Consider the following 48,527-nt stretch of genomic DNA (forward strand, 5'->3'; position numbering starts at 1 on the left):
ATCGGCGGCGATCCTGAACGGCGCCACCGAGCATTCGCTGGTGCTGATGGATGAAGTGGGGCGCGGCACCTCGACCTTCGACGGCCTGGCGCTGGCGTGGGCGATCGCGCGCCACCTGATCGACACCAGCCGCAGCTTCACGCTGTTCGCGACCCACTATTTTGAATTGACCCAGCTGCCCGAAAACCATCCGAGCGCGGCCAACGTGCACCTGTCGGCGGTCGAACACAAAGACAGCATCGTGTTCCTGCACGCGGTGCAGGCCGGCCCCGCATCGCAAAGCTACGGCCTGCAGGTGGCCCAGCTGGCCGGAGTGCCGCAAGGGGTGATCAAGGCCGCCCGCAAGCACCTTGCGCGGCTCGAATCGCAGGCGCTCGAAACCACGCCGCAGCGCGACCTGTTCGCGCTGCCGTGCGTGGAACCGGAGGAGGACGTTTCGCCGCCGCACGCGGCCAACAGCGCGCTGCTCGAGGCGCTGGCCGGCATCGATCCGGACGCCTTGAGCCCCCGTGAAGCGCTTGACCAGCTGTACCAGCTCAAGCGGATGGCGTCCGAATGAAGCTGCGGCCCTGCTCCGCGCTGCTGCTGGCGGCGCTTTTCTGTGCCGGCGGCGCGCACGCCAGCAGGCAAACGCCGGCGCCGGCGTCAATCCCAACCCGCGCGCACCACTTCGGCGTGATCGGGCACACCTTTGCCGGCGGCGCATCGGAAGCGCAGCTTGAAAAGGCGCTCGCCAACATCCGCAAGGCGCCGCTTGCGTTCGTGGTCGCCACCGGCGTCAAGGGCGTCGCGGAACCGTGCACCGACGAGTTGTACATGCACCGGCGCGACATGCTCGACAGCGCGAAGCGGCCCGTGATCGTGGTTCCTGCGGCGAGCGACTGGAGCTACTGCAAAAACGCGGCCGGGCGCCTGGTCAGCATCGAGCGCCTGAACCGCCTGCGCGAGCTGCTCTACGAGGAACCGGACGCGCTTGGCACCAGGGCGCTGATGCTGGCGCGCCAGTCGGCCAACGCCAAGTTTCGCAGCTACGCCGAAAACGCGTACTGGATCATGGGCGACGTGCTGTATGCGACCGTGAATCTGCCGTCGAACAACAATAACTACCGCTCCGAGGCCGGGCGCAACAGCGAGTATGAAGACCGGACCGTGGCGGACCGTTTCTGGCTCACGCGCCTGTTCGCGCAGGCCAAGCACAAGCAGCTGACCGGCGTGGTGCTGTTCTCGGAAGGGAACGTGAATATTTTGAAGGAAGAGCCGGGACTGCTGGCGCGCCTTGGCCGCAGCAACCAGACGCCCCAGGATGGGTATGCAGCGGCGCGGCGCCAGATTGTCGCGCTGGCCAAGAAGTTTGAGGGCAAGGTGCTGTTGATCGATACGGCGCCGGTGTCGAATGGGGTCGAGCCGGCCATTGCGTGGCGCGAGAACGTGGGGCATGTCAGTGTGGGCTCGCGCGTGATGCAGGTGGACGTCACGCCGGGGGCCGAGCATATGTTCAGGATCGACGAACGTTAACGTTTAACGTGCCTTATAAATGCTCCACTACATCGTCCCCGCATTCGCGAGGACGATGTGCAGGTGGCATCATCAATATTACTATCACTGCGCTTCTATCTAATTTACTGCACCGGCTTGCCGTCAGCGTCGATCTTGACCACGTCCCCGAGCTTGAGCTCGCGAATGCCAGCTTCAACCTTGCTCATGTCGCCCACCACCACCCACGCCAGCTTGTTGGGCGTGATCGAGCGCGCGGCCATGGCGTTGGCTTGCGCCGGCGTCATCGCCATCACGGTCTGGGTAAAGGTGTTGTAGTAGTTCTCCGGCAGCTTGTACTGCAAAATGGTTTCGTACGCGCGGCCCAACTGTCCGGCAGTTTCGAACGAACCCGGCAAGCCGAGCGTCTCGTTGCTTTGCGCACTGGCCAGCTCGGCCGCGGTGATCGGCCTGCCGCCGGCGATGTCGCCATACTCGCGCACCAGTTCCTGCAGCGATTCACGCGTCTTGTCGGTTTGCACCGGCGACACGCTCATGAACAGGCGCTGGCCCACGGCCGGATGCAGGCCGGCGTTCACGCCGTACGACCAGTGCTTGTCTTCGCGCAGGTTCATGTTAATGCGCGAGCTGAACGTGCCGCCGAAGACGTCGTTGACCAGTTCCAGTGGCACCGCATCGGGCGAATTGCGCGGGGCAGCGAGCTGCACCGCATAGATCACGCTTTGCTGCGCGCCCGGACGGTCCATCAGGTACACGCTACGCTTTTCAGGCAGCTTGACTTCGACCACGTTCTTCTTCGGTACCTCGCCCGCCTTCCAGGCGCCGAACGCCTTTTCCAGCAGCGGCGTGATGTCAGCGAGCGTCGTGTCGCCCACCACCAGCAAGGTGGCGTTGTTCGGCTTGAACCAGGCCTGGTGGTACTTGACCAGGTCCTCGCGCGTCATGCGCGATACCGCCGCTTCGGTGCCGGTACCGCTGAACGGCAGCGCATAGGCGTGGCCCTTGCCATAGACGATTTCCGGAATGACGCGCAGCGCCATCATGCTTGGATTGCTTTTCTCGCGCGCGATGGCGGCCAGCCGGTCTTTCTTCAGGCGGTCTAGTTCAATCTGCGAAAACGCCGGGTTCATCACAATGTCGGCGTACACGTCCAGCGCCTTGGGCATGGTTGCCTTGAGCACGTTCATCTGCACAAAGGCGCCGTCCAGGTTGGTGCTCGCGCTGTAGTTCGCTGCCAGCGCTTCGAACTGTTCGCTGATCACCGGCGAACTGCGCTTTTGCGTGCCCTCTTCAAGCATGCGCAGCGCCAGACCGGCAACGCCCGGCAGCGCGGCGGAATCGGATGCAAAGCCGCTGTCGACCATCATCGAAAAATTCACCACCGGCGCGCTGTGGCGCTCGGCCAGCACCACCTTCAAGCCGTTCGACAGCGTGGCCCGCTGCATCGGCGGCAGGTTCAGCGTTTCCGGCTTGCCGAGCGCGGGAACTTGGCTGCGATCAAACTTGGCAGTAGTCGACAGTTCGGTCGGGAAAGGCTGCACATCGAGCACGAAGTCGCCGTCGCTGAGCCACTCGTTCATCGCCTGCTTCACTTGCGCCGGCGTGGCCGCCTTGATGCCCTTCAGGTAATCCTTGTAGCAGTCGGGGTTGCCCGTGTAGGTCTGGCATGAGGCGAGCAAGTCGCTCTTGCCGCCAAAGCCACCGACGCGCTCGACGATGCGGGTAAATTGCGCCAGGATGGCCGTCTTGGCCAGCTCGAGTTCGGCAGCGGTGGGGCCGCCTTTCATCAGGTTGCGCAATTCTTCATCGGCGCCCAGCTCCATCTTGCGCACATCGGCGCCCGGACGCGCGGTCAAGGTAAAGGAAAACTGGCCGCCGATTTCGGACGAATCGTTTTCCGCCTGCGCCGACGTGGCGAGCTGGTCCTTGTAGACCAGGCGCTTGTAGAAGCGGCTGGTCTTGCCCCCGCCCAGTACGCGCGCGGCCAGGTCGAGCAGCGGTTCGGTGGCGGTGTGCCCGCCCGGCACGTTCCAGACGCGGTAGACGCGGCTGGCCGGCACGCGGTCCTGGACCGTGCTGCGGTGGGTGCCGGTGCGCTTGGCAATCCAGGCTTCATGGCGGGCCAGCGGCGGGCCGGCGGGAATGTCGCCGTAGTACTTCTCCACTTTCGCCAGCGCCGCTTCCGGCGTGATGTCGCCGGCCAGCACGATGGTGGTGTTATTGGGGCCGTAGTTGGTCTTGAACCATTCCTGCACGTCCGGCATGGACGCCGCATCCAGGTCCTTCATGGAACCGATCACGGTCCAGGAATACGGGTGGCCGACCGGGTAGGTGTTTTCAGTGAGCAGTTGCCAGGCGACGCCGTAGGGCTGGTTTTCGCCCAGGCGCTTTTCGTTTTGGACCACGCCGCGTTGCAGGTCGAGCTTTTTCTGGTCGACCGAACCGAGCAGATGGCTCATGCGGTCGCTCTCGGCGAACAGCGCATAGTCGAGCATCGAGGTCGGCACGTTCTCGAAATAATTGGTGCGGTCGGAGTTGGTCGTGCCGTTCAGGTCGGTCGCGCCGATGCCTTCCATGGCGGTGATGTAGGTTTGGTTGAAGTTTTCGCTGCCACTGAACATCAAGTGTTCAAACAAGTGGGCAAAGCCGGTCTTGCCCAGCTTTTCATTCTTGGAGCCGACGTGAAACCAGGTGTTCACCGCCACCACGGGCGCCTTGTGGTCTTCATGGACCAGCAGCGTGAGCCCGTTCTTGAGCACGAACTTCTTGTAGGCGATATCGGGAATGGCGATGTCGACCTTGCCGGGGGCGGGGGCCGCATTCAGCGTGCCGGTCGACATCAGAGCAAGCGACGCCGCCAGCAGCGTGCGGCGAAACGTGCGGGGAACAAACGTGGTCATACAAGTTCTCCTGGAATGGCGTGCGCTATGCACAAAGGGTGCGCCGCGCAGCGATACCAGGCGCGAGGCGCGCGTGACATTCTAATGCGTTTATTTGACGTTGGAAAAGATAAATTTTGACAACCCGACAACGTATGCATACGCTGGGTTGCCGGGCGCCGCCGCACAGAACAAGGCGCGGCGCCGCCCGGACAGCAAAGGACGCTGTTAATGCACGGGATGGCTGCGGAAGGCGTCGCCCTCGTCGCCGTCGCCATCTTCGTCGTCTTCGTCGCCATGGTGGTGGCCATGGGCGCCGTGCACGTGCTCGTGGGTGATTTCTTCGTCGGTGGCGGCGCGCACACCGGCGACCGACAATTCAAAGCGCAGCGCCATGCCGGCCAGCGGATGGTTGCCATCCAAAACGACCTTGTCGTCGGCGATGTCGGTCACGGTGAAGATCATCGCTTCTTCGTCGGCGTCGGCGTCGGGCATGCCTTCGAACTGCATGCCCACTTCCAGCGGCTCGGGCAGGCGGTTGCGCGGCTCGACCTTGACCAGTGCCGGATCGTAGTCGCCAAAGGCGTCGTCAGGCTCGATCTGGATGACGGACGAATAGCCCACTTCCTTGCCGTCGAGTTCTTCCTCGATCTTGGGCAGCGTGTTTTCGTAGCCGCCATGCAGGTAGACCATCGGCTGACTGCCGTCTTCGATCAGGTTGTTTTGCGCGTCGGACAATTTGTAATTGACCGTTACGACCGTATTCTTGGCAATCTTCATCATGCTTTCCTTTCAATGTGTACTGCCGGATTATACCTGCCGACGCCTTGGCCCGATACGGGACTTGGTTATAATGGGCCATGAAAAAATCTACCCTGTTAGGCAACATTACGCCCGCCGAGTTCTTGCGCGACTATTGGCATAAAAAACCCCTGCTGATTCGCCAGGCCATCCCCGGCTTCAAGCCGCTGCTCACGCTGGCCGCGCTGGCCGAGATGGCCAAGCAAAACCATATCGAGTCGCGCCTGATCACCAGCGTCGACGGCGACTGGGACATGCAGCACGGCCCGCTCGAGACGCTGCCGCCGACCACGCAAAAGCAATGGACGATGCTGGTCCAGGGCGCCAATCTGTACCACAAGGGCGCCGACGCGCTGCTGCGCCAGTTCCGCTTCATTCCCGACGCGCGCCTGGACGACTTGATGATCAGCTATGCCACCGATGGCGGCGGCGTCGGTCCCCACTTCGACTCTTACGACGTGTTCCTGCTGCAGGCGCACGGCAAGCGCCACTGGCGCATTGGCCCGCAGAAGGACCTCTCGCTGGTCGAAGGCAAGCCGCTCAAGATCCTGGCCAACTTCAAGCCGCAGGAAGAATTTTTGCTCGAACCGGGCGACATGCTGTACCTGCCGCCCCACTACGCGCACGACGGCGTGGCCGTTGGCGAGTGCATGACCTATTCGATCGGTTTTCGCTCGCCGTCGTACCAGGAACTGGGCGAAGCGTTTCTGCAGTTCATGGCCGATTCGATCGACTTGCCAGGACGCTACGGCGACCCGGCACTGGAAGTGTCCAAGCATCCCGCGGAAATTCCGCGCCACATGCTGGCCACCATTACCGAGGAAATCAACAAGGTGCGCTTTACCGAAGAAGACGTGACGATCTTCCTGGGCGAACACTTGTCGGAACCGAAGCATAATGTGTTTTTCACCGGGCCTGCCAAGCCCTTGACGATGGGCCGCTTTGCCCAGAGCGTGGCCAAAAAAGGCGTGGTACTGTCGCTCAAGACCCTGATGCTGTATCGCGGCAAGCACGTGTTCATCAATGGCGAATCGTTTGCTGTGGGCCGGGCCGACAAGACCTTGCTCGACGCGCTGGCCAACGAGCGCACCCTGCCCGGCCCGCTCGTGGCTGGCGCTTCGGACGATGTGATGGAGGCGCTTTACACCTGGTACCAGGATGGCTGGCTCGAACTTCCCTGAAAGGTTTGCTATGACGGACGCCGCAGAAAACCGGTTCACCACCCGCACCGAGTTCGAAGGCCATTTTCTGGCCTGCGTTGCGCGGTCAAACGCGACGCTGTCGCTGTTCGACCCGGACTTTGCGGTTTTCCCGCTCGGCACAAGCGCCACCGATGCGGCGCTGCGCGATTTCCTCGCCCGCGGCGGCCACGTGCAGATGGCCATGCACCAAACCGGCCTCATCGAGCGTGAATACCCGCGCTTCTTGCGCCTTTTAAAAGATTACAGCCACAGGGTCGAGTGTCGGGTCACCAGCCGCGCGCTGCGCACGCTGACCGATTCGTTCTGCATCGGCGACGGCGAGCATATCGTGCGGCGCTTCCATAGCGATCACATGCGCGGAGAAGCCGTTTTCAACACGCCGTTGGCGACCGAAATCAGCGCCGAACGGTTCACCGGCATCTGGGCGGAATCGCTGCCGGGACTGCACGCGACGACGACTGGCTTGTAGCAAAATTTCGTGCTTTTTCCAAATTTAGTTTGGCAAACTCAGGAAAAATTAGTAAAACGTCTATTCCAAGTGCCCGGATCGGGTATTTTTGCTTGCATGTTCACAAACCGCTTCCAAAAAAGCATTATTGTGCTATTGCGAAGCACCATTTTTCGCTATAATAGCGGGTTAGGAAGTTTCCGTTGTCTGTAAGCACTCATAACAGGTACGAAAGTCTACGAGATCTCCCTAACGAGCGATAATTACCGGTAATTATTCATCGCATCAAATATTGTATTTATAGTGAATTAATTAAGGAAAAACCCATGAAAAAATCTTTGCTGATCGTCTCCCTGTTGGCCGTTGCTCTGGCTGCTTGCGCTAAAAAAGAAGAGCCAGTTGTTGCTCCAGTTGCTCCAGTAGTTGAGACCGCACCTGCACCAGCAGTTGTTGAGACCCCAGCTCCTGCTGCTGACGCTGCTACCGCTGCTGCTGTTGCTGCTTCGGCCGCTTCGGTTGCTGCTGACGCTGCTGTTGCTGCTTCGGCTGCTGCATCGACCGCAGCTTCGGCTGCTGCATCGGCTGCTAAGTAATTTTCAGCACGGTTTGAAAAAAGAAAGCCGACCTTCGGGTCGGCTTTTTTTCGTCTGTCGATACCGATGCCGGGCTGGAGCGTTGCGCGGCGCTGAGGCGGACGCTGTTGAAAACACGAAAAAAAATGCCGTTCAGCGCATAGCTGAACGGCATTTTGCTGTGGACGACGCTTGATTACTTCAGTTCGTCGCCCAGCAGCTTGAGGATCTTCGCGCCGGTCGGTGTTGCTTCCGGCTTGCCTTCGTTCGACTGCACCGTCACCTGGCTCACGCTCGCGCCGGCCGCCGTCTTGACGACGACGCGGTAACGCTGCGCTTCCTTGGCCTTGTCGGCTTCGCCAAAAGTGAACAGTTTCTTGAAAAAGCCATCTTTGGCGGCGATGTCCGGGTCGACAAAGCGCACGAAATACACGCCCTGCACGCGGTCGCGGTCTTCGACGGTAAAGCCGACGCGGTCCAGCGCCAGGCCCACACGGCGCCATGCACGATCGAAACCTTCATCGACTTCCACGGCGCTGCCCACCAGTTTGGCGTGCTGCGGCGCCACCACGGCGCTGGCCACCACCGCTTTCGAGGCGGCGGTCGGCTTGTTATCCTCGGCGCCGGACAGGCGCGCCACCAGCTTGCTCAGAAATTGCGCTTCCAGGTCAGGATCGTTGCCGCGCGAGGTCCAGGTTGGAATTTCCTTGTGCGGACCGGTCAAGACTTCTTCGGCCCCGCGATGGCTGATGTAGACCTCGGTGCCGCCGGTTGCGGTGCGCTCCAGGCGCGTGCGGTACTTGTCGCGCTCGCCGGAACCGTACAGCGAATCGATAACCTTGCCCAGCGTGCGGCGCACGATGTCTTGCGGGATCTTGGCGCGGTTTTCCGTCCATTCCGTTTCCATGGTGCCGGTGGTGGCCGACTCGGCAGCGAGCGTGAAGCCATTGTCGATCCAGAACTGCTTGATCTGCGGGAACAACTGCTCGGGCGACTGGTTAACCGCCAGCCAGCGCTGGTTGCCATTGCGTTCGACGCGCATCGCTTCGGTGTTGATCGGGCCGACGGCCTGACCGGCGGGCGCAGCGGCGGCGGCGGTGGTGCGGCCGGCCTGGTAGGTCGAGGCCGAAGCGCTGCCGCGTCCTTCAGGGACGGCGTAGCGGTTGTCCTTTTCGAGCTGGGTCAGGTCAGGCGGCACGTCGAGCTTGGCGGCTTTTTTCGCACCGCGGTAGTCGAGGTGGTCTTGTTCCATCACCGAGCTGATCATGCCGCAGCCGGTCAGGGTGACCAGCAGCGCGGAAGTAATAACGGTGGCCATGGCCGGAGTAAATGTGGTGCGAATAGTCATGTCGTAGCTGGATAAGGGCCAACAGCGGCCGGTGTCTGAAATGATCCCAACCCTTGCGGGTCAGGGCGTAGGGAGAACGCCGGCGTCGCGCAGCGCGCCGCGGACGGTGTCGTGGAAGTCGGCCGACAGCGCCACCAGCGGCAGGCGCAGGCCCGGCGGCATCATGCCCATTTCGGCCAGCGCCCATTTGACCGGAACCGGGTTGGGCTCGACGAACAGCTTGCCATGCAATCCCATGATCTGGTTGTTGAGGGCGACTGCCGTGGCGATCTCACCGCCCATGGCAGCCGCGCACATCTCGTGCATAGCCTTGGGTGCCACATTGGCCGTCACCGAAATATTACCAGCCCCGCCGCACAGCATCAGCGCGATGGCGGTCGGGTCGTCGCCGGAATACACGGCAAAGCTTTTCGGCACCAGTTTCAGCAGTTCCAGGCCGCGCCCGATATTGCCGGTCGCGTCCTTGATGCCAACAATATTCGGAATGGCCGACAGGCGCACCACCGTCTCGTTGGACATGTCGGCGACCGTGCGGCCAGGGACGTTGTACAGGATGATGGGCAAATCCACCGCTTCGGCAATGGCCTTGAAGTGCTGGTACATGCCTTCCTGCGTAGGCCGGTTGTAGTACGGCACCACGCTCAGCACGGCGTCGGCGCCGAATTCCTTGGCCGACTCGGACAGCTTGATCGCTTCGGCGGTCGAATTGCCGCCGGCGCCGGCGATGATGGGAATCCGGCCCTTGGCGTGCGCGACCGTAAAACGGATCAGCTCGCAGTGTTCAGCAACGCTGACGGTGGCCGATTCGCCTGTGGTACCGACGATGACGATCCCGTCCGTGCCTTCGGCGACGTGCCAGTCAATCAGCTTTTGCAAGCCGGGATAGTCGAGACTGCCATCCGCATGCATCGGAGTGACGATTGCTACTATGCTGCCCTTGATCATATGTATGTGACGATGCTGGTAAAAGAAACTCTGATTGTAGCGGATACCCCGCCTAAAAGGTTCATTCTTGACTGGAATCGCGCTTTGCGGCGCCCTCGTGGGGCTCCAGCTGCGCCTTACTGCGGGCAAAATCAGGTCCGACGGCGCATAGCCGCTGCACCATCGCTGCCTTGGGCGCGTCCGTGACGCCGTCCTCGAAGGCCAGCACGCGCAGGCCGTGCAAGGCGGCCAGCGCCAGCAGCTCTCCCTCGCCCAGCAAAAAGTGGGGATTTGACGGTTTGCCGAAGGCCTCATTTCCGATCGCGAATGTTTCGTAAATCAAGACGCCGTCCGGCGCCAGGCTGCGTGCAAGGTGCCCGAACAGCGGTCGGTGCAAATAATTGGTGACGACAATGCCGGCAAAGCGCCCCGGCGCAAATGGCCATGGGGAAACGCCGTCTTCCAGGTCGAAGTGCAGCGTGGTGACCTTGTCTTCTGCCAAAGCCGCCAGCGCCGCCGCATCGCGGTCCAGCGCCAGCACGGCGTGCCCAAGCGCGGCGAAGTGGCGCGCGTGGCGTCCGCCGCCGCAGGCCAGGTCGAGCACGTCGCCCTGCCCCACCAGCGGCGCGAAGCGCCGAACCCAGTCCGACACGTCCGCCATCAGCTGTACGACAAGCCCATGGCCTCGCGCACGTCGCGCATGGTTTCCTGCGCCAGCTTGCGCGCCGCGTCGCAGCCGTCGGCAACGATGGCGCGCACCAGCGACGGATCGTCCAAATACTGCTGGGCGCGTTCGTGCATCGGTTCCTGTTCGGCGATGATGGCGTCAATCACCGGTTGCTTGCATTCGATGCAGCCGATGCCGGCCGTGGTGCAACCTTTGACGACCCAGTCCCTGGTGGCGTCGTCGGAATAGACTTCATGCAATTGCCAGACCGGGCACTTGCGCGGATCGCCCGGATCGGTGCGGCGCACGCGGGCCGGGTCGGTCGGCATGGTGCGCACTTTCTTGGTGACGGAATCCTTGTCTTCGCGCAGCGCAATCGCGTTGCCATAGCTCTTGGACATCTTGCGGCCATCCAGGCCCGGCAGGCGCGACGCCACCGTCAGCTTGGCTTGCGGCTCCACCAGGATCAGCTTGCGGCTGCCTTCCAGGTAGCCAAACAGGCGTTCGCGGTCGATCATCGACAAGCTTTGGGCGTCGTCCAGCATGGCCTTGGCTTGTGCGAGCGCATCGTCCCTGCCTTCCTGCTGGTATTCGGTACGCAGTTCCAGGTACAGCTTGGCGCGCTTGCTGCCCAGCTTTTTGACGGCGTCCATCGCTTTTTCTTCAAAGCCCTTTTCCTTGCCGTACATGTGGTTGAAGCGGCGCGCGATCTCGCGCATCATTTCAATGTGCGGCACCTGGTCGTCGCCCACCGGCACCTGGCTGGCGCGGTAGATCAGCACGTCGGCCGCCTGCAACAAGGGGTAGCCCAGGAAGCCGTAGGTGGCCAGATCCTTGCTCGTCAGGTTGTCGATCTGGTCTTTGTAGGTGGGCACGCGCTCGAGCCAGCCAAGCGGCGTGCACATCGACAGCAGCAGGTGCAGTTCGGCGTGTTCCGGCACCCGCGACTGGATGAACAGCGTCGACTGCGACGGGTCGATGCCGGCCGCGAGCCAGTCGACGACCATGTCCCAGGTGCTGCGTTCGATGATGGTCGGGTCGTCGTAATGCGTGGTCAAGGCGTGCCAGTCGGCCACGAAGAACAGGCAAGGCTGCTCGGACTGCATCCGCACCCAGTTCTTGAGAGCGCCATGGTAATGGCCAAGGTGCATGGTGCCCGTAGGGCGCATACCGGAAACGACACGATCTGGATACATGAAATGAACTCTAGAGTATAAAAATGAATGGCGCTGTCAGCTTGGCTGCCAGCTCAGGAAAAGGGGATGACGACTGCCTTGAATGCATTGCTCACATAATAAATCGACCTGGCCAGGAACCTGTCGAGCACATGGAACTTCATGAGCAGCAGGAACATCGCAAAAATACACATGTCGTACACTTCCATCCGCACCGTGCGGCGCAGCAACCAGTACGGCATCAGGCGCCGCAGCAGCCTGATCGTTTTCTTGGGCCTGGCCGGCGGCAAGCGGATCGCTTCCATTTTTGTCGCGATCCGCCGTGGTAGCAGGCTCATCAGGATTTCCCCGCCATCCAGCGGCGGGACGGGAATCATGTTGAATACAACCATTGCCGCATTCACCAGGATGCCCGCCCTGGCCATTTCCCACAGCAGCGGCTGGCGTACGCTGACAAACAGGCCCAGCAGCGCCCAGAGCGTTCCCATCGCTGCATTCGCGGCCGGGCCGGCAAAGGCCACGAATGCCGCATCGCGGCGCGGGTTGCCGAGCCGGTTAAAGTCGACCGGGACCGGTTTTGCGTAGCCGAACGGCAGCTGGATCAGCCAATACGCCACCAGCGGCAGCAAGATGGTGCCCAGCGGATCGATGTGGCGCAGCGGGTTGATGCTGACGCGACCTTCGTCGGCCGCCGTGGAGTCGCCGAAAAAACGGGCGACATAGCCATGCGCTGCTTCGTGCAGCGAAATAGCGAACACGACCGGAATCACGTACGCCATCAGCCAGAACAACTGGCCAGATACACTATTCATGCAGCGATTTTAGCAGAGCCGGTGGGCCGGCCCGTCGGCGCGCCTTCAAAGTCCGAATACGGACGGGTCGCCGCGGCCCTGACGCACCAGCGACGGGGTCTCGGTGGTAAGGTCGACCACCGTGGTCGGCTGCATCGAACAGGCGCCGCCGTCGATGATCAGGTCGAGCAGTTTTTCAAGCCGCTCGCGGATGCTGTCGGCGTCGGTCAAGGGTTCGGCCTCGCCGCTGAGAATGAGCGTGGTGCCCAGCAAGGGCTGGCCGAGTTCCGCGAGCAAGGCCTGGGCAATGGCGTTTTCCGGCACGCGCAGGCCGATGGTCTTGCGCGACGGATGCGACAGGCGGCGCGGCACTTCGCGCGTGGCTTCCAGGATCACCGTGAACGGGCCCGGCGTGGCCGCCTTCAGGAAGCGGAACTGCTTGTTGTCCACGCGTGCATAGGCGCCGATTTCGGACAGGTCGCGGCACAGCAGCGTCAAGTGGTGCCGGTCATCGATGCCGCGGATGCGGCGCAGTTTTTCGACCGCCGCCTTGTCGTCCAGGTGGCACACCAGCGCGTAGCAGGAGTCGGTCGGCAGCGCGACGATCCCGCCGGCATGGATGATCTGCGCGGCCTGCTTGATCAGGCGCGCTTGCGGGTTGTCCGGGTGGATCTGGAAAAATTGGGTCATCGGTCAGGAACATTCAGCGTAAAAAATCTCAGCGTAGTTGGTCAAGCGCGGCAATGCGCTGCTCCATTGGCGGGTGGGTGGAAAACAGCGCCCCCCAACTGCGCCCGCCGCCGGCGATGCCAAAGGCCGCCATCGACGACGGCAAGGCGTCCGGCGCCATGCCGCCCAGGCGCCGCAGCGCGCGCTGCATCGGCATCGGGCTGCCCAGCAATTTGGCCGAGCCGGCGTCGGCGCGAAACTCGCGCTGGCGCGAGAACCAGGCCACGATGATCGATGCCACCAGGCCGAACAGCAGTTCGCAGACGAACACCGTGACCATGTACCCGATGCCGGGGCCGCGATTGTCATTGCGCAGCAAGACCTTGTCGACCACAAAGCCGACCACCCGCGCCAGGAACACGACAAAGGTATTGACCACACCCTGGATCAGCGTGAGCGTGACCATGTCGCCGTTGGCAACGTGCGCAATTTCGTGGCCGAGCACGGCTTCGATTTCATCTTGATTCATGCTCGACAGCAGGCCCGTGGAGACGGCCACCAGGGCGGAGTTCTTGAAGGCGCCTGTTGCAAAGGCGTTCGCTTCGCCCTCGTAAATGGCGACGTCGGGCATGCCGATGTGGGCGCTGTCGGCCAGCTTGCGCACGGTGGCGACCAGCCATGCTTCGTTGGCGTTGGCGGGCGTGTCGATCACCCGCGCGCCCGTGGACCACTTGGCCATGGTCTTGCTCAACAGCAGAGAAACGATGGAACCGGTAAAACCGACGACGGCTGAAAACACCAGCAGCTGGCCGACATTGATGCCGGACGCGCTCACGCCCCGACCAATACCGAAGACGGTCAGTACCAGCGACAGCACCAGCAAGACGGCGATGTTGGTAACCAAAAAAAGAACGATGCGTTTCATGGCAAGCCTCCGGGGCTGTGGATGGTTGTCAGAGTGAATAGGTAAGGCTGGTTGGCGCGAAAAACAAGGGGCCCGCATTGCCCCGCATTGCATCGCAGCGCATCGCGATAAGCTGCAGCTCTCAAAACCAGTCGTGCCACACCGGTGTGAGGCTAGATGGCAATGGCGGCAGCGCGGCGAAATCGATGCGCGATTCACCAGGCGCATGAAAATCGGTCCCGCGCGACGCCAGGAAACCATACCTGCGCGCATGCTCCGCATACACCTGATACTGGGCGGCACTATGACTGCCCGTGACCACCTCGATCGCCGTGCCGCCCAAGTCCTTGAATTCATCGAACAAGGCGGCCTGTGCCGTAATATTGAACTTGTAGCGCCCCGGATGGGCAATCACGGCCACGCCGCCCGCACCTTTGATCCAGCCCATGGCCTGCGTCAGGCTGGCCCAGCGGTGCGGCACATACCCCGGCTTGCCTTCGGTCAGGTATTTACGAAACACTTCCGGAATGTTCGCGCAAGCGCCGCACTCGACCAGGTAGCGCGCAAAATGGGTGCGCGACATCAGGTCGGGATTGTCGACATACTTAAGCGCACCCTCATAGGCGCCGGGAATGCCGGCCCGGGCCAGTTGCGCGGCCATCTCGCGCCCGCGCGCGTCGCGCCCGCTGCGGGTGGCGGCCAGGCCGGCCGTCAAGCCTTCGGAGGTCGGATCGATCTGCAGGCCGACGATATGCACCGTTTCGCCCGCCCACGTCACCGATATTTCCACGCCCGGCACAAAGTGCATGCCCAGCGCGGCGGCGGCGTCACGCGCGCGGCCGATGCCGCTCACTTCATCATGGTCGGTCAGGGCCCAGGCATTGACGCCGGCATCATGCGCATACTTGGCCACGGCGGCCGGCGCGAGCACCCCGTCCGACACGTTCGAGTGACAATGCAAATCTACATTCATACCTGAAAACACCGGCTGACAAAAGAAGGCTCCATTGTACGCTGCCTGCGAAAAATCCCTGTGGCGTGCTCAGCTTTCGGCCAGGAATTGCTCCAGCATCGCCGCCAGCATTTCCGGCTGGTCGTGGTGCAGCATGTGGCCGGCGTCGGGCATCATGCGCGCGCTGACGTTGGCGATATGCGCCAGGCGGCGGTCGATCTCGATGCGCGCTTCCGGCTTGGGGCCCATCCACAGCCACATATTGGTGTCGTCAGCCTCGACCCACAGTACGGGCGCGGTGATTTTTTTCCAGCAAGCGAGCACTTCTTCCACCCGGTACAGCGAAGGCGACGGCTTCTTGTGGGCCGGGTCGCCCAGGATTTCCCATTCGCCGGCCGCGTTTTCGGCCGCCCAGTGCTGCGACAGGAAGTCGGCGCGCGCGTCCAGCAGGCGCGGATTGGTTTTTTGCAAGCGCGCGGCCACCGCCTGCCGGCTCGGGTAGCTGCGCAGCGTGGGCGGCTCGCGCAGTTCGGCCAGCCACTTGGCGTAGCGAATGGGCGATTGCTCGGGCAGCGTCGATTGCAGGCCGAAGCCTTCCAGGTTGATCAGGCGTCGCACCCGCTCGGGGCGCACGCCGGCGTACAGGCTGACCACATTGCCGCCCATGCTGTGGCCCAGCAGATTGACCGCCTCGCCCGGCGAATAATGCTCCAGCATGACGTCCAGGTCGGCTACGTAGTCGGGGAACCAGTAGGTGTCGGAATGGGTGCGCTCGGACAGGCCAAAACCGCGCCAGTCGGGCGCGATGACATGCCAGTCGCCCTTGAGGCAATCGACGACGAACTGGAACGACGCGGCCACGTCCATCCAGCCATGCACCATGAAGATCTTGGGCGCGCCCTCGCGGCCCCAGTGGCGCACGTGGCTGCGCAGGCCGCGCACGGTGATGAATTCGGATCGGGACGCTAGCATGACTTGCCTTATAGATAAAAGTACGACCGTTCTATTATACCGGACTATTGCATTGTCGCGCTTTGGCGCCATTTCAGGCAGTCGGGCCGGCAAAGCCCGGCACGGCGCCACAAGGGCGTAAAATAGCGCTTCCCTTTCCCACTCAGAACAAAGACACCATGGCTATCTACCAGTTGGGCGAGCACGCTCCCGAGATCGACGCATCGGCTTACGTGGCCGACTCTGCCACCCTGATCGGCAAGGTGACGCTGGAACAGGACACCTCGGTGTGGTCGGGCGTGACGATTCGCGGCGACAACGAGCGCATCACCATCGGCAAGGGTAGCAATGTACAGGAAGGCACGGTCATGCATACCGACATGGGCTTTCCGTTGACCATCGGCGCCAACGTCACCATCGGCCACCAGGCCATGCTGCACGGCTGCACGGTGGGCGACGGCTCGCTGATCGGCATTCAGGCCGTGATTCTGAATGGCGCCAAGATCGGCAAGGGTTGCCTGGTCGGCGCGGGTGCGCTGGTTACTGAAGGCAAGGAGTTTCCCGACTATTCGCTGATCGTCGGCGCGCCCGCCAAGGTGGTGCGCACGCTGGACGCCGAAGCGATCGGACGCCTGGAACTGAGCGCGGCCAGCTACGTGGCGCGCGGGCGACTGTTCAAGACAGAATTGAAAAAAATTGGATAAGCCATGACGACAGACACCACAGATACCCTGCAAAAATTCATCTTCGACAATGCCGCCGTGCGCGGCGAGTTTGTTGAAATTTCCGACACCTGGCGCGACATCGTCCAGCACCACGACTACCCTGTTGCGGTCAAGACCTTGCTGGGCGAAATGGTGGCTGCGGCCGCTTTGCTGTCGGCCAACCTCAAGTTCAATGGCGCGATCGTGATGCAGATCCACGGCGACGGCCCGGTGCGCTTGCTGGTCGTCGAGTGCGACTCGGCGCTGCGCCTGCGCGCCACGGCCAAGGTGATTGAAGGGGCAACGGTGGCCGAAGGCGCGACCCTGACCGACCTGCTCAACGTGAGCGGCAAGGGGCGCTTCGTCATTACGCTCGACCCGATCGACAAAATGCCGGGCCAGCAACCCTACCAGGGCATCGTACCGCTCGACGGGGACGACATGGCCACCGTGATCGAGAACTACATGCTGCGTTCCGAGCAGCTCGACACGCGCCTGTGGCTGGCCGCCGACGGGCAAGTCTCGCGCGGGCTGCTGCTGCAAAAGCTGCCGCGCCACAGCGGCAAGGAAGACCAGAGCGTCCAGGCCAGCGAAGCGGAAGACCTTGAGACGTGGAACCGCGCCGTGATGCTGGCCTCCACGCTCAAGCAGCCCGAGCTGCTCTCGACCGGCATTCAGACGCTGATGGAGCGCCTGTTCTGGGAAGAGACGATCCGCGTGTTCGAGCCGGCGCACCCGCAATTTCATTGCGGCTGTACGCGCGAAAAAGTGGGCAATATGCTCAAGATGCTGGGCCGCGACGAAGTCGATTCGGCGCTCGACGAGCTGGGCCAGCTGGGCATCAACTGCGACTTTTGCGGCAAGCACTACGCGTTCGACAAGGTCGACTGCGCGCAGCTGTTCGCCGGCGACACGCCGGTGGAAGTGTTGATTCCCGCCAGCGACAGCAAGCACTGATGCGCGACACGCCCCGCAGCGCGTTTGCGCACTTTCTTGCCATTCCCACGCGCTGGATGGATAACGATGGGTACGGGCATGTCAATAATGTCGTGTATTACTCGTATTTTGATACGGCGGTGAACCAGTTCTTGATTGAGCGGGGCGTGCTCGATATTCACAAGGGTGAGGTGGTGGGCTTTGTGGTCGACAGCGGCTGCTCGTACTTCAGTTCCGTCTCGTTCCCGGATGTGATTCATGCGGGGATACGGGTGGCAAAGCTTGGCAACTCAAGTGTGCGCTATGAGATCGCGCTGTACCGCAATGACGATCGCCTTCCGTGCGCGGCGGGCCACTTCGTGCATGTGTATGTTGAGCGCAGCAGCAATCGGGCGGTGTCGATTCCGGCGCCGGTGCGCTGTGTGCTCGACACCATTCGCGGCGAATCGCTGACGCCTTGATCGGCTGGCAGCAGGCCAAGCGAAGCTGCGCTAATTTGACTACTCGAACGACAGCAATCGCCCCAAACCAGACGTTCAAAACTTTGCGCAGTACACTCAGTATTAGGGGGCTTCTACATTGTTCGCGACGAATATTTCAACGAATTGCATTGGTGTAAGCGTTGCGCCATTTTGCTTAGCGATCTTTTGGTTCTTCTCCCACATTGCTTGAATAGCTTCGCGAATATTAGGAGGAAAGTGAAGTTGGGCCACCACGATCTCTTCCCATGTACCACCGGTTGCATAGACTTCATGCAGCTTGGGGGTCATATGTACTAGAAGCGTCTCCTGTGATGCATCAAGCTGATCAATACACTTCAATACGAATGAGTCGACAAGCTTGAGAAACGGCTTTCCGGCATAGCGGTCAACTGGCTGAGTTATTTTTTTCCAAACCCGAAGAGGCCCATTTAAAAATCCTAACGTGAAAGATGGGCGGCGCAGTTAAGCGTCCGCTCGATTGAAACTTGAGCCGCCCGAATGGCCGCTGCTGGCCGAACTCGGGCGTTTGCATCAGCATAGCACGCTGCCAAACGGAAAAAGTCACGGACTTTACCGACAGGCCGCTATCGCCCCAAAGCAGACACCGACTTACAGCGCCTTCGCGCCGTTGTAGCTGTCATTGACGTTTAACGCAAACCTGCTGGAACCAGCTCGACAGATTCGGCCAATGTTCCGAAGTTGTCCCGTTATGAGACCATGTTCAAAGATGGCATGCCACCCGAACATGTCCCCATGATGGGACAGACCGGCAGCGCCGGCGCCACGGCCCCGCTCAGGCACTAGCGCTTCCAACGGCTGCAACAAGCAGCAAGGTGTAATGTTGCTTGCCCAGCCTCCGCGCCCCGCTGCGATCGTAAAAGCGCATTGCGGCCTCGTTCCACGCCGGCGTTTTCCATTGCATGTCGCGGCAGGAATTTTGAAGACCTCCGTCCATCACGGCCCGCGCGGTCTTCCCATATAAGTCGCCGGCCGAGCTATTCATAATCGATCATCAGACACCAATGCGATCCCTTGCCGATTATTCCGATAGCCATCTTGAGATCGTCAACGACACCTGCGCAATCGGGCACCGAATCGGGATGCTGTTCGACGTAATTCAGATAGCCTCCAAATATCGCCAAGCCTTCGGCGGCAGGTCGCATGTCACGGATCGTGCAGTCGAGCATATAAAGATCGGAAACCGGTGATACGCCAATGTCCGCGGCGACCAAATCAAGCGCATCGGCCGCGTGCGCAAGTGCGCGTCCATCCATGAAATTAGCTGAATCAGCAAAGCTGTTGCCGAGCGAAACATACAGTGAACCAATCATGCATCTTCCTTGTTCGTGGCTTGGGCGGGCGCGGCGATGCCAGGGAGCTGGCCGTCACAGACGCGGACCCGGTCTTGCACCTGCAGGCACATCGTGCCTACCATACTCACTGAATCCCAAGACTACCGTCGTACTCTCAAACGCGTAGAGTCGGGGATGTTCGCCTGAAGGGCAATCAGTCGTCAGCGTTCCGATAGTGCTCGACAAGAGTGAAATCACTGTGTCCGTGTCGCTAGTTTTTGCCTAGCAGCCTGTCGGACTATGGGTAAAAAAGAAACTTTATTGACCGCTTGCTGAAAATTTAGGCTAAATTTCCGCATTTAAATGCCACGAATGGTATCCAGAGCCAATATTTTTCGTTTCAGGCGCGCAATCGTGTTTTAGTTTCGCAAGTCCGACAGGCTGCTAGGCTTCGACTTCATCCGGCTTAGGATTCATAGCACCTCGAAGAGAATGTTCAAGGTCCGCTGCTGGCCGATCACTGCCGATTGTATTCGACAGCACCTCGGCGCCTGCCGGTTCCGCTGCTAGCCTCTAGACGTCATAGCTAAATGCCGTCACCTGCCAACTGGGCTCCAGCCGTAACCGGATGCCGTAAGGGGGCGGTCGGGTAATGTCGTAACGTCCAGCAAATAGATTGGCCGCCGCGAACTCGATATATTTACCGTCCTTGCCGGTTATCACTCTTGCGCCCGGACTACCCAAGAGACTTAAGAGAACTACAGGCTCTGCCATTCCTTCACACCTAATCGTCAGCTCTACATCACCGGCCATCGGCCAAATCATGAGCGTTAAACTTAGCGGTTTACTGTCAACTGAGTAACCATACGAAATGCCATATTCTTCTCCGACAGGCACAACTCCCAAGGCTTCAAGAAAATCCAACGGCTCCCACGAAAATTCTCGCATTCATATTCCGATAAGTTGATCATTACAAAAAGAGGCACTGCTGCGGTGACCGTGGCCGTTGGCTTCTGGCTGATTCAGTAGCATCGACGGGGTCTGCGCCGACTTGCGGACACGGACTGTGCCGTTCAGTTCCACGAGGCTACGCTAGGGCAGAGGTCGTGTTCAATTGTCGGCACAGACGCCGTGCAGCTACGCCAGATATAAGTGCAAACCTATATTCGCGCATGCCCAGCCGCACGCGGGCTCAGGACACCAAGCACAAACACGGTATGAATTTCATCCACATACTGATACATGGCCAAAAAGCCGCGTCCCTTACGGCTGCAGCATCCGGGTCAGTCAGACTCGCATTTAAGTCAGCGGGCTAAGCTAACGATCTCGATCACAACGACGTTGGCGAAGCGATAGCTGCCGCGCACCCAATGACCCTTGGTTCCAATTTTTAGCTTTTTTGCATGAAAATCTCGGCTTGCCGGGTCGAACACCCACATATTTGCCTTTCCATTCTCAGGCAGTATTCCGGGTGTTGTGTCTGTCATCACGCGACCATCCGCTTCGAGGATTTCGGGCCAAATCATGTGGATACCCTCAACTGTAGGATTCTCCCCTTCATACAGAAAGTCGACACGCATTCCTTGCTCCGGCTCAGACAATCTCAGCTCGTCTCATGGATCGAGCGTATACGCAACGATGAAATCCGGGGCGCGACATAGCCGAATTGCGTAGGGCTCATGTTTGATCATATTGGGAATGGCAACTCTGATTTATTTTTCATGCACTCACTTGTGCTCGGCTGAGTGACCGGTTCTGGCCGGCACCTATCGATTGTACTCGACGGCGAACGGTCACCTGCTGGCTTGTCCGCTGCCGCCCCAGTGGTCATTGCAGCTAACAATTTATGGAACGTGTTTGTACTAAGCAAGCGTGGTGACAATTTGCCCCTAATGGTCTCTGAGCTCGCGTATCCACCACTGGACCATTGGATCCTCGTCTATGAAACGCATATGCGAGGCGAATTTAACCAACCTTAAACCGTCCGCTTCGCTGAACTCGAAACCATCATGGTCGAACTCGAACACTCTTCCTGCAGCAGCGCCCTCCGTCGCCACTGAAATGTAGTTGCCAAAGCACGGCGTTTCGCCGATGGCTAAACAAGTTTCAATCCAGTCCGGCACGATTTGGATTTCGCACCCAGCAGCAACACATTGAGCTAACGGCGGCAGGTATAAGTCCATACTATATTCGCGCATAACCAGCCTCACGCTGGCTCCGAACGGCAAGCACAAACACGGTATCAATCTCATTCACATACTGATACAAAGCCAAGAAGCCTCGCGCCTTGCGTCCGATTACTAATTCGCGCTTACCGTCGGACTTAGGCCTGCCGATGAGTGGGCTGTGCGCGAGAACATCAATCACCCGCACGATTTCCATAATGCGCGCGGCCCCCTCGCTGACTTTATTTTGGGCCTGATATTCCAGGATACGGTCAAAGTCCTCCAGAACCTCCGGCGCCATTTCGACACGCGCCATATCATTCCCGCTTCGTCTTCGCGACCGGACGCGATATCTGCTTGCCCTCCAAGCGTGCTTCGAGGTAGTGGCGCAGGTCGGTCCACGGTATCGTTTTCCCTGATTCCACGATCTTGGCAAACCGAGCATTGGCTTCTTCATCAAAGCCGGCACGCTGCTCTTCCAGCTCTGTCTTTTCCGCAATGGCTTCAAGGATGAAACTGTGGGTTGACTTGCCAACGCGTTCAGCGGCGCTGGCAATTCGTGCCTTCAAGTCTTCCGACAGGCGAATTGTTGTAGTTGTTGCCATTGCGGTCTCCTTCTGTACACTTAAATGTAGCACAATTGTGCTATGCACTTCCACAATTGGTGTGGCAAGTTAAGCATCTCTAAGGCTAAACTGGGAAAATTCCTTGCCGCCATCTTTCCCACCAACTTGATCGCCCCCATGACTTCATCAGTTCGCACTCTCGTCCCCTTTCTCGCGTTTTTCTTGTCAGCCTGCGCCTCTGTGACGCCGCCCCAGCCCGCCGATGTTCGCAACCAATACATGGCGACGCTCAAGAGCCTGTGCGGCCAGCGCTTCGAAGGCGCCATGACCTATGCAATCGACCCCAAGCATGCCTTCGCCAACAAACTGCTCGTGGCCAATTTCGCCAGTTGCAGCGACACCGAAGTGCGCATCCCGGTCCAGGTCGGCGAAGACCGCTCGCGTACCTGGGTGATCACCCGCAACGCTAGCGGACTGGACTTGCGCCACGACCATCGCCACCCGGACGGCACGCCTGACACTGAAACCATGTACGGCGGCCCAGCCGAGGGCGCCGGGTCAGCACTGTCGCAGTCGTTCTTCGCCGACCCTTACACCGCCAAGCTGATCAAAGGTTCCGATACGAATGTCTGGACCATCAGCCTCAGCGCTGACAAGAACACGCTGACCTACCATCTCGAGCGTAACGCCAAGCCGCGCGTTGAAGCAGTGTTCAAACGCGTGTCGCGCTAGGCAAACGCGGCTGCGGACCCCGGCCCCGCGTATCGCTCCAGCACGTCGCGCGAGCTCATGATGCTGGCGTATTCCCCGTCCAGATTGGACAGCGCCATGGCATGCACGTCATCGGCACTGCGCGCGGTGCCGGCATAGTCGGTCTTGGCAAAGGCAAACGTCGCATCGGCCACGACCACGGTGTCAAAGCCCAAATTGCCAGCGCTGCGCGCGCTCGCCTCCACAGAATTATTGGTGCTCACGCCAACCATGACAACGCGTGCAATGCCGCGCACGCGCAGCCAGCGCTCCAGCGCGGTGTTGATGAACGCGTCCGGTACATTTTTCTCGAGCACGTGCGCGCCCGGCAGCGGTGTAAATCGGGCCTGGAACTCGGCGCCGCTCTGGCCCGGCGCGAACATGGACGTTGCCGAGCGCGATATATGGCGCACATGGACAATGGGCGCATCCATCGCGCGCCACGCCCGCAGCAAGCTGGCGATGTGACGCTCGGCATGCGGATTATTGCGCTGCCCGGCTTCCGGCATTGCCATGCAGTTTTGCATGTCGATAACGAGCAACGCTGGCATGTCTATCTGCATCCGGTTTCCCCCTATGATTGCGTTTCCTGTGGATGGCACCCGCTGCCTTAGTCCGACAGGCGCTGCAGCCTGCACCACGATACACCCCAGCGGTCTTCCTCGTGAAAAAACAGGGACGACGCATACAGGCCCGGTACCAGCCACAAGGCGGCCGCGTTCGGGCCGCCGGCAAAGTCGATCAAGCCGCCGGGGCTCGCGCCCGACAGCGGCAGGCGCGCGATCGACGTTGAAGTGTCCTGAACGCTGTTGGTGGCACACACCGCCACGACCGGCCCCTTGTCGACGCGATAGTGCAGGCCGCTCGCTTGCTGCAGGCCGTCGAAGGCCAGTGCGTACGCACGCGCTGCAGCCCGGTCGGCCTCGCTATCGGCATACTCGATCTGTGCCAGGCACAGCCGTTCGCGCGTACTGTCCACACTGATGGTAACCATGCCTGGCGCCACGCGCCACAGGTAGCAAGCGTTTGCGGGACCGTAGTGATGGATCGCTTCCAGGCCGCCAGAGTCGACAGCCTGCCCGAACCAGTGCGCGAAATCATCCGCGTTTGCAACAAGAACAGTGTCCCCATTGCACTCGACTTCGTCGGACCAGCCAGCTGATGCCTGGGCCGCCATTATTTTCTGGCGGCCTTTTTGCGCAAGCCTTCAAGCATCAGCGGAATGCTGTCCTTGCTGAGCGAATCGACGATCCATCCCAGCCCGAAAGGCACCGGGCCCGGATCGGTTGAAACAACATACTTGACGATGCTCTTGCCCGCCGTCGGGGCAGGCGTGAACTCCCAATAGCCGTTGGTGTCGGCGATGGTTTCCTCGGGCTTCAAGCCTTTCCACGGCAACTGGCTCCACGCTACCGTGCACGACTCGGGCGTGAGCACCGGCGTCATGCGCAGGCGGTATTTCTTGATTTTCCCCATCGGCAGGGTGAGCGTGACGTCAATGATCGTATGGCCCGGTTTCGACATCGCCACCTTGGTCGATTCGGTGTTCGGCATGAAACTCGGATAGTCGGGGTAATCCTGGATCAGCGCGCACAGCTTCTCGACCGGCGCGTTGATGATGGTGCCGGCGGCGAACGACTTTGCCGCGCTGCCGGGTTTGCTCGTTTCCACCAGCGTCACCGCCGTCTCCGACAGCTTGCGCGCATCGATCGGATCGGCGGCCTGCGCGGCGCTGGCGCACCCCAACAGGAAAGGGATGATGGCTTTGACGAGATGCATGAACGGACTGCTTTCAGAACGATATGGGTAGCGAATTCTTACCGAAGCGGCAAGGACGGTCAAGGAGGCAGCCGATTTTTACACGGGCGCGTGTCGGGATGATGAATGGCAAGCCGCCCCGTTTAGTCGCGGCAGAAGCCCTCGCCCGCTTCGATGACCACGCAATCCTTGCGCTTGGCCAGCCACTTCATGCCGGTCCCGGCGCCGTTGGTGGGCTTGATCGTCATCGTTTTGCCATCGCGCACGAAGGTGACAGCGTCACCGGCACCTTTGGCGTCGAAAGTGCGCGGGCCGTCCAGGTTCTGCACCGTTACCACGTATTTACCGCCCTCGCATTCCACCAGCAGGAAGGTGCCCTCGGGGCCGCTCCAGCGCCCCAGCAACGGCGCGGCAGGATCGATGACGCTGGCCGGATTGGTGACAGCCGGCCCGGGCGCCACGCCCGGTTTGCTGCAGCCGGCCACGCTTGCCAGCACGGCAGCCGCAAGTACGATGTGATTGAGTCGGATGGTATTTTTCTTCATGCTATTCCTGGACAGTAAACGCAAAAAACCGCCGGTTGCCCGGCGGCATTGAGCATACATCAATGATTCAACAGTACCTGCGCAATCAGGCCGGTGGCGATGGCAACGAGCAGGTAATCATTACCGGCCTGTACCCACTGGTAGCCACGCTGCGGCTCGTACAGGCGACGGCTGCGCCAGTCGCTGACTACATAGCGGCGGTCGCGGTATTGCTGCTCCACGTAGCCGCCCTGACGGTGCTGGTAGTACTGGTAGCGCTGCTGTGACTGGTAACGGTTGTCGCGGTAGTCGTTATGGTCGCGGCGCGAATAGTGCTCGTCGCGGCTGTAGCGGTCGTCGCGGTCGTCGCGGTCGTAACGGTCATTGCGGTCGTTGCGGTCGTTGCGGTCATAACGGTCATTGCGGTCGTTGCGGTCATAACGGTCGTTGCGATCATAACGGCCGTCGCGGTCCTGGCGCTCAATCCGCACGTTGCTATCGTTGTTGTAACCGTACGATTGAGCAAACGCCGCGCTTGAAGTCAGACAGGCTGCAGCGACTGCGAAGATGAGGGCTTTCTTGATCATTTGAAACTCCTTGATGAGGTAGAACCGTCCGGGGTTCAATCCTGCAGAACTACCTGCAGCGTGATGGGCCGCCACGTTTTGTCGCAACCCACAACCTCATTAGACCTGAGAACCGGACACAAGGGCATGCGCACGCGGTAAGAAGTGTTACAGGAGGTATCCAGCCAGATGTAACAGCTTTCAGCGCGCCAGACTGCGCAGCGCGCCCTCCAGACCCGGATGGGTGAACGCGAAACCGGACCCAAGGAGCTTGTTCGGCGCCACGCGCGAGCCTTCGAGCAGCAGGTCGGCCTGTTCGCCAAGCAGCAGACGCATCGGCAACCCGGGGGTGGGAAAGCCGTATGGCCGGCCCAGCACGCCCGCCGCCACGCGGCTGAAATCGGCCTGCGTCAAGCTTTCGGGCGCCGTAAAATTGTAGACCCCGTCCGCACCGCTGCGGCACAGGTGCGCCATGGCGTTGATGACGTCGTCAACATGAATCCACGACTGCCACTGCGCACCGCCCGCGAGCGGGCCACCCAGGCCCATTTTTATGGGCATCAGCATCATCGGCAGCGCGCCTTGCAGGCCGAGCACCACGCCGATGCGCATCAGCGCCACAGGCACGCCGTGGGTGCCTGCGGCTTGCGCCGCCGTCTCCCATTCGCGGCACAGATCCGACATGAAGATCGGCTGCGGCGGCGCGCTTTCGGTCAGTACGCTGTCGTCACCGCGCGCCTGGTTGCCGTAGTAGCCAATAGCCGACGCCGACAGCAGCAGCGCCGGTTTGTATTGGGCGCGTGCGATCCAGGAGACCACGTTTGCAGTGAGTTCAACGCGGCTCTTGCGCAGCGCGGCGCGGCGCGCTGCGGTCCAGCGCCAGCCCAGCACGCGCGCGCCGGCCAGGTTGATGATCACGTCCACCTGGCGCGATACGGGCAACTGGTCCATGCTGCTGATGCAGTCGACCCGACCGTCGAACATCCAAGCGGCCTGGCGCGCCTGGCGCGTAAGCACGGTCACGCGCTGGCCGTCGCGCAGCAAGGCGCGCACCAGTTTCTGGCCGATGAAGCCGGTGGCACCGGTCACCAGGAAGCTGCGCCCGGCCGCGCCAAAGCCCGGGGTGGCCGCGCTTGCTTGGAGCGCGGCGCGCCTTCCCAGCGCCAGCGCGGCAAAGCCGTCGCGCAGGCTTGAGACGCCCACGCCCACGCCGCACAGCGCAAGGAACACGCTAAGGGGGCCGTGCCATTGCCACACCAGCGCGCTGCCCTGCGCGTACCATGCGGGCGTATTCAAGGCCAGCAGCGTAATAAAGGCGCCGCCGTTCATGGCCAAGATAGTATGGGTGACGCGTTCCGTGGCCGGCAGCAGGCGGGTGCGGTCTTCCACCACGAAGTCCCACAGCGTGAGCACGATTTCAACGGTGAACACGAGCAGCAGCACCAGCGCCCACATGCCATGGAACTGCCAGGCCGACAGGCCGATGAAGAGCGCGGCGTAAATCATGGAACGCAGCGCGTGGATCGACAGTTCAAGGCGCGCCGTGGCGCGTCCGGGCAGCGCCTCGGTCAGTTCGTGGTGGTACAGCGTGTCGAAGGCGCCAAGGCAGCCTTGCGCGGCCATCAGTTGCAGCGCGAGCGTGTGCGTGTTCATGCCGCGACTTCCCTGAACACGCCCGCCTGCGTGAACGTGGTGCCAAACAGCGGGTGCCGGATGTCGATGCGGATGTCGAACTGGTTGGCGTTGTTGTTGCGATGGCACAGGAAGGTTTTGCCGGGGGTGAAAAGGCCGGGCAAGGGAATGCGCAAGCCGAACACTTCCCAGAAATAGCCGTCGCTCTCGAAGTGCAGGTTCCCATCGCGCACGTCGAGCACCAGCTTCATGCCAAGGCCCATGCCGACGTATTCGAGCACTTCGCCCTTGCTGCTCTCTTGCATGTAGGAAGTGAACTGCACGCTCTTGCGGCCATTCAGGCGGTAGATGCGCTGCTTGAAAATAGACGGGCAGTTCTCCTTCGAATAGACCTGGATATCGACCGGAAAATGGGCGTCGTTGTAGGGCATCAGCGCGCCCTGGATCATTGGCATGGTGAAGTAGCCCAGCACGCGGCCAAGTTTCGAGCATGTCAGTTCACTCAGTTCGCCGCGGTAGTTGAGCGGTTTGCCGGGCAGCGGATTCTTGTCGAAGCGGGCCTGGATATCGGGGTGAAGGCGGGACCATTCGGCGCCCAGAATTTTCTTGAATAATTCGCCTTCGGACGGAAGCGTCATGGCGCGGCCTTTGCACGATCGGTAAGAAAAAGATAAACCAGGGGCGGCAGCATGCCGGCCACCGCAATGCAGTCGAGCCAGACATTGTTCCAGCAGTCGGCGCGCAGCGAAAGCAAGATGTCTTGCGGTGCCCACAGCACAATGCCCGCAATCAGCGCGCCCCAGGCAAAGGCACTGCGCTGTTGCGCACCAATGTAGGCAAGGGCCCCCATCCACAGCGCCGCCGCCTGCACCGTGGGGCCGAACAGCGCAATCCACCAACTCTGGTGGACGCGCACCTGGTGCGGCACGTCGGCGCCCCAGAAGGCGGTTTCAATGCCGTGGTGGTAGCCCTCGAACAGAGCCGCGTTGACGAACAGCGGCAGCGCCGCGCCGACTACCAGGTGCAGGGCAATGCTGAAGTAGGTCACGCGCACGGCCCAGGTGCGCAGGAAGTCGTGGTTCATCGCCGGTTCCCGTCTTTGAAAAATGGATTGCCGTGAAAGCAGACGCCTTCTGCACAGGTGGGCGGCGCCTTGTAGCCGAGCAGTCGCGACATGGTGTAGCGGTTGCGCGCGAACGCGCGGTACAGGAACGAGAGCACGGAGCGCAGCACCGGCACGCGCAGCGGCCACACCAGGTAGCCGCGCCCGGCCAGCGTGTAAGCCGCCAGCAGGCTGTCGACGCCGACCAGCACCTTGCCTGCTGCGTTCTGGCTGTAGATTTCCAGGTTCAGCTGCGCCATGCTGGCGTTCAGGTGCGCCGGGTCGAAGCCATCGACCGAGATGTCGACAAAGGCAAGCTTGCCGGCCTTGTCCCACGTGCCCAGCTGGCGCATGCCGTTGGCGCAGAACGGGCATTTGCCGTCGTAATACAGGGTCAGTGCAGGCGTATTCATGCGGGGCCGTCCTTGTCGTCGTTGCCAATCAGGCGCGCCACCTTGCCGCCCATTTTGAGGAAGCGCTGCAGCGTGGCCGGCGGCAGGTGCTTGTAGTCGTCGTAGGTGGCGCCCAGCATCTCGAGGAACACCAGCACGTCGTGCATGCGCGCGAGCGACGCCGGTTGCAGCGACTCGTCCTTGGCGCCCTCGATAGCGCACTCGCGCAGCACGCTCAAGGTGGGATCGATTTCGCGCCGCTTGCGCTCTTCGACGATGACGCGAAAAATCTCCCATACGTCCTGCAGCGCGATGAAGTGATCGCGCCGGTCGCCCATCAGGTGCGTCACGCGAATCAGGTTCCAGCTTTGCAGTTCCTTGAGGCTGTTGCTGACGTTGGAGCGCGCCACGCCGAGCGACTCGGCGATGTCTTCTGCGGTAAGCGGACGGAGGGCCAGAAACAGTAGCGCGTGGATTTGTGCCACGGTGCGGTTCACGCCCCATTTGGTGCCCATCTCGCCCCAGTGCAGGATAAATTTTTGCTCGGTCGACCCCAGGGACATGTTTTCTCTCATTTCTTTAATTTCTGTCGTTACAGAAATTAAACGCTGAAATGACGTGAATGTCAATCCTTTGTAACGGTCCGTTCGATCCACCGGTTCTGCGTCACCACCTGCGCACCGATGGCAGCGAGCATGTGCATGATGCCCATGTAGGCGCGGTCGAAGTACGGCAGGTCCGGATGCATGCCGCTGGAAAAACGGGCCAGCGTTGCAGCGCCGTCCTTGTCGGGCACCGGCACCGGGGAACGATGGGCGAAATCGAAAGGACTGACGCGAAACGGCTCCAGCTGCCAGTTAACAATCGGCATCATCGCGGGCAGCAGTTCGCGCTCGAACTGCTCCTGGCCAAGTTCCTTGGAAATGACGCCCAGCGCAACGTAGGCAAGCCGCACGTCTTGCGCCGAGCCGCCATGCAGCAGCGCATTCCAGGCGCCCGACAAGATGGCCAGGAAACCAGGCGTGATTTCCTTGGTGCAGCCAAAATCGAGCAGGCCAAGACGCCCGTCAGGCATGAACAGAAAATTGCCGGGATGGGGGTCGGCATGCACGCGACCGAGCTCGAACAGGCTGTGGAAAAACCAGTCGAGCAGCAATTGGCCGGCGTGGTTGCGCGCCCCCTGGTCGGGCTTGGTGGCGAGCCACTGGTCAAGGTGCAGGCCGTCCAGGCGCGCCATGGTCAGCACGCGCTTGCTCGACTGCGCAGGAAATGGCTGGGGGATCACCACGCCGGGCAGCGTGACGCGTGCGCGAAACCACGCCAGCTGGCCGGCCTCGTGTTCGTAGTCGAGCTCCTCGCCCAGCTTGTGCGCCACCTCGGCCATCATCTGGTCGACCAGCGCTGGCGGCGGCATCATGCCGGTGGCAGGGCCCAGCGTCTCGAGCATGGAACGCAGCATGCGCAGGTCGCTGTTGATCGACGAACCAATGCCGGGATATTGCACCTTGACCGCGACGGCCGTACCGTCGGCCAGCGTGGCGTAGTGCACCTGCCCAAGGCTGGCGGCGGCGCAGGCTTGCGCGTCGAAGGTCGCGAACAGGTGCTCGGGCGCCTGGCCAAATTCGCTGCGAAAGACCTTGTGCACCAGCGCCCGATTGAGCGGCGTGACCTGGTAGTTACCCTTGGCGAGTTCTGCGCGCACGCCGGCCGGCAGGAAGTCCGCGTGGGCGCTGAGCAGCTGCGAGACTTTCAGCGCCGTGCCCTTGAGCTGATTGAGCGCGCGGAACATGATGCGGCCAAGGTCGGCCTCGAACTTGTCCTGCGCGCCGGCCTGGGCCTGGGCGCCGAGCGTGATTTTGCGGGCCTGGCGCCCGATGCGCGCCACGCCGGCCTGCGCCAGGGCCAGGCCGGCCACGCCACTGCGCGCCAGCTTGCCCGTTGGCGGCGCCTTCATGGCGCCACGCTGCCAAGGCCGCGGCGCGCGGTCTTGAGCAGGTCCAGCAAGCCCGAGCCGCTTTGCATCATGCGCGCCATCTGACTGCGCAGCATGAAGGTGGCCAGCTCGGACATCTTGTTCATCACGCCGCTTTTAAGCGCCAGCGTGACTACGCCGAGCGTGAGTTCAACCAGCTGGGTGGTGTCGGCAAATTCGTCCGATTCGTCCTTGAGCCAGTACAGGATGACGGCGAACAGATAGTCGGTAAACAGGCCGCCGATCAGGTTTTTGAAGTCGCAGGGGGCGATCTCGCCACTCTCCTCGGCGGCGGCGATGAACGCGACAACGCGCTCCTTGAGCAGGTGCTGGCTTTGCATGTCGTCGCGCATCATCACGAAAGGCGACTTGCGCACGATGGCGCGCGCGATCTCGACAAACTCGCGGTCAGGCAGCAAGCCTTCGAGCACGCCGTCGACCAGCAGCTGCAGCTTTTCGTGCAGCGTGAATTCTGGCAGGCCGGGGGTTTCGTCAAGCTGTTTCAAGGCGTCGGCGATGTTCAGCTCGAAGTACTCGAGCAGGATGCGCTCCTTGGTCGGGAAGTACTTGTAGATGGTGGCGTCGCCGATCCCCGCTTCGCGCGCCAGCTGCTTCATGGTGGTGGCGTCGTAGCCTTGCTCGGTAATGAGGTCGACGGCCGTGCGCAGGATGTGGCGGCGAGTTTTTTCTTGCTGGGATTTTGTGGTTTTCATGTACCTACTATACATTAAACAACAATTTTTTCAATTTAATGGATAGTAAATAGCGCGATTAGTGAGGGCGCATAGAAGCCACGTCGTGCGCGAGGACGATGCAGGGGTATGCGTTTTGAGCGGACTGCCGGTAAGCGTACTACGGCTTGGTATCTGGCTTGGTATCTGGCTTGGGTGGCGGCGGCAATGGCGTTGCCGATTCCTTGGGCTGGCCGTTGGCCCCCAGGATTTGAATGAATACTTCGTTTTGCTTGATCATGCCCAGCTCGTAGCGGGCGCGTTCTTCCACGGCGCCGGTGCCGTCCTTGAGGTCATCCACCTCGGAGGTCAGCTTGGCATTGCGCGCTTTCAGTTCTTCGGTGCGGGTCTTGGCCGCAGCCACCGAACTTTCCAGTTCCGATACGCGCAACCACCCTCCCTTGCCTAGCCACAGGGGCAATTGTACGAGCAGCAGCAAGGTCGCGAGAGCGAGCGTTATGAGGCGCATGGCATTCCAATACCGGCCGGCTGAAGTTAAAAACTCGCGCCGGCCGGGGTACTGATTACTTCAGGTTGTAGAAAGCACTACGGCCCGGATAGCTGGCGATGTCGCCCAGGTCTTCTTCAATGCGCAGCAGCTGGTTGTACTTGGCCATGCGGTCCGAACGCGACATCGAGCCGGTCTTGATCTGCATGGCGTTGGTGCCAACGGCGATGTCGGCGATGGTCGAGTCCTCGGTCTCGCCCGAACGGTGCGAGATGACGGCCGTGTAGCCGGCGCGCTTGGCCATTTCGATGGCGGCGAAGGTCTCGGTCAGGGTGCCGATCTGGTTGATCTTGATCAGGATCGAGTTGGCGATGCCCTTGTCGATGCCTTCTTTCAAGATCTTGGTGTTGGTGACGTACAGGTCGTCGCCAACCAGCTGCACCTTCTTGCCCAGACGGTCGGTCAGGATCTTCCAGCCATCCCAGTCGCCTTCGTGCATCGCGTCTTCGATCGAGATAATCGGGTACTTGTCGCACCAGGTTTCGAGCATGTCGGTGAACTCGGTGGCGGTCAGCTGCATGCCTTCGCCTTCGAGGTGGTACTTGCCGTCCTTGTAGAACTCGGAGGCGGCGCAGTCGAGTCCCAGGCAAATCTGGGTGCCCGGCTCGTAGCCTGCCTGCTCGATCGCCTGCATGATCAGCTTGATGGCTTCTTCATGGTTGGCCACGTTCGGTGCAAAGCCGCCTTCGTCGCCGACCGAGGTGGCCAGCTTTTTCTCGTGCAGGATTTTTTTGAGCGTGTGGAAGATCTCGGCGCCGTAGCGGATCGCTTCCTTGAAGCTTGGCGCGCCGACCGGAATGATCATGAATTCCTGGATGTCCAGGTTATTGTCGGCGTGGGCGCCGCCGTTAATCACGTTCATCATCGGCACCGGCATTTGCATCGCGCCCGAACCGCCGAAGTAGCGGTACAGCGGCAGGCCGGCTTCTTCGGCTGCGGCCTTGGCAACGGCCATCGACACGGCCAGCATGGCGTTGGCGCCCAGGCGGCTCTTGTTTTCGGTGCCGTCCAGGTCAATTAGCGTGCGGTCCAGGAAAGCCTGTTCGTTCGCGTCCAGGCCCATGATCGCTTCGGAGATCTCGGTGTTGATGTTCTCGCAGGCCTGCAGCACGCCCTTGCCGAAATAGCGTTTCAGATCGCCGTCGCGCAGTTCGATCGCTTCGCGCGAACCGGTCGAGGCACCTGAAGGCACGGCCGCGCGGCCCATCACGCCCGACTCGAGCAGCACGTCGCATTCGACGGTTGGGTTGCCGCGTGAATCCAAAATTTCGCGGCCGATAATGTCAACGATAGCACTCATTCTTATTCTCCAAAAGGGTAGGCAAAACGGTGAGCGGGTCCGGGAGGACCCGCCTGCATCTGTCAAGCGGTCGGGCGGCTACGGGCCGGTCGAATCAGTTGAAGCTCGATTCGAGAAAGCCTGCTTTCTTGACCACGCGGTCGAGTTCGACCAGGGTCGCGAGCAGTTCTTTCATGCGTCCCAGCGGGACCGCATTCGGGCCGTCCGACAGCGCCTGCGCGGGATTGGGGTGCGTTTCCATGAACAGGCCGGCGATACCGGCTGCCACGGCTGCGCGCGCGAGCACGGGAATGTGTTCGCGCTGGCCACCGGATGAGGTGCCCTGTCCGCCCGGCAGTTGTACCGAATGGGTCGCGTCGAACACGACCGGGCAGTTCGATTCGCGCATGATCGCCAGTGAGCGCATGTCCGAAACGAGGTTGTTGTAGCCGAAGGAGACGCCGCGCTCGCATGCCATGAAGTTGTCGGGATCGAGGCCCGCTTCCTTGGCCGCATGGCGCGCCTTGTCGATCACGTTCTTCATGTCGCCGGGCGCGAGGAACTGGCCCTTCTTGATATTGACCGGTTTGCCGGACTGCGCGCAGGCGACGATGAAGTCGGTCTGGCGGCACAGGAAAGCGGGCGTTTGCAGCACATCGACAACCGACGCCACTTGCGCGATCTCTTCGATCGTGTGGATGTCGGTCAGGACCGGCACGCCGATTTCGCGGCGCACGTCGGCCAGGATCTCGAGACCCTTGTCCATGCCGGGACCGCGGAAGGTGGTGCCGGACGACCGGTTGGCCTTGTCGAAGGACGACTTGTAAATGAACGGAATGCCCAGGCTTGAAGTGATTTCCTTGAGCGTGCCGGCCGTGTCCATCGCCATCTGGCGCGATTCGATCACGCAGGTGCCGGCGATCAGGAAAATCGGGTGCTCAAGGCCTACGTCGAAACCGCAAAGCTTCATGCTGCATCTCCTTGCAAAGCGAGCGTGCCATTGTTGGCCGCCGATTGTTGCTCATTGGCCGACTTGTGCGCCAGCGCGGCCCGGATGAACGACGTAAACAGCGGGTGGCCGGTACGCGGGGTGGACTTGAATTCAGGGTGGTATTGCACGCCCATGTACCACGGGTGGGAATTGGCGCCTTCGCGCGGCAGTTCCATGATTTCGCACAGGTCTTCGGTCGGGGTGCGGGCCGAGACGATCAGGCCGGCCGCTTCGACGCGTCCCAGGTAGTGGTTGTTCGCTTCGTAGCGGTGGCGGTGGCGTTCGGTGACGACGGCGCCGTAGATTTCAGCGGCCAGCGTGCCCGGATTGACCGCGCAGGTCTGGGCGCCAAGGCGCATGGTGCCGCCCAGGTCGGACGACTCGTCGCGTTTTTCGACCTTGCCGTCATGGTTTTGCCACTCGTTGATGAGGGCGACGACGGGGTGGTTGGTCTCGGTGTCGAACTCAGTGGAATTGGCGTCGCCCATGCCCGCCTTATGGCGCGCGTATTCGATCAGCGCGACCTGCATGCCCAGGCAGATGCCCAGGTACGGGATCTTGTTTTCGCGGGCGTATTGCGCTGCCATGATCTTGCCTTCCACGCCGCGCTTGCCAAAGCCGCCCGGCACCAGGATCGCATCGTACTTGCCCAGGTGTTCGCAACCCTTGGTCTCGATGTCTTCCGAATCAAGGTACTCGATGTTGACGCGGCTCTCGGTATGGATGCCGGCGTGGCGCAGCGCTTCGGTGAGCGACTTGTACGACTCAGTCAGGTCGACGTATTTGCCGACCATGCCGATGGTGACGGACGTCTTCGGGTTTTCCAGCGCATAAATGAGCTTGGTCCACATCGACAGGTCGGCCGGTGGCGCTTCAATGCCGAGCGCCTCCAGGATGATCGCGTCCAGGCCCTGGTCGTGCAGCATTTGCGGCACCTTGTAGATGGTGTCGGCGTCCCATACCGAAATCACGGCCTGCTCTTCCACGTTCGAGAACAGTGAAATCTTGGCCCGTTCGTCGTCCGGAATCGGACGGTCGGCGCGGCACAGCAGCGCGGTCGGCGTAATGCCGATTTCGCGCAGCTTTTGCACGCTGTGCTGGGTGGGCTTGGTTTTCAGCTCGCCCGCCGAAGCGATGTACGGCACCAGCGTCAGGTGGACAAAGGCGGCCGACTTGCGCCCGGCGCGCAGCGACAGCTGGCGCGCCGCTTCCAGGAACGGCAGCGATTCGATGTCGCCCACGGTGCCGCCGATTTCGACCAGCGCCACATCGACGCCTTCGGCGCCGCGGTAGATATAGTCCTGGATCTCGTTGGTGATGTGCGGGATGACCTGCACGGTCTTGCCGAGGTATTCGCCGCGGCGTTCCTTGCGGATGACCGATTCGTAGATCTGGCCGGTGGTGAAGTTGTTCACCTTGCGCATGCGGGTGCTGATGAAGCGCTCGTAGTGGCCCAAATCAAGGTCGGTTTCGGCCCCGTCGTCGGTAACGAACACTTCGCCGTGCTGCATGGGACTCATGGTGCCCGGATCCACATTAATGTACGGATCGAGCTTGAGCATGGTGACTTTAAGGCCGCGCGATTCAAGAATCGCGGCGAGAGAGGCGGCGGCAATCCCTTTTCCAAGGGAAGAGACGACACCACCGGTGACGAAGACAAATTTGGTCATTGCAGATAGTGCCGAACGGCACGTGCGGGAAATTGAAATTATACCTTAAACGGGTGAATACTGCCGCAAAACAAGGTAAAACTGGGCATCATGCCGGCGCCCTGCCCTCCTCGCCATTGCCATAGAAACGCACCAACTGTTCGACGAAGCGGGGCAAAGCCGCTTTGCCGGCCGAGGCGAGGTAAGCGACGCTGACGTCGATGAAGAGCAGCTCGCTCTCTTTCAGGTCCCGGTAGACGACGCCGCTGCGGCGAATGTTGCACAGCGAGCGCGCAATGAGCGCGACGCCGCCCTGGTTGGCGATCAGGCTGAGCAGCACGTGATGGTCGGCCGGTTCGGGCGCGCGTTGCGGCGCATAGCCGGCTTGCCGGAAAACGGCTTCGCAGGCGTCGTAAAAACCGGGATTTAGATCGCGTTTGAACCAGAACAGCAAGTCGTCGTTCAGTTCGCCAAGCCCGATGACTTTTCGTTTGCGCAGGCGGTGACTGGCCGGCAGTGCGACGCAAAATTGGTCTCGGTACAGCTGGCGCACGGTCAACACGGTCACGTCGGCGGTCTCGGTCGGCATGCCGATGATGGCTGCATCGAGCCGGTGCTGGAGCAGGTCGCGCACTGAGCGGACCGAACCCTGCCGTTTGAAGTCGCGCTCCAGGCCCGGCATTGCCGCTTCCAGGACGGGCAAGAGTTGCTGCAACGTCCCGGTATCGACAACCGTCGTCACGCCGACCCTGAGCGTGTCAACGACTGGGCCGAGACTGCCGCAAAAGCGCGCGCCCATGGCGTCGCACGCGGCCAGCAAGGTGCGCGCCTCGTCCAGGAAGCGCGCACCGGGGGCCGTCAGGCTTGCACCTTGATTGCTGCGCTCAAGCAGTTTGATACCCAGCGCGCCTTCAAGTTCGCTGATCTGGCGGCTCAGCGGCGGCTGGGTCATGTGCAGGCGCGCGGCGGCCTCGCGGAAATTGAGCGTCTCGGCCACCGCCACGAACATTTCCAGCTGCCTGAGCTTGAAGCGAAGCGCCATACCAAAAAGGTATCATAAAAATGGGATTGGCCATTGTAGCGCGGCTGGCCTATCTTGAGGCCACGCTGCCAAGTGCAGCGCAACCTGCACAGTGGAGGCAACATGAAACAACGCATTTTGGGACACAGCGGCATCGCCGTTTCGGCCGTCGGCCTGGGCTGCATGGGCATGTCGGAGTTCTACGGCGCCACCGACGACGCCGAAGCGCTGCGCGTGATTGGCCGCGCGCTGGAGCTGGGCGTGAGCTTGTTTGACACTGCCGACACCTACGGCGCCGGGCACAACGAGACGCTGCTGGCGCGCGCCCTTGGCAAGGATTCGGGCGCCGTGGTGGCCACCAAATTTGGCATCCGCCGCGCGCCGGGCGTGTACGAGCGGCGCATCGACAACAGCGCGGCGTATATCAGGCAAGCGTGCGAAGACTCGCTGCGCCGCCTGAAGGTCGACACCATCGACCTGTACTATGCGCACCGGCTGGCAAACGAGGTGCCGATCGAAGAGACGGTCGGGGCCATGGCCGAGCTGGTCGCGGAGGGCAAGGTGCGCGCGCTTGGCCTGTGCGAAGTGGGACCGGAGACACTGCGGCGCGCGCACGCAGTCCATCCGATCGCGGCGGTGCAAAGCGAATACTCGTTATGGACGCGCGACGCCGAATCGGCGTTGCTGCCGGCCTGCCGCGAGCTGGGCATCGGCTTTGTTGCCTACAGCCCGCTGGGGCGCGGCATGCTCACCGGGGCCATCGATGCGGGCACCGTGTTTGCCGCGGATGACTTTCGCAAGATTGCGCCGCGCTTCCAGAACGGCAACCTGGACGAGAACGTCAGGCTGGTGGCCGTGGTGACGGCGCTGGCGGCCGAGAAGGCTTGCACAGCCGGACAGGTGGCGCTGGCGTGGCTGCTTGCACAGGAGGGCGTGACCCCCATTCCCGGCACCAAGCGACGCGGCTATCTGGAACAAAATGTGGGCGCGCTCGCCGTTTGCCTGAACGCGACCGAACTGCAACGGCTGGACCGGGCCATGCCGTTGGGCGCCGCTTCCGGCGAGCGCTATCCTGCGGCCGGCATGCAAGGGCTTGGGAATTAAGCAGTTTGGCGGGGGGCATGTTTTCCCGTGCAACTTGGGAACTTTCTACTGCAAATTGATAGACGTGCGATGGGATGGTTAAAGCAAGAGGCCTGAAAAAAGCATTTCCGGATTTCTCTGAGCGCTAGCGAACAGACCGTCAATCGTGCGTCACTCAAGCTGGGATTTTTAATCAGTGGAGGTCACAATGTCCTACGAAGAACGCGATGCTTATGGCATGTATGTCGACAAAGGCCACAAGGGCCCAGGTCCTGAACTGATGGGGGCTGACACCCTGATCGGCGACCACGTACACAACCTGAAAAACGAGCACCTTGGCGAGATCAAGGAAATCATGCTCGACATGCGCAGCGGCAAGATTGCCTACGCGGTGATGTCCAGCGGCGGCGTGCTGTCGATCGGTGAAAAGCTGTTTGCGGTGCCTTGGGAAGCGTTGAAGCTGGATACCGCGAACAAGCGTTTTACGATGGACTTGCCGAAGGAGCGCATCGAGAATGCACCGGGATTCGACACGGATCACTGGCCTGACATGGCCAACGCCGAGTGGAAGAACGAGATTCACAGCTATTACGGCATGCCGGTGATGTAATGGCCTCGACCTCCGTTTCCGTCATGCATGCGTCAACGCGGCGCAGGCATGGCCACTAGCCTGACAGAGTAGATTCCCAGCGCGCGCAAGGTGGCCTCGGCTCGCGTTTCCGCCATGCATGCGTCAACGTGGCGCGGACATGGCGGAATGCGCGTTGCTTTTCCGCCCTACGTTTATGGCCACTAGCCGGACACCCTCGGTTTTTTGTCACGGTTAGCAAAAATTGCGGCTGGTCGTATCCAGCCGGCCCAGCAGGGCCGACATATCCACCAGCCGCTTGGCCACCAGGTGGCGCACCTGCCCTTCGCGCTGCCACACGCCATACACCCCCAGCAGCGTCGCCCCCAGTACTTCCTTGCGCTGCTGCTCCACCAGGCTCGGCCAGACGATGACGTTGACGTTGCCGGTCTCGTCTTCGAGCGTGACGAACAACACGCCCTTGGCCGTTCCCGGCCGCTGGCGCACCGTGACGATGCCGCACGCGCGCGCCAGTTGCCCATTCTTGTAATCATTGAGCGTGGACGCGGGCATGAAGCGCTGCCCCAGCAGGCGCGCGCGCAGCAGCGCCAGCGGATGGCGCCCCAGCGTCAAGCCCTGCGCCCGGTAGTCGCCGACGATATCCTCGCCTTCGCTTGGCGCCTGCAACACGGGCGTTTCTTCCACCAGCGAGGTGGGCCTGAGCAAGTCTTTGTCGGGCACCGCGCCCACCGCCTGCCACAGCGCCTGGCGCCGGTTGCCGGCCAGCGACTGCAGTGCATTGGCCCCGGCCAGTACCTGCAGATCGTGGCGGTCGAGCTGGGCGCGGCGCGCCAGATCGGTCACACTGTCAAAGGCGCGCATCGCCCGCGCATCCTCGATGCGCGCCGCGACCTCCTGACGCATGCCGCGCTGCAGGGACAGTCCAAGCCGCACCGCCGCCTGCGGCCGCCCGGACGGCTCGAGGGCCGAATCCCAGCTGCTGATCGCAATATCTACCGGCCGCACTTCAATGCCATGCCGCTGCGCATCTTGCACCAGCGCCGACGGACTGTAAAACCCCATCGGCTGGCTGTTGAGCAGCGCGCATAAAAACGCGGCCGGTTCGTGGCACTTGAGCCAGGAACTGGCGTAGGCCAGCAGCGCAAAGCTGGCTGCGTGCGACTCTGGAAAACCGTATTCGCCAAAGCCCTGGATCTGGCTGAAAATGGATTCGGCAAAGGCCAGGTCGTAGCCCCGCTCCAGCATGCCATTGACGATGCGCCCGTAATATTTTTCCAGCCCGCCCTTGCGCTTCCAGGCCGCCATGGCGCGCCGCAGCTGGTCCGCTTCGCCGGGGGTAAAGCCGGCCGCCACCATGGCCACCTGCATCACTTGTTCCTGAAAAATGGGAATGCCCAGCGTGCGCTCGAGCGCGACCTTCAGTTCCGGCTTGGGATAGACGGGCTGCTCCAAGCCTTGCCGGCGGCGCAGATAGGGATGCACCATGCCGCCCTGGATCGGCCCGGGCCGCACCACCGCCACTTCGATGACGAGGTCGTAAAAGGTGCGCGGCAGCATGCGCGGCAACATGCTCATCTGCGCGCGCGACTCGATCTGGAACACGCCCACCGTATCGGCCGCGCAGATCATGTCGTAGGTGGCCGGGTCTTCGGCGGGAATATCCTGCATGGAGAACACCGTGCCGCGCTGCTGTCCGACCAAATCGAGCGTGCGGCGCAGCGCCGAGAGCATGCCCAGCGCCAACACGTCAACCTTGAGCAAACCGAGTTCCTCAAGGTCATCTTTGTCCCACTGAATGACGCTGCGCTCGGCCATGGTGGCGTTTTCAATCGGCACCAGGCGCGAAAGCTTGCCTTGTGAAATGACGAAGCCGCCTGGATGCTGCGACAGGTGGCGGGGAAAACCGAGCAGGCGCTGCGCCAGCGTGGCCCACTGCTGGGCCAGCGCCGACTCGGGATCGAGCCCGCATTCGGCCAGCCGGTTGACCAGGTCTTCCTTGCTGTCGAACCAGTGATGGGTCTTGGCGACTTTTTCCACGATGGCAAGATCGATACCGAGCGCCTTTCCGCTGTCGCGCAGCGCACTTTTGGGGCGGTAGCTGATGACGACGGCGGCCAGCGCGGCGCGCGTGCGGCTGTACTTGGTGTAGATGTACTGGATGACTTCTTCGCGCCGCTGGTGTTCGAAGTCGACGTCGATGTCGGGCGGCTCGTCGCGCTCCTTGGAAATAAAGCGCTCGAACAGCAAGTTGCCGCGCGCGGGATCGACCTCGGTGATCGACAGGCAGTAGCACACGGCCGAGTTGGCCGCCGAGCCGCGTCCCTGGCACAAAATGCCCACCGAGCGCGCGAAGCGCACGATGTCGTAGACGGTGAGAAAATACGGTTCGTAGCGCAGAAACGCGATGAGCTCGAGTTCGTGCTCGATCTGGGCCTGCACCCGCGCCGGAATTCCCAGCGGAAAACGATGGTGGGCGCCGATATAAGTTTCCTTGCGCAGGTAACCGCTCGCCGTTTCCCCGGGCGGCACCAGTTCGTCAGGGTATTCGTAGCGCAGTTCTTCCAGCGAAAACGTGCACAGGCGCGCGATGCGCAGCGTTTCGGCCAGCGCTTCAGGGGCGTAGATATTGGACAGGCGCAGCCGCGCGCGCAAATGCTGTTCGGCGTTTTGCGACAGCGCGTAGCCGCACTCGCCCACCGGCTTGCCGATGCGGATCGCACACAATGTGTCGTGCAAGGGTTTGCGCGAGCGCACGTGCATGCACACATGGCCGACAGCGGTGATCGGCAAGCCGTGCTGCCAGGCAACTTCTTCGACCGTGGCGCGGTGGGCGTCGTCAAAGGCGCGGTGCAGCAAATTGAGGCCGAGCCAAGAGCGCCCGGGGAAGGTGGCGGCGATCCAGGCGGCCTGCGCGTGCAGGCGGTCGACGCAGGCGCTGTCGTAGCCCGGATAGGCCGGCAGCAGGATGGCCAGGCAGTCGGGCAAGTTTGCAAGATGCGCGTACAAGGGCGCCGGCGAAGCGAAGTCGGCCGGGGTAAGCAGATAAGTGCCCTTTTCGCTGCGCGTGCGGCCCACAGTGATCAGTTCGGACAGGTTGCCGTAGCCATTGCGGTTTTGCGCCAGCACGATGAGCGAGAGCGCGGCGCTGCCGTCTGGATTGGTGAGGTGAAAATGGGCACCGATGATCAGCGGCAGCGCCGCCTTTTTAGCTTCGGCGTGAGCACGCACTACGCCGGCGAGCGAGCATTCATCGGTGATGGCCAACGCGCTATAGCCTAGCTGCACCGCGCGCGCGACGAGCTCCTCGGCGTGCGAGGCGCCGTGCAGGAAAGAGAAATTGGACAGGCAGAACAGCTCGGCATAGTCGGGCAAACTCTGGGCTGTGGCAGCGGGAAACATGGCGAGAAGCTACAATATAGGTAAGTGAGACTACTGTATAGATGTACAGTATATCGCATCGTCTTCGCATCGACAAATTCAAGGAAATCGGTATGCAGGTGGCACTATTGCGCTGTTTTGGGGCGGTTCCGGGAAAGGGAAACATTGCCCAGGTGATCGAAGACGGTCCGGTGGCGGTGGCGCAGCGGCAACTGCTGGCGCGCGAGAGCGGCCACAGCGCCACCGTGTTCCTGACGCCGCCGGCGGGCGAACGCGGCGCGTGGGTGGCCGACTTTTACTACCCGCATGCGCGCAGCGTGCTATGCCTGCATGCATCGCTGGCGGCGGCGCATGTGCTGTGCAGCCGCCAGCCTGGTACGCCGGTGGTGCTGGAAACGGCGATGCGCAGCCAGTTGCTGACGCTTGCGCGCGATGGTGAAGCGCTGTATGCCAGCGTGCGCAGGCAGGCTGTGGCGCCGGTTGGCATTGCACCGGGTTTGCCCGCGCGCCTGCTGGGCGAGCCTGGCCTGCGCCTGGCCGCGCCCGCGCTGCTGTCGTCGGTGGGCAGCCCCAAGCTGCTGATCGCAGTGGCGGACCGCGCCGCCTTGTACGCGCTCACGCCGCCGCTGGCCGACATTGTGGCGTGGAGCAAGGAAAACGGCGTCAATGGTTGCTATGTGTATTGCCGCACCGGCGAGCGCGAATATGAAGGACGCAATTTCAACCATCCGGACCCGGCCGGCGAAGACAGTGCGACCGGGGTCGCCGCCGGGGCGCTCAGCGCGTGGCTGGGGCATGGTCTGGTCGTGCTGCAGGGTGCCCTGCTGGGCAACCCGTGCCGGATGGTCACCCGCATCGATGGCAAGGATATTTTTGTAGGCGGCGCAACAGAAGTGCTGGCGCAATAACCTTTGATATGATGCTCGCTTTGCAAAAGCGCTTTCCTGGAGAATACGAATGAAATTTGTCAAGATGCTGGGCGTGGCAGCGGTGCTGGCCGCCGGTGCGATGGGGGTTGTACCTGCCGCAGTTGGCGCGCCCGCTGCCGCGCCAGCGGCATCGACCGTGATTACGGTCGGTCATGTGAAGGCGGTGACGGCGCTGCTGGAAGCGATGCAGGCTGAAAAGATGATGCGCACCACAGCGTCGCTGAGCAAGTATGCCAATGAAGCGCAGCGTGCGTCTGTGTTCGCAAAGCTGGATAAAATGCCCAAGGAGCAGATTTATGCGCGCCTGGCTTATCCGCTGGCCAAGGCGATCAGTGCTGAAACGGCGACCGAAATGACGCGCTTTTATAACACGCCGTATGGCAAACAAGTCGTCTACCAGATGTATAACAGCGGCGGCGGCATGCAAGGCATGGGCATGGGCGGCGCCAAGGCGACCGACGCGGCCGAAAAGAAAGAAATGAAACGGCCGGAGTATGTCAAGGCGAAGAAGGAATTGGCCGATGCGGACAGCGCGATCAGTCATGAAGCGTTTGTGTTGTTGCAGGCGATTTCAAAGAAATAAAATTTCGGCTGCAGCGCAAGACGAAGCGTGGAAAGAAAGCGTGGCGACAACGCGTGATGGCGACTACTTGGGCGGGAACGCGATCGTCACGCTCAGGCCGCCCAGCCGCTCTGACTGGCCCAGCGTGAGCAGCGCGCCGTGGCGCACGGCGATCGCCTTGATGATCGCCAATCCCAGCCCGCTGCCATTCGCTTCGCTCCCCGCCACCCGGTAAAACCGGTCGAACACGCGCTCGCGTTCGTCGGCGGGAATCCCCGGCCCGCTGTCTTCCACGCACAGCACCACGCCCTGCGCGCCGGCGCTCACCTCGACGTCCACCCTGCCGCCGGCCGGCGTGTATTTGATGGCGTTGTCCACCAGGTTGCGCATCAGGATATGCAGCGCGTCGCCCTGCCCTGTTACGATTGCCGTGTCGGCCCGCTGCAGCCCCAAATCGAGGCCCTTGCCTTGCGCCGCATGCGCCATCTCGGCCACCGCGCGGCGCGCCGTTTCGGCCAGGTCCACCTGTTCGCTGCGCGCGCCGCTGGCAGCACTGGCTTCCTGGCGCGCCAGCACCAGCAACTGTTCCACCAGCCGCGTGGCGCGCTCGATGCCGGCCGTCAGGCGCGCAATGGCCACCCCGCGTGCCTCGCCACTGTCGGCCCGCTCCAGGCTCAGCGCCTGCAGCTTGAGCGCGGCCAGCGGTGTGCGCAGTTCGTGCGCGGCGTCGGCCACGAAATGCTGCTGCGCTTCAAACGCCGTCTTGACGCGTCCGAACAGCAGGTTCAGTTCCTGCACCAGCGGCAGCACCTCGTCGGGCAGCCCGGCGTCCGACACCGGCGACAGATCGTCGGCCTGGCGCGCCGCCACCTGCGAGCGCACCCGCGCCACGGGCGCGAGCGAACCGCTGATCACCCACCACACCACCAGCATCAGGATCGGCATCATCACCGCGATCGGCCCCACCGTGCGCAGCGCCATGTTGCCGGCCATGTTGCGGCGCACCGCCATGTCCTGCGCCACCTGCAGCGTCTGGGTCGGGGTCTGGATCGAGAACACGCGGTAGGTCGTGTTGTTCTCGTTGACGTTGGAAAAACCGAGCACCGCGTGCTGCGGCAAGCGCGCGCTGGAGACGGTGCGAAACACTTGCACCCCGTCCGGGGTCCACACTTGCACCATCAATTCATTGTTTTCGGACTGGGCGTCGATCCCGGCCTGCACTTCGGTGTTCGACAGCGGCACGCTGGAACGCAGCGCCAGCGCCATCTGCTGCATGTGGTAGTCGAAAATCTGGTCGGCGTTGTCGAGCGCGGTGCGGTAGGCGATGGAGGCTTGCACCACGGCGGCGATGCTGATGGCGGCGAGCAAAAACCACAGCAGGCGCCCGCGCAGCGAGTGTGACACCGAGCGCGACACTGAGCGCGACACGTCCGACGCCTTCATGGCTTGGGCACCATGTAGCCAACGCCGCGCACGTTCTGGATCAGTTCACTGCCCAGTTTCTTGCGCAAGCCGTGGATATACACTTCGACCGCATTGCTGCTCACTTCGTCGCGCCAGCTGTACAGCTTTTCTTCGAGCTGAGCGCGCGAGAGTACGGCGCCCGGACGGGCGATCAGCGCTTCAAGCACAGCCCATTCGCGCGCCGACAAGGTGACGGCCACCCCGTCGGCCTGCACTTCGCGGGTGGCCGGATTGATGGTGATGTTGTTGTGTTCAAACACGGGCTCGGCGCGTCCGGAAGCGCGCCGCACCAGCGCGCGCAGGCGCGCCAGCAACTCGTCGAGGTCATAGGGTTTAAGGACGTAGTCGTCGGCGCCGGCATCGAGCCCGGCGATGCGCTGCTCGACCGCGTCGCGCGCGGTGGCGATCAGCACCGGCGTGCGGTCCTTGCGGGCGCGCATGGCGCGCAGCACTTCCAGGCCATCCTTGCGCGGCAAGCCCAGATCGAGCATGACCAGGTCATAGCTTTGCGACTGGCGCAGCGCCGTATCGGCCATTTCGCCATCCTTGACCCAGTCGACGGCGTAGTGCTCGGCCCTGAGCAGGTCGAGCACCACTTCGCCGATCATCGTATCGTCTTCCACCAGCAGCAGGCGCATCGCTATTCCTCGTTCAACTGGTGGGACGACCAGGCAAGCTGTCTGCTAGCCGATCCGCACCGGGATAAATATCTTGTCGGCGCCGCGCTGGATCAGCAAGGCCACCGACTTGGTCGACTTGCCGACCACGTCGCGCACCTGGCTGACGGAACTGACCGGCCGGCCGTTGACCGACAATAATACGTCACCGGGCTGCACACCGGCGTTGGCCGCCGCGCCGGCCGCGTCTTCGATCACCAGGCCGGAGGCGATGCCGGACTGGCGCCGCTCGTTCGGGTCGAGCGGGCGCAGTGACAGACCCAGGCGCGAGCCGCTGTCCACGCCGGCCACTTCCTCGCGCTCGGCCGGATCGGCCTTGTCGCTGGCGTTGGCCAGGCGGGCGTCGATGCGCACGATGCTACCGTCACGCCAGACATCGAGCGCCACCTTGTCGCCCGGTTGCGCCAGGCTGAGCATGGCCGGCAGGTCGCCGGAGGCGATGATTGCCTGGCCATTGAGCTTGCGGATCACGTCGCCGGACTTGATGCCGGCCTTGTCGGCGGCCCCGCCTTTTTCGACGTTGGCCACCAGTGCGCCTTCGGGCGAAGCGAGCTTGAAGGAATCGGCAAAGCCCTGGTTCACTTCCTGCACCGTCACACCGAGCTTGGCATGCTGCACCTTGCCGGTCTTGACGATCTGCTCCTTGATGCGGAAGGCGACGTCGATCGGAATGGCGAACGACAATCCCATGTAGCCGCCGGTCTGGCTATAGATTTGCGAATTGATGCCGACCACTTCGCCCTTGGTATTAAACAGCGGGCCACCCGAGTTGCCGGGATTGACGGCGACGTCGGTCTGGATGAAGGGCACGTTGCTGTCGTCGGGCAGCGAGCGGCCCTTGGCGCTGACCACGCCGGCGGTGACGGAACTGTCCAGGCCAAAGGGCGAACCGATGGCCAGGACCCATTCGCCCACTTTCAATTCATTGGAGCGGCCGATCGGCACCACCGGCAAATTGTTAGCGTCAATCTTGAGCACCGCCACGTCCGTCTTGGGGTCGGAGCCGAGTACGCGGGCGCGGTATTCGCGCCGGTCCTGCAGCTTGACGGTGACTTCGGTGGCGTCGCGCACCACGTGCGCGTTGGTCAGGATGACACCGTCCGGGCTGATGATGAACCCGGAACCGGCGCCAAAAACGGGTCTGTCGCGTTGGGCGCGCGCATTATTCTGCGGGCCCTGGAAGCGACGGAAGAATTCAAAAAACGGATCGTCCTCGTCAAACTGGGGAGCGCGCTGGCCGCGTTCGGCCAGTGCAGTCTTGGTGCTGCCCATGACACGGATATTCACGACGGCCGGGCCGTTGCGCGAGACGATCTGGGTGAAGTCAGGCAGCACGACGCCGGCACCCAGCGGTGCCGGCGCGGCCGTTGCCGGGGCCGCGGCGGCCACGACGGGAACGGCGGCGACGGCGCTGTTATGGTTGACCGTGATCGCTCCAACCGCCCCGCCGATGGCGCCTGCGGCGACCAAGGCAAGGGTGAGTCGCTTCGCGGTAATGACAGTGGTGGCACCTGCGTTATGCATGACTTAACTCCTGGATTGAAATGGGTTGCTGACGGGATGAATAATGATCGATCAGACTTAGGGTTACCTTAAGTTTTTGGAATGGGTGCCCGTGAAAGGGGGCGAGCTGCACGCAGCGCCGGTAAAGAGGTGCGTTAGCGGCGGCCACCTCTATATCGTCCTCGCGCACGCGAAACGGGGCGCCCCAACATGCGGGCGCCCCGTGCTTCCTCAGTAAAGCCTTATGCAGCCTGGCGTTGCTCCAGCGCCTGCACGTTGCTGCCCTCGGCCGCGTCGATGACGATCTTGCGCGGCTTGAGCACCTCGGGTACTTCGCGCACCAGTTCAATGGTCAGCATGCCGTTGTCGAACGACGCGGTGGTGACCTTGACGTGGTTGGCCAACTGGAAGCGCTGCTCGAAGTCGCGCGCCGCAATGCCGCGGTGCAGGTAGGTACGCTGCTGCTCGTCCTTCTGCTTGCGGCCCGTGACGTGCAGGGTGTCACGCTCGGCGACGATCTCCACTTCCGCCCGGTCAAAGCCGGCCAGCGCCATGACGATGCGGAACTTGTCCTCGCTGACCAGTTCGATATTGTAGGGAGGATAGCTGGGCTGCACCTCGGTGCGCTGCGATTCCAGCAGGTTGGCCAGGCGGTCAAATCCGATAGTTGAACGGCATGTCGAACCTCACCCCCGCTTTGCAATTTTATCGAAAAAACTTTTCAGGAACAAGGACTTGAGATATGGCAATGCCAAATCAATTACACTTTTATTATAGCCATTTATAATGCCGTTGAACTTGCCTGTATTTGCACAAAAATGAAATTCAACTGACTCGTTCACGCGCGCTACTAACCTCCAATAATGGAGTCGTGCATGTGCCGTGTATCTCAACAGTCGGTATGACAACCCACACACGATAGTCGCTGCGGCCCGGGGGCTTCGAGTCTTTAATCGCTTTGTCGACGCATTTGACATTGATATTGCATCCCGCGCACTCGAGGCCGGCTGCTTGACCGAGGGAGAAAAGAAGGCCCTTTGTCAGCTCGTTTTCTACCCAGTCGAGCAGATCGAGGGCATGTCTGATCGTGCCGTGCGGATGATCGCATCGGCGCAGAAGAACGGGGACCCGTCGCCAATCACAGGGGCCGTGGAGTCGAACACCGCAGTCAAGCAACTCCTCCAGATCGCAGAGTTCCTGCTTTGGTATCTCGAAAAGGTACTGGAACCGCGCATGCCCTTGGGGTCGCCCGTTGCCGAGGCGCTGCGGCGTGCGTACGAGTCATGCGCGAAGGAACTTAAGCGAGCGGTGGGGGACAACAAATCGTCACATCCGCATAAAATCAAGTCGGTACCCACCAAAAGGTTCCTCGAAATCTACGCGGCGCTGTACTTCCACGCGGAGGACATATTACAGACTAAGAGCGGCAAGCCCGGTAGCAACCCAATCCACCCAAGTTAAGACATTTCGTGACTATTCAGCCTGAGCGCACAGTGTAGAAAGTTGTTGTAAACAAATCTTAGATAACGCATCATGGGGCATGCC

At 61.8% G+C, this 48,527-nt stretch carries 54 protein-coding genes (1 of these 54 running past the window's edge); 14 read left to right on the plus strand and 40 right to left on the minus strand.

Translation table 11 applies throughout. The features are described from left to right. Both mutS and ACP7BV_RS16920 read left to right on the plus strand, forming a co-directional pair. Positions 1 to 559, plus strand: partial view of a DNA mismatch repair protein MutS gene (mutS, locus tag ACP7BV_RS16915; RefSeq protein ID WP_426105544.1) — the final stretch only. The gene continues 2,030 nt to the left of window position 1, outside the view; 559 of the gene's 2,589 nt are visible here — the last part of the coding sequence; its start codon lies beyond the left edge, outside the window; its stop codon occupies positions 557 to 559. Continuing rightward, entirely contained in the window at positions 556 to 1,515 is a 960-nt protein-coding gene (locus ACP7BV_RS16920) for a hypothetical protein (protein WP_426105470.1), read from the plus strand. The genes mutS and ACP7BV_RS16920 overlap by 4 nt, the downstream gene beginning before the upstream one ends. A gap of 104 nt (positions 1,516 to 1,619) precedes the next feature. Here ACP7BV_RS16920 and ACP7BV_RS16925 read toward each other — a convergent pair whose 3' ends face one another. Together ACP7BV_RS16925 and ACP7BV_RS16930 are read right to left on the minus strand one after the other, a co-directional pair. Further along, the gene (locus ACP7BV_RS16925; protein WP_426105472.1) at positions 1,620 to 4,394 is read right to left on the minus strand and encodes a M16 family metallopeptidase; all 2,775 of its coding nucleotides are present in this window, start codon (positions 4,392 to 4,394) and stop codon (positions 1,620 to 1,622) included. A 207-nt stretch (positions 4,395 to 4,601) separates the two neighbouring features. Continuing rightward, on the minus strand, positions 4,602 to 5,153 hold the full coding sequence (locus tag ACP7BV_RS16930) for an FKBP-type peptidyl-prolyl cis-trans isomerase (RefSeq protein ID WP_426105545.1): 552 nt from the start codon (positions 5,151 to 5,153) through the stop codon (positions 4,602 to 4,604). Positions 5,154 to 5,233: 80 nt separating this feature from the next. On the opposite strand from ACP7BV_RS16930, the gene ACP7BV_RS16935 reads away from it, so the two are divergent. The 3 genes from ACP7BV_RS16935 to ACP7BV_RS16945 all read left to right on the plus strand — a co-directional run bounded on the left by ACP7BV_RS16935 (position 5,234) and on the right by ACP7BV_RS16945 (position 7,417). Beyond that, on the plus strand, positions 5,234 to 6,355 hold the full coding sequence (locus ACP7BV_RS16935; protein ID WP_426105473.1) for a JmjC domain-containing protein: 1,122 nt from the start codon (positions 5,234 to 5,236) through the stop codon (positions 6,353 to 6,355). A gap of 10 nt (positions 6,356 to 6,365) precedes the next feature. Further along, entirely contained in the window at positions 6,366 to 6,845 is a 480-nt protein-coding gene (locus ACP7BV_RS16940) for a hypothetical protein (RefSeq protein ID WP_426105474.1), read from the plus strand. Between the two features lie 305 nt (positions 6,846 to 7,150). Beyond that, positions 7,151 to 7,417 (plus strand): hypothetical protein, encoded by a 267-nt coding sequence (locus tag ACP7BV_RS16945; protein WP_426105476.1) that lies wholly within the window; start codon positions 7,151 to 7,153, stop codon positions 7,415 to 7,417. Positions 7,418 to 7,592: 175 nt separating this feature from the next. Here the strand turns inward: ACP7BV_RS16945 and bamC are convergent, their stop codons facing one another. The 9 genes from bamC to ACP7BV_RS16990 form a co-directional block, all read right to left on the minus strand. Next, positions 7,593 to 8,744, minus strand: coding sequence for an outer membrane protein assembly factor BamC (gene bamC, locus ACP7BV_RS16950; RefSeq protein WP_426105477.1), 1,152 nt, complete (start codon positions 8,742 to 8,744; stop codon positions 7,593 to 7,595). Between the two features lie 60 nt (positions 8,745 to 8,804). Further along, entirely contained in the window at positions 8,805 to 9,689 is an 885-nt protein-coding gene (gene dapA, locus ACP7BV_RS16955) for a 4-hydroxy-tetrahydrodipicolinate synthase (RefSeq protein WP_426105479.1), read from the minus strand. Positions 9,690 to 9,750: 61 nt separating this feature from the next. Then, a complete protein-coding gene (locus ACP7BV_RS16960; protein ID WP_426105481.1) occupies positions 9,751 to 10,329 on the minus strand; it encodes a class I SAM-dependent methyltransferase in 579 nt (192 codons plus the stop codon). Continuing rightward, positions 10,329 to 11,531 (minus strand): tryptophan--tRNA ligase, encoded by a 1,203-nt coding sequence (locus ACP7BV_RS16965; RefSeq protein WP_426105482.1) that lies wholly within the window; start codon positions 11,529 to 11,531, stop codon positions 10,329 to 10,331. Before ACP7BV_RS16965 ends, ACP7BV_RS16960 begins: the two co-directional genes overlap by 1 nt. Before the next feature lie 53 nt (positions 11,532 to 11,584). Continuing rightward, entirely contained in the window at positions 11,585 to 12,322 is a 738-nt protein-coding gene (locus tag ACP7BV_RS16970; protein ID WP_426105484.1) for a site-2 protease family protein, read from the minus strand. Positions 12,323 to 12,367: 45 nt separating this feature from the next. Further along, positions 12,368 to 12,991: an L-threonylcarbamoyladenylate synthase gene (locus ACP7BV_RS16975; protein WP_426105485.1), complete on the minus strand. Its 624-nt coding sequence runs from the start codon at positions 12,989 to 12,991 to the stop codon at positions 12,368 to 12,370. 28 nt (positions 12,992 to 13,019) lie between these two features. Next, positions 13,020 to 13,895, minus strand: coding sequence for a protease HtpX (gene htpX, locus ACP7BV_RS16980; RefSeq protein WP_426105487.1), 876 nt, complete (start codon positions 13,893 to 13,895; stop codon positions 13,020 to 13,022). Between the two features lie 121 nt (positions 13,896 to 14,016). After that, entirely contained in the window at positions 14,017 to 14,847 is an 831-nt protein-coding gene (locus ACP7BV_RS16985; RefSeq protein ID WP_426105488.1) for a 3',5'-nucleoside bisphosphate phosphatase, read from the minus strand. A gap of 69 nt (positions 14,848 to 14,916) precedes the next feature. Further along, entirely contained in the window at positions 14,917 to 15,798 is an 882-nt protein-coding gene (locus ACP7BV_RS16990; RefSeq protein WP_426105490.1) for an alpha/beta fold hydrolase, read from the minus strand. A 158-nt stretch (positions 15,799 to 15,956) separates the two neighbouring features. Here ACP7BV_RS16990 and ACP7BV_RS16995 point away from each other — a divergent pair, with 158 nt between their 5' ends. The 3 genes from ACP7BV_RS16995 to ACP7BV_RS17005 are packed head-to-tail and all read left to right on the plus strand — an operon-like array spanning position 15,957 to position 17,878. Then, on the plus strand, positions 15,957 to 16,481 hold the full coding sequence (locus ACP7BV_RS16995) for a gamma carbonic anhydrase family protein (RefSeq protein ID WP_426105491.1): 525 nt from the start codon (positions 15,957 to 15,959) through the stop codon (positions 16,479 to 16,481). A 3-nt stretch (positions 16,482 to 16,484) separates the two neighbouring features. Then, positions 16,485 to 17,438, plus strand: coding sequence for an Hsp33 family molecular chaperone HslO (gene hslO / locus ACP7BV_RS17000; RefSeq protein ID WP_426105493.1), 954 nt, complete (start codon positions 16,485 to 16,487; stop codon positions 17,436 to 17,438). Further along, entirely contained in the window at positions 17,438 to 17,878 is a 441-nt protein-coding gene (locus ACP7BV_RS17005; protein ID WP_426105495.1) for an acyl-CoA thioesterase, read from the plus strand. The genes hslO and ACP7BV_RS17005 overlap by 1 nt, the downstream gene beginning before the upstream one ends. A gap of 102 nt (positions 17,879 to 17,980) precedes the next feature. Here the strand turns inward: ACP7BV_RS17005 and ACP7BV_RS17010 are convergent, their stop codons facing one another. The 7 genes from ACP7BV_RS17010 to ACP7BV_RS17040 form a co-directional block, all read right to left on the minus strand. After that, on the minus strand, positions 17,981 to 18,187 hold the full coding sequence (locus tag ACP7BV_RS17010) for a hypothetical protein (protein WP_426105496.1): 207 nt from the start codon (positions 18,185 to 18,187) through the stop codon (positions 17,981 to 17,983). A 707-nt stretch (positions 18,188 to 18,894) separates the two neighbouring features. Further along, complete coding sequence (locus tag ACP7BV_RS17015; RefSeq protein ID WP_426105498.1) at positions 18,895 to 19,230, minus strand: hypothetical protein; 336 nt, start codon at positions 19,228 to 19,230, stop codon at positions 18,895 to 18,897. Positions 19,231 to 19,764: 534 nt separating this feature from the next. Next, positions 19,765 to 20,139, minus strand: a complete 375-nt coding sequence (locus ACP7BV_RS17020; protein ID WP_426105499.1) for a hypothetical protein — start codon at positions 20,137 to 20,139, stop codon at positions 19,765 to 19,767. Between the two features lie 356 nt (positions 20,140 to 20,495). After that, positions 20,496 to 20,771 (minus strand): hypothetical protein, encoded by a 276-nt coding sequence (locus ACP7BV_RS17025; protein ID WP_426105500.1) that lies wholly within the window; start codon positions 20,769 to 20,771, stop codon positions 20,496 to 20,498. 309 nt (positions 20,772 to 21,080) lie between these two features. Next, positions 21,081 to 21,374 (minus strand): hypothetical protein, encoded by a 294-nt coding sequence (locus ACP7BV_RS17030; RefSeq protein ID WP_426105501.1) that lies wholly within the window; start codon positions 21,372 to 21,374, stop codon positions 21,081 to 21,083. A 1-nt stretch (position 21,375) separates the two neighbouring features. Then, positions 21,376 to 21,672: a type II toxin-antitoxin system RelE/ParE family toxin gene (locus ACP7BV_RS17035; protein WP_426105502.1), complete on the minus strand. Its 297-nt coding sequence runs from the start codon at positions 21,670 to 21,672 to the stop codon at positions 21,376 to 21,378. Position 21,673: 1 nt separating this feature from the next. Then, complete coding sequence (locus ACP7BV_RS17040) at positions 21,674 to 21,961, minus strand: CopG family ribbon-helix-helix protein (RefSeq protein ID WP_426105504.1); 288 nt, start codon at positions 21,959 to 21,961, stop codon at positions 21,674 to 21,676. Between the two features lie 240 nt (positions 21,962 to 22,201). Here ACP7BV_RS17040 and ACP7BV_RS17045 point away from each other — a divergent pair, with 240 nt between their 5' ends. Further along, entirely contained in the window at positions 22,202 to 22,654 is a 453-nt protein-coding gene (locus ACP7BV_RS17045; RefSeq protein WP_426105506.1) for a hypothetical protein, read from the plus strand. Here the strand turns inward: ACP7BV_RS17045 and ACP7BV_RS17050 are convergent. The 17 genes from ACP7BV_RS17050 to ACP7BV_RS17130 all read right to left on the minus strand — a co-directional run bounded on the left by ACP7BV_RS17050 (position 22,651) and on the right by ACP7BV_RS17130 (position 36,818). Next, entirely contained in the window at positions 22,651 to 23,223 is a 573-nt protein-coding gene (locus ACP7BV_RS17050; RefSeq protein ID WP_426105507.1) for a cysteine hydrolase family protein, read from the minus strand. The genes ACP7BV_RS17045 and ACP7BV_RS17050 overlap by 4 nt on opposite strands. A 59-nt stretch (positions 23,224 to 23,282) precedes the next feature. Next, complete coding sequence (locus tag ACP7BV_RS17055) at positions 23,283 to 23,849, minus strand: hypothetical protein (protein WP_426105509.1); 567 nt, start codon at positions 23,847 to 23,849, stop codon at positions 23,283 to 23,285. Continuing rightward, positions 23,849 to 24,451, minus strand: coding sequence for an SRPBCC family protein (locus ACP7BV_RS17060; RefSeq protein ID WP_426105510.1), 603 nt, complete (start codon positions 24,449 to 24,451; stop codon positions 23,849 to 23,851). Before ACP7BV_RS17060 ends, ACP7BV_RS17055 begins: the two co-directional genes overlap by 1 nt. A 122-nt stretch (positions 24,452 to 24,573) precedes the next feature. Then, the gene (locus ACP7BV_RS17065; protein ID WP_426105511.1) at positions 24,574 to 24,975 is read right to left on the minus strand and encodes a hypothetical protein; all 402 of its coding nucleotides are present in this window, start codon (positions 24,973 to 24,975) and stop codon (positions 24,574 to 24,576) included. A gap of 59 nt (positions 24,976 to 25,034) precedes the next feature. Next, complete coding sequence (locus ACP7BV_RS17070; protein ID WP_426105512.1) at positions 25,035 to 25,541, minus strand: RcnB family protein; 507 nt, start codon at positions 25,539 to 25,541, stop codon at positions 25,035 to 25,037. A gap of 180 nt (positions 25,542 to 25,721) precedes the next feature. Next, positions 25,722 to 27,173 carry a TIGR01777 family oxidoreductase gene (locus tag ACP7BV_RS17075; protein WP_426105514.1) on the minus strand — a complete coding sequence of 484 codons (1,452 nt, stop codon included), beginning with the start codon at positions 27,171 to 27,173 and terminating at the stop codon, positions 25,722 to 25,724. Continuing rightward, positions 27,170 to 27,790, minus strand: coding sequence for a DUF4166 domain-containing protein (locus ACP7BV_RS17080; RefSeq protein WP_426105516.1), 621 nt, complete (start codon positions 27,788 to 27,790; stop codon positions 27,170 to 27,172). Before ACP7BV_RS17080 ends, ACP7BV_RS17075 begins: the two co-directional genes overlap by 4 nt. Further along, a complete protein-coding gene (locus ACP7BV_RS17085; RefSeq protein ID WP_426105517.1) occupies positions 27,787 to 28,236 on the minus strand; it encodes a cell division protein in 450 nt (149 codons plus the stop codon). The genes ACP7BV_RS17080 and ACP7BV_RS17085 overlap by 4 nt, the downstream gene beginning before the upstream one ends. Next, positions 28,233 to 28,667, minus strand: coding sequence for a thiol-disulfide oxidoreductase DCC family protein (locus tag ACP7BV_RS17090; protein ID WP_426105518.1), 435 nt, complete (start codon positions 28,665 to 28,667; stop codon positions 28,233 to 28,235). The genes ACP7BV_RS17085 and ACP7BV_RS17090 overlap by 4 nt, the downstream gene beginning before the upstream one ends. After that, positions 28,664 to 29,209 (minus strand): GbsR/MarR family transcriptional regulator, encoded by a 546-nt coding sequence (locus ACP7BV_RS17095; protein ID WP_426105520.1) that lies wholly within the window; start codon positions 29,207 to 29,209, stop codon positions 28,664 to 28,666. Before ACP7BV_RS17095 ends, ACP7BV_RS17090 begins: the two co-directional genes overlap by 4 nt. A 62-nt stretch (positions 29,210 to 29,271) precedes the next feature. After that, the gene (locus ACP7BV_RS17100) at positions 29,272 to 30,600 is read right to left on the minus strand and encodes an ABC1 kinase family protein (RefSeq protein WP_426105521.1); all 1,329 of its coding nucleotides are present in this window, start codon (positions 30,598 to 30,600) and stop codon (positions 29,272 to 29,274) included. Next, positions 30,597 to 31,331, minus strand: coding sequence for a TetR/AcrR family transcriptional regulator (locus ACP7BV_RS17105; protein ID WP_426105523.1), 735 nt, complete (start codon positions 31,329 to 31,331; stop codon positions 30,597 to 30,599). The genes ACP7BV_RS17100 and ACP7BV_RS17105 overlap by 4 nt, the downstream gene beginning before the upstream one ends. Positions 31,332 to 31,470: 139 nt before the next feature. Continuing rightward, complete coding sequence (gene ftsB / locus ACP7BV_RS17110; RefSeq protein WP_426105524.1) at positions 31,471 to 31,818, minus strand: cell division protein FtsB; 348 nt, start codon at positions 31,816 to 31,818, stop codon at positions 31,471 to 31,473. 55 nt (positions 31,819 to 31,873) lie between these two features. Next, positions 31,874 to 33,157 (minus strand): phosphopyruvate hydratase, encoded by a 1,284-nt coding sequence (gene eno, locus ACP7BV_RS17115; protein WP_426105526.1) that lies wholly within the window; start codon positions 33,155 to 33,157, stop codon positions 31,874 to 31,876. 94 nt (positions 33,158 to 33,251) lie between these two features. After that, positions 33,252 to 34,106, minus strand: coding sequence for a 3-deoxy-8-phosphooctulonate synthase (kdsA, locus tag ACP7BV_RS17120; protein ID WP_426105528.1), 855 nt, complete (start codon positions 34,104 to 34,106; stop codon positions 33,252 to 33,254). Then, complete coding sequence (locus ACP7BV_RS17125) at positions 34,103 to 35,797, minus strand: CTP synthase (RefSeq protein WP_426105529.1); 1,695 nt, start codon at positions 35,795 to 35,797, stop codon at positions 34,103 to 34,105. The genes kdsA and ACP7BV_RS17125 overlap by 4 nt, the downstream gene beginning before the upstream one ends. 88 nt (positions 35,798 to 35,885) lie before the next feature. After that, on the minus strand, positions 35,886 to 36,818 hold the full coding sequence (locus ACP7BV_RS17130) for a LysR family transcriptional regulator (RefSeq protein ID WP_426105530.1): 933 nt from the start codon (positions 36,816 to 36,818) through the stop codon (positions 35,886 to 35,888). 102 nt (positions 36,819 to 36,920) lie between these two features. Between ACP7BV_RS17130 and ACP7BV_RS17135 the strand changes: the two genes are divergently transcribed. Further along, positions 36,921 to 37,901 carry an aldo/keto reductase gene (locus tag ACP7BV_RS17135; protein ID WP_426105531.1) on the plus strand — a complete coding sequence of 327 codons (981 nt, stop codon included), beginning with the start codon at positions 36,921 to 36,923 and terminating at the stop codon, positions 37,899 to 37,901. A 187-nt stretch (positions 37,902 to 38,088) separates the two neighbouring features. Then, the gene (locus ACP7BV_RS17140; RefSeq protein WP_426105532.1) at positions 38,089 to 38,490 is read left to right on the plus strand and encodes a PRC-barrel domain-containing protein; all 402 of its coding nucleotides are present in this window, start codon (positions 38,089 to 38,091) and stop codon (positions 38,488 to 38,490) included. Between the two features lie 213 nt (positions 38,491 to 38,703). Here the strand turns inward: ACP7BV_RS17140 and ACP7BV_RS17145 are convergent, their stop codons facing one another. After that, positions 38,704 to 41,868, minus strand: a complete 3,165-nt coding sequence (locus ACP7BV_RS17145; protein WP_426105534.1) for an error-prone DNA polymerase — start codon at positions 41,866 to 41,868, stop codon at positions 38,704 to 38,706. A gap of 92 nt (positions 41,869 to 41,960) precedes the next feature. Between ACP7BV_RS17145 and ACP7BV_RS17150 the strand changes: the two genes are divergently transcribed. Together ACP7BV_RS17150 and ACP7BV_RS17155 are read left to right on the plus strand one after the other, a co-directional pair. Continuing rightward, positions 41,961 to 42,755 (plus strand): PhzF family phenazine biosynthesis protein, encoded by a 795-nt coding sequence (locus ACP7BV_RS17150; RefSeq protein ID WP_426105535.1) that lies wholly within the window; start codon positions 41,961 to 41,963, stop codon positions 42,753 to 42,755. A 49-nt stretch (positions 42,756 to 42,804) separates the two neighbouring features. Then, a complete protein-coding gene (locus tag ACP7BV_RS17155) occupies positions 42,805 to 43,359 on the plus strand; it encodes a hypothetical protein (RefSeq protein WP_426105537.1) in 555 nt (184 codons plus the stop codon). Between the two features lie 63 nt (positions 43,360 to 43,422). Here the strand turns inward: ACP7BV_RS17155 and ACP7BV_RS17160 are convergent, their stop codons facing one another. The 4 genes from ACP7BV_RS17160 to ACP7BV_RS17175 all read right to left on the minus strand — a co-directional run bounded on the left by ACP7BV_RS17160 (position 43,423) and on the right by ACP7BV_RS17175 (position 47,623). After that, on the minus strand, positions 43,423 to 44,781 hold the full coding sequence (locus tag ACP7BV_RS17160; protein ID WP_426105538.1) for an ATP-binding protein: 1,359 nt from the start codon (positions 44,779 to 44,781) through the stop codon (positions 43,423 to 43,425). Continuing rightward, on the minus strand, positions 44,778 to 45,440 hold the full coding sequence (locus ACP7BV_RS17165; RefSeq protein WP_426105539.1) for a response regulator: 663 nt from the start codon (positions 45,438 to 45,440) through the stop codon (positions 44,778 to 44,780). The genes ACP7BV_RS17160 and ACP7BV_RS17165 overlap by 4 nt, the downstream gene beginning before the upstream one ends. A 45-nt stretch (positions 45,441 to 45,485) precedes the next feature. Then, the gene (locus tag ACP7BV_RS17170) at positions 45,486 to 47,003 is read right to left on the minus strand and encodes a Do family serine endopeptidase (protein WP_426105541.1); all 1,518 of its coding nucleotides are present in this window, start codon (positions 47,001 to 47,003) and stop codon (positions 45,486 to 45,488) included. A gap of 221 nt (positions 47,004 to 47,224) precedes the next feature. Beyond that, a complete protein-coding gene (locus ACP7BV_RS17175) occupies positions 47,225 to 47,623 on the minus strand; it encodes an Hsp20 family protein (RefSeq protein WP_426105547.1) in 399 nt (132 codons plus the stop codon). Between the two features lie 241 nt (positions 47,624 to 47,864). Here ACP7BV_RS17175 and ACP7BV_RS17180 point away from each other — a divergent pair, with 241 nt between their 5' ends. Beyond that, the gene (locus tag ACP7BV_RS17180) at positions 47,865 to 48,443 is read left to right on the plus strand and encodes a hypothetical protein (RefSeq protein WP_426105542.1); all 579 of its coding nucleotides are present in this window, start codon (positions 47,865 to 47,867) and stop codon (positions 48,441 to 48,443) included. Positions 48,444 to 48,527: the final 84 nt, after the last annotated feature.

The organism is Massilia sp. TSP1-1-2, from assembly GCF_049896185.1.
Classification (GTDB): Bacteria; Pseudomonadota; Gammaproteobacteria; order Burkholderiales; family Burkholderiaceae_D; genus Telluria_A.

Excerpts from the sequence above, each read along its gene's own strand:
- ACP7BV_RS16920 (WP_426105470.1), top strand. The coding sequence starts at position 556 with ATGAAGCTGCGGCCCTGCTCCGCGCTGCTGCTGGCGGCGCTTTTCTGT.
- ACP7BV_RS16925 (WP_426105472.1), bottom strand. The coding sequence starts at position 4,394 with ATGACCACGTTTGTTCCCCGCACGTTTCGCCGCACGCTGCTGGCGGCG.
- ACP7BV_RS16930 (WP_426105545.1), bottom strand. The coding sequence starts at position 5,153 with ATGAAGATTGCCAAGAATACGGTCGTAACGGTCAATTACAAATTGTCC.
- ACP7BV_RS16935 (WP_426105473.1), top strand. The coding sequence starts at position 5,234 with ATGAAAAAATCTACCCTGTTAGGCAACATTACGCCCGCCGAGTTCTTG.
- ACP7BV_RS16940 (WP_426105474.1), top strand. The coding sequence starts at position 6,366 with ATGACGGACGCCGCAGAAAACCGGTTCACCACCCGCACCGAGTTCGAA.
- ACP7BV_RS16945 (WP_426105476.1), top strand. The coding sequence starts at position 7,151 with ATGAAAAAATCTTTGCTGATCGTCTCCCTGTTGGCCGTTGCTCTGGCT.
- bamC (WP_426105477.1), bottom strand. The coding sequence starts at position 8,744 with ATGACTATTCGCACCACATTTACTCCGGCCATGGCCACCGTTATTACT.
- dapA (WP_426105479.1), bottom strand. The coding sequence starts at position 9,689 with ATGATCAAGGGCAGCATAGTAGCAATCGTCACTCCGATGCATGCGGAT.
- ACP7BV_RS16960 (WP_426105481.1), bottom strand. The coding sequence starts at position 10,329 with ATGGCGGACGTGTCGGACTGGGTTCGGCGCTTCGCGCCGCTGGTGGGG.
- ACP7BV_RS16965 (WP_426105482.1), bottom strand. The coding sequence starts at position 11,531 with ATGTATCCAGATCGTGTCGTTTCCGGTATGCGCCCTACGGGCACCATG.
- ACP7BV_RS16970 (WP_426105484.1), bottom strand. The coding sequence starts at position 12,322 with ATGAATAGTGTATCTGGCCAGTTGTTCTGGCTGATGGCGTACGTGATT.
- ACP7BV_RS16975 (WP_426105485.1), bottom strand. The coding sequence starts at position 12,991 with ATGACCCAATTTTTCCAGATCCACCCGGACAACCCGCAAGCGCGCCTG.
- htpX (WP_426105487.1), bottom strand. The coding sequence starts at position 13,895 with ATGAAACGCATCGTTCTTTTTTTGGTTACCAACATCGCCGTCTTGCTG.
- ACP7BV_RS16985 (WP_426105488.1), bottom strand. The coding sequence starts at position 14,847 with ATGAATGTAGATTTGCATTGTCACTCGAACGTGTCGGACGGGGTGCTC.
- ACP7BV_RS16990 (WP_426105490.1), bottom strand. The coding sequence starts at position 15,798 with ATGCTAGCGTCCCGATCCGAATTCATCACCGTGCGCGGCCTGCGCAGC.
- ACP7BV_RS16995 (WP_426105491.1), top strand. The coding sequence starts at position 15,957 with ATGGCTATCTACCAGTTGGGCGAGCACGCTCCCGAGATCGACGCATCG.
- hslO (WP_426105493.1), top strand. The coding sequence starts at position 16,485 with ATGACGACAGACACCACAGATACCCTGCAAAAATTCATCTTCGACAAT.
- ACP7BV_RS17005 (WP_426105495.1), top strand. The coding sequence starts at position 17,438 with ATGCGCGACACGCCCCGCAGCGCGTTTGCGCACTTTCTTGCCATTCCC.
- ACP7BV_RS17010 (WP_426105496.1), bottom strand. The coding sequence starts at position 18,187 with ATGACCCCCAAGCTGCATGAAGTCTATGCAACCGGTGGTACATGGGAA.
- ACP7BV_RS17015 (WP_426105498.1), bottom strand. The coding sequence starts at position 19,230 with ATGATTGGTTCACTGTATGTTTCGCTCGGCAACAGCTTTGCTGATTCA.
- ACP7BV_RS17020 (WP_426105499.1), bottom strand. The coding sequence starts at position 20,139 with ATGCGAGAATTTTCGTGGGAGCCGTTGGATTTTCTTGAAGCCTTGGGA.
- ACP7BV_RS17025 (WP_426105500.1), bottom strand. The coding sequence starts at position 20,771 with ATGCGTGTCGACTTTCTGTATGAAGGGGAGAATCCTACAGTTGAGGGT.
- ACP7BV_RS17030 (WP_426105501.1), bottom strand. The coding sequence starts at position 21,374 with ATGGACTTATACCTGCCGCCGTTAGCTCAATGTGTTGCTGCTGGGTGC.
- ACP7BV_RS17035 (WP_426105502.1), bottom strand. The coding sequence starts at position 21,672 with ATGGCGCGTGTCGAAATGGCGCCGGAGGTTCTGGAGGACTTTGACCGT.
- ACP7BV_RS17040 (WP_426105504.1), bottom strand. The coding sequence starts at position 21,961 with ATGGCAACAACTACAACAATTCGCCTGTCGGAAGACTTGAAGGCACGA.
- ACP7BV_RS17045 (WP_426105506.1), top strand. The coding sequence starts at position 22,202 with ATGGCGACGCTCAAGAGCCTGTGCGGCCAGCGCTTCGAAGGCGCCATG.
- ACP7BV_RS17050 (WP_426105507.1), bottom strand. The coding sequence starts at position 23,223 with ATGCCAGCGTTGCTCGTTATCGACATGCAAAACTGCATGGCAATGCCG.
- ACP7BV_RS17055 (WP_426105509.1), bottom strand. The coding sequence starts at position 23,849 with ATGGCGGCCCAGGCATCAGCTGGCTGGTCCGACGAAGTCGAGTGCAAT.
- ACP7BV_RS17060 (WP_426105510.1), bottom strand. The coding sequence starts at position 24,451 with ATGCATCTCGTCAAAGCCATCATCCCTTTCCTGTTGGGGTGCGCCAGC.
- ACP7BV_RS17065 (WP_426105511.1), bottom strand. The coding sequence starts at position 24,975 with ATGAAGAAAAATACCATCCGACTCAATCACATCGTACTTGCGGCTGCC.
- ACP7BV_RS17070 (WP_426105512.1), bottom strand. The coding sequence starts at position 25,541 with ATGATCAAGAAAGCCCTCATCTTCGCAGTCGCTGCAGCCTGTCTGACT.
- ACP7BV_RS17075 (WP_426105514.1), bottom strand. The coding sequence starts at position 27,173 with ATGAACACGCACACGCTCGCGCTGCAACTGATGGCCGCGCAAGGCTGC.
- ACP7BV_RS17080 (WP_426105516.1), bottom strand. The coding sequence starts at position 27,790 with ATGACGCTTCCGTCCGAAGGCGAATTATTCAAGAAAATTCTGGGCGCC.
- ACP7BV_RS17085 (WP_426105517.1), bottom strand. The coding sequence starts at position 28,236 with ATGAACCACGACTTCCTGCGCACCTGGGCCGTGCGCGTGACCTACTTC.
- ACP7BV_RS17090 (WP_426105518.1), bottom strand. The coding sequence starts at position 28,667 with ATGAATACGCCTGCACTGACCCTGTATTACGACGGCAAATGCCCGTTC.
- ACP7BV_RS17095 (WP_426105520.1), bottom strand. The coding sequence starts at position 29,209 with ATGTCCCTGGGGTCGACCGAGCAAAAATTTATCCTGCACTGGGGCGAG.
- ACP7BV_RS17100 (WP_426105521.1), bottom strand. The coding sequence starts at position 30,600 with ATGAAGGCGCCGCCAACGGGCAAGCTGGCGCGCAGTGGCGTGGCCGGC.
- ACP7BV_RS17105 (WP_426105523.1), bottom strand. The coding sequence starts at position 31,331 with ATGAAAACCACAAAATCCCAGCAAGAAAAAACTCGCCGCCACATCCTG.
- ftsB (WP_426105524.1), bottom strand. The coding sequence starts at position 31,818 with ATGCGCCTCATAACGCTCGCTCTCGCGACCTTGCTGCTGCTCGTACAA.
- eno (WP_426105526.1), bottom strand. The coding sequence starts at position 33,157 with ATGAGTGCTATCGTTGACATTATCGGCCGCGAAATTTTGGATTCACGC.
- kdsA (WP_426105528.1), bottom strand. The coding sequence starts at position 34,106 with ATGAAGCTTTGCGGTTTCGACGTAGGCCTTGAGCACCCGATTTTCCTG.
- ACP7BV_RS17125 (WP_426105529.1), bottom strand. The coding sequence starts at position 35,797 with ATGACCAAATTTGTCTTCGTCACCGGTGGTGTCGTCTCTTCCCTTGGA.
- ACP7BV_RS17130 (WP_426105530.1), bottom strand. The coding sequence starts at position 36,818 with ATGGCGCTTCGCTTCAAGCTCAGGCAGCTGGAAATGTTCGTGGCGGTG.
- ACP7BV_RS17135 (WP_426105531.1), top strand. The coding sequence starts at position 36,921 with ATGAAACAACGCATTTTGGGACACAGCGGCATCGCCGTTTCGGCCGTC.
- ACP7BV_RS17140 (WP_426105532.1), top strand. The coding sequence starts at position 38,089 with ATGTCCTACGAAGAACGCGATGCTTATGGCATGTATGTCGACAAAGGC.
- ACP7BV_RS17145 (WP_426105534.1), bottom strand. The coding sequence starts at position 41,868 with ATGTTTCCCGCTGCCACAGCCCAGAGTTTGCCCGACTATGCCGAGCTG.
- ACP7BV_RS17150 (WP_426105535.1), top strand. The coding sequence starts at position 41,961 with ATGCAGGTGGCACTATTGCGCTGTTTTGGGGCGGTTCCGGGAAAGGGA.
- ACP7BV_RS17155 (WP_426105537.1), top strand. The coding sequence starts at position 42,805 with ATGAAATTTGTCAAGATGCTGGGCGTGGCAGCGGTGCTGGCCGCCGGT.
- ACP7BV_RS17160 (WP_426105538.1), bottom strand. The coding sequence starts at position 44,781 with ATGAAGGCGTCGGACGTGTCGCGCTCAGTGTCGCGCTCGGTGTCACAC.
- ACP7BV_RS17165 (WP_426105539.1), bottom strand. The coding sequence starts at position 45,440 with ATGCGCCTGCTGCTGGTGGAAGACGATACGATGATCGGCGAAGTGGTG.
- ACP7BV_RS17170 (WP_426105541.1), bottom strand. The coding sequence starts at position 47,003 with ATGCATAACGCAGGTGCCACCACTGTCATTACCGCGAAGCGACTCACC.